Consider the following 56,850-nt stretch of genomic DNA (forward strand, 5'->3'; position numbering starts at 1 on the left):
CCTCCGGGCAATGTGGTCGGTGGTGCATCCGAACTGATTGAAGAAGTGGCGGGCAGTAAAATCAGCGGCGAAGAAGACCGGTACAGCCATACCGATTTGAGCGACTTCCAAGCCAATGTGGACGGTTCGAAAAAAATCGTCGATTTGTTCCGTCCGCTGATTGAGGCCAAAAACAAAGCCTTGTTGGAAAAAACCGATACCAACTTCAAACAGGTCAACGAAATTCTGGCGAAATACCGGACTAAAGACGGTTTTGAAACCTACGACAAGCTGAGCGAAGCCGACCGCAAAGCGCTGCAAGCCCCCGTTAACGCGCTTGCCGAAGACCTTGCCCAACTTCGCGGCATACTTGGTTTGAAATAAGCCTCAAGCGTTCAGACGGCATTTGGCGACAGATGCCGTCTGAAATTTTATCTGCAAAACCGGAAAGGTATTGAAAAAGGCGGAGGTTTCCGTTCCCTACGTTCCGCCGTATCGGATATTGAGTTTAAACAAAGGATAAAACATGAGTACGAACAACCCGACACAACCGACCAGGCGCACCCTCTTTAAAACCGCCCTTGCCGCCGGAGCAGTCGGCGCAATCGGAGGTTATCTCGGCGGCAAAAAACAGGGCGAAACCGCCGAACGCACCGCCGAAATCCAACACTCGCCCCAAGCTTATCCCTGCTACGGAGAACACCAGGCAGGCATCGTTACGCCGCAGCAGGCATTTTCCATCATGTGTGCCTTCGACGTTACCGCGCAAAACGCCAAGCAGTTGGAAAACCTGTTCCGTACACTGACCGCCCGTATCGAGTTTCTCACCCAAGGCGGCGAATACCAAGACGGCGACGACAAACTCCCGCCCGCCGGCAGCGGCATTTTAGGCAAAGCCTTCAACCCCGACGGATTGACCGTTACCGTGGGGGTGGGCAGCAGCCTGTTTGACGGACGATTCGGATTCAAAGACAAAAAACCGGTTCATTTGCAGGAAATGCGCGACTTCCCCAACGATAAGCTGCAAAAAAGCTGGTGCGACGGCGATTTGAGCCTGCAAATCTGCGCCTTTACCCCCGAAACCTGCCAAGCCGCCCTGCGCGACATCATCAAACACACCGCCCAAACCGCCGTTATCCGCTGGAGTATCGACGGGTGGCAGCCCAAATCCGAACCCGGCGCGATGGCGGCGCGCAACCTGTTGGGCTTCCGTGACGGCACGGGCAACCCCAAAGTTTCCGACCCCAAAACCGCCGACGAGGTTTTGTGGACGGGTGTGGCCGCCAACAGCCTAGACGAACCGGAGTGGGCGAAAAACGGCAGCTATCAGGCAGTCCGCCTTATCCGCCACTTTGTCGAGTTTTGGGACAGGACGCCGCTTCAAGAGCAAACCGACATTTTCGGGCGGCGAAAATACAGCGGCGCACCGATGGACGGCAAAAAAGAAGCCGACCAACCGGATTTTGCCAAAGACCCCGAGGGTAATACCACGCCCAAAGACAGCCATATACGCCTGGCGAATCCGCGCGATCCCGAATTCCTCAAAAAACACCGCCTCTTCCGCCGCGCCTACAACTATTCGCGCGGACTCGCCTCAAGCGGACAGCTTGATGTCGGGCTGGTGTTCGTCTGCTATCAGGCAAACCTTGCCGACGGTTTCATCTTCGTGCAAAACCTCCTCAACGGCGAACCGCTGGAAGAATACATCAGCCCCTTCGGTGGCGGCTATTTCTTCGTGCTGCCCGGTGTGGAAAAAGGCGGCTTCTTGGGACAAGGGCTGCTGGGCGTATAAATCCGCCATATAAAAAACGCCGTCCGAACCTTGCCAAACGGGTTCGGACGGCGTTTCTTGTTTTGGACGGTCAGGCTTTTTTGACGAATTCGGATTTTAAATTCATCGCGCTGCCGTCGATTTTGCAGCCGATGTTGTGATCGCCTTCCTGCAGGCGTATGCCTTTGACCTTCGTACCTTGTTTGATCACCATCGAGCTGCCTTTTACCTTGAGGTCTTTGATGAGGATGACGGTGTCGCCGTTTTGCAGCGCCGCGCCGTTGGCATCGAGCACTCCCACCGCAAGGTCGGCGGCGGATTCGGTTTCATTCCATTCGTGGGCGCATTCGGGGCAGATGTATTGTCCGCCGTCTTCATAGGTGTATTCGGAGGCGCATTGCGGGCATGGGGGTAATGACATGGTTTGCAGTCCTTATTTGATATCGGAGAGGGTTGATGTCGTCTGAAACCTGAAACCGGCTTCAGACGGCATGGCTTTATTGTTTGTCTTTTTCCGGCCTCACCCAGCCTTCGATGACGGTTTGGCGGGCGCGGGCGAGGGCGAGTTTGTTGTCTTCGACGTTGCGGGTAATCGCGCTGCCTGCGCCTGTGGTTACTTTGTTGCCCAGTGTTACAGGGGCAACCAGTACGCAGTTTGAACCGATGCGTACTTCGTCGCCGATGACGGTTTTGTGTTTGTTCACGCCGTCGTAGTTGGCAATAATTGTGCCTGCGCCGAAGTTGGTTTTGCTGCCGACTTCGGCATCACCAATGTAGGTGAGGTGGTTGGCTTTGGTGCCTTTGCCGATGGCGGCGTTTTTGACTTCGACGAAGTTGCCGATGTGTACGTCGGTGGCTAGTTTGGCTTGCGGACGCAAACGGGCGTACGGGCCGATTCGGTTGTTTTCGCCGACTTCGCAGTCTTCGAGGTGGGAGAAGGGGGCGATTTTGCTGTTTGCGCCGATTTTGGCGTTTTTGATGACGCAGTTTGCGCCGATTTCGACGTTGTCGCCGATTTCGACTTCGCCTTCAAAGATACAGTTCACATCAATCACGACATCTTGCCCGTGTTTCAGACGGCCTCGTAAATCGAAACGTGCCGGGTCGCGCAGGGTAACGCCTGCTTTGAGCAATTCTTGCGCCTGTTCGGTTTGAAAGATGCGTTCGAGTTCGGCGAGCTGGAGTTTGTTGTTCACGCCGGCGGCGAGGTAGGAGGCGCGTACTTGGACGGGATGAACTTTAATACCGTCGGCAACGGCTTTGGCGATGAGGTCGGTCAGGTAGTATTCGCCTTGGGCATTGTTGCTGGAAAGGCTGTTCAACCAAGCTTCAAGTTTGGCGTTGGGCAGAACCAAAATGCCGGTATTGATTTCTTTCACGGCTTTTTGGGCGGCGTCGGCGTCTTTTTCTTCGACGATGGCGGTTACGCTGCCGTTGCTGTCGCGGATGATGCGGCCCAAGCCTGTCGGGTCGGCGGGAACGTCGGTCAACAGACCGACTTCGTTGCCGGCGGCTTCGAGCAGGGTTTTGAGGGTTTCAACGTCAATCAGGGGGACGTCGCCGTACAACACCAGTGTGCGGCCTTCGGCGGAAAGGTGGGGCAGGGCGGTTTTGACGGCGTGGCCGGTACCGAGTTGTTCGGTTTGTTCGACCCAGACGATATCGCGTTTGACGGTGTCTAAAACTTGCTCTTTGCCGTGACCGATGACGACGCAGATGTTTTGCGGATTCAGCGCGGCGGCGGTGTCGATAACGCGCCCGACCATGGGCTTGCCGCCGATGCAGTGCAGCACTTTGGGCATTTTGGAATACATGCGTGTGCCTTTGCCGGCGGCGAGGATGACGATGTTTAAAGTGTTTTGCGGCATGACGGTTTCCTGTGCCATGCCGTCTGAAGCAGCTTCAGACGGCATGGAGGGGATTTATCGGTTTTGAAATTTGGGCTTTTGCCAGTTCTGTCCGCGTAAGCCTTGTTCGGAACCGTCGGTTTGGTTGGGCAACACGGCATGGCGTTCGGGGCGGTATTGGTTGTAGTTCATATTTTTCGAGTAGCTGCCGTCTTGGTAATAAACGGGTGTACCGGCAGGATATTTTTGACGGACGGCTGTTTTGCCGTTTTCGTTCCGGTAGGTTTCCCATGAGCAGCCCGACAGTACGGCGGCGGCAGTCATCAGGATAAGGAAGGTTTTACGCATGGCTTTTCTTTCGTATTTTCGGGGTTTAGGGGGTATTGTAATGAGTTTGGCGGTGTTCTGACAAAGTTTCTGCATACTGTGCCAGTTGCGCCATATCGCTTACCGAGGTGTCGATAAAGGGCAGCGCGTGGGATTTTGCACCGAACCAGACGGTTTTCATGCCCAGCGCCTTTGCCTGATGCAGGTTGTCCGCGCTGTCGTCCACCATCACGCAGCGTTCGGGCGGTATGTCCAGCAGGCGGCAGACGTTGAGGTAGGCTTGTGGATTGGGTTTGTAGAGCAGCCCGAAATCGTCCGTGCCGAAAAGTGCGTCGAAGCTTTCCGTCAAACCGAGTGCGTCTGAAACGGCGCGGACATAAAAAGAAGGCCCGTTGGAAAAAACCGCCTTGCGCCCCTTTAGGCGGCTCAGGGTGTTTTGTGTTTCCGGCATACCGTGCAGCCGGGTTAAAACCTCGTCAATCGGATGGCTTTCGCGTAAAAATTCCGCAATGTCGATTTCGGGGTGGTGGATTTGCAGGCCGGCAAGTGTTGCGCCGTAACGGTGCCAATATTCCTGACGCAGGTCAGACGCGGCCTGGTCGGAGAGCCGGAGGCGTTGCGCGATGTAGCCGGTCATGGCGCGGTTGATGAGTGTGAAGATGCCTGCGTCGGCATCGTGCAGCGTGTTGTCGAGGTCGAACAGCCACACGGTCGGATTTTCTTGCATGTTGAACGATGAAAATTTGTTATGATGGCATTTTACAGTGAATTAAGGAGGATGAAGGATGAAACGGAAAATCTGGCTGCTGCCGCTGCTGTCGGTTTCGGCATATATGCAGGCTCAGACGGAGGTCAGGCTTGCGGCGCACAAGTCGTTCAGCCTGCCCAAAGCGGTGATTGCGCGTTTCGAACGGGAAAACAATGCGAAAGTGTCCGTTATTCAGGCTGGCAATGCAAACGAAATGCTCAACAAACTGATTTTAAGCCGCGCCAATCCGATTGCCGACGCGGTGTACGGTTTGGACAATGCCAATATCGGTAAGGCGCGGGAAATGGGCGTTTTGGCGGATGAGCAGCCAAAATCCCTGCCGGTTTCGGTCGGCCTGCCTTCGGTTTTGGCGGTTGATTACGGTTATGTAACACTCAATTACGACAAAAAATGGTTTGCCGAGAAAAAGCTGCCGCTGCCCAAAACCTTGCAGGACTTAACCCGTCTCGAATATAAAAACCTGCTGGTTACGCCGTCGCCCGCTACCTCGTCGCCCGGATTGTCCTTCCTGATGGCGAACATTGGTAGCATGGGCGAGGCGGGTGCGTTCAAATGGTGGGCGCAGATGCGTCAGAACGGCGTGAAGGTCGCCAAAGGCTGGAGCGAGGCGTATTACACCGACTTTTCGCACAACGGCGGAGCTTATCCGCTGGTAGTCGGTTATGCAGCCAGCCCTGCGGCGGAAGTGTATTTTTCCAAAGGTAAATACAGCGAGCCGCCGACGGGCAACCTGTTTTTAAAAGGCGGCGTATTCCGTCAGGTTGAAGGCGCGGCGGTATTGAAAGGGGCGAAGCAGCCGGAATTGGCGGCAAAACTCGTTCAGTGGCTGCAAAGCGGCGAAGTGCAACGTGCCGTTCCGTCTGAGATGTGGGTTTACCCGGCCGTCAAAAACACGCCGCTGCCTGATGTGTTCCGTTTTGCACAAGCTCCGACGCACACGGATTCCCCTTCCCGTGCCGACATCAACGCCAAACAGCGAGGCTGGGTCGGACGCTGGATTAAAACGGTATTGAAGTAAAAAATGCCGTCTGAAAAAGGAGCGGTAGGAATGGAAGCGTTAAACACCATCGCCCGAAACCTGACCATAAAGCGCGAAACCGTAACCTGTGCCGAATCCTGCACGGGAGGGCTGCTTGCCGCCGCATTTACCAGTGTGGCAGGCAGTTCGCAATGGTTTGAACAAAGTTTTGTAACATACAGCAACAAAGCCAAAGAAGACCGCTTGGGCGTATCGCCGGCAACCCTGCTCGAATACGGCGCAGTCAGCCGTCAAACCGTCCGCGAGATGGCGCGAGGCGCACAAGTTGCGGCTCAGGCGGATTACGCCGTCGGTATTTCCGGCATTGCCGGCCCGGGCGGCGGCAGCGAAAGCAAACCCGTAGGTACGGTTTGGTTCGGGTTTGCCTTTCCGGGCGGAAGTTGTGAAGAAATACGCCGTTTTGACGGCAACCGCGAATCCGTCCGCGCGCAGGCTGTCGCCTTTGCGTTGGAAAGGTTGGCTGTGCTGATTGAAAACGGCGGCGATGCCGTCTGAATAAAATCACCATCGGATAAAAAATGCCGTCTGAAACGTTTCGGGTTTCAGACGGCATTTTGTCGGGTTAGGCGGCGGTGCGGCTTATTTCACTTTGCCTTTCAACGCGCCGTAGCCTGCCGCGTCCATTTGTTCCAGCGGGATGAATTTCAAACTTGCGCCGTTGATGCAGTAGCGCAGTCCGCCTTTGTCTTGCGGGCCGTCGGCGAAGACGTGTCCCAAGTGCGAATCGGCGGCATGGCTGCGCACTTCGGTGCGGCGCATGTTGTAGCTGAAATCGTCGTGTTCGGTAACGGCGGCGGCGTTAATCGGGCGGGTGAAGCTCGGCCAGCCGCAGCCGGAATCGAATTTGTCGGCGGAGGAAAATAGGGGTTCGCCGCTAACGATGTCCACATAAATGCCGGGTTTGAACAAGTGGTCGTATTCGTGGCTGAAAGCGTATTCGGTTGCGCTGTGTTGGGTAACTTGGTATTGCTCTTCGGTCAGAATGCGTTTGAGTTCGGCATCATTGGGTTTTTTATACGTCGCCGCGTCGAAGCCTTTGCCTTGCAGAGTGGTTTTGGTTTTGCCCGGCAGCGGTTCGTCGGCTTTGCGGATGTCTATGTGGCAGTAGCCGTTGGGGTTTTTAATCAGGTAGTCCTGATGGTATTCCTCAGCGTCGTAGAAGTTTTTCAGCGGCTCGTTTTCAACGACGAGGGGAAGTTTGTATTTTTGCTGCTCGCGTTTGAGGGCGGCGGCGATGACGGCTTTTTCGGCAGGGTCGGTGTAGTACACGCCGCTGCGGTATTGCGTGCCGGTGTCGTTGCCTTGTTTGTTGAGGCTGGTCGGGTCAACGACGCGAAAATAATATTGCAGGATGTCGTCGAGGCTGAGTTTGTCGGCATCGTAGGTCACTTTGACGGTTTCGGCATGGCCCGTGTTGCGGTAGGACACGTCTTCGTAGCTCGGATTTTTTGTTTTGCCGTTGGCGTAGCCGGATACCGCGTCAACCACGCCGTCTATGCGTTGGAAATAGGCTTCCAAGCCCCAGAAGCAGCCGCCGGCGAGGTAGATGGTGCGCGTATTCATGATTGCTGAATCCTTTTTCTGTGTGTCGGGTTTGTAGAACGAATTTTTCAGACGGCCTAAATCGGCATTCGGATCGCTGATTAACGCCAACGCCTGCGCTTCGTTGATGCTGCCTTTGACGATGCGCTGCACGTCGCCGTCTTTACCGATTAACGCCCAAGAAGGGTAAACGCTGATATTCAGGCTTTGGGCGATGGTGCCGCCGTTGTCGGTAACGACGGGCAGCTTGGGATAGTTCAAACCGGCATACCATTTTTGGAAGTCGCCGTCTTTTTTCTCGTGCAGAAAGCCCGGAGACGCGACGGTAATCAGGTTGGCGGAACCGAATTTTGCATCTTGCGCCCATTTTTCGGTTTGCCCCAATTCGGACAGACACAAAGGACACCAGCTCGCCCAGAATTTAATCAGCGTCGGTTTGTCTTTTTTCAAATAAACATCGGCGGGGCGGTTGTCCGCGGTTTTCAAAGTGGATAAAGTGTGCGGCACGGTCGCGGCTTCGGCATCGGCGATTTTGGGCGAACAAGCGCCCAGCGCAAACAGGCAGCCGAACTTGGCGCAAAGGGAAAAGAAAGTACGGGGTTTCATTTTGATGTTTCCTGTGTGGACGGTTTGTATGATTAGACGTTTGAGATGCCGAAACCTTACAGCCCGGATTTTCAGACAACCTTGCCGCGTAAAATACGCTACAATACTACCTATTTCAAGTTTCTAAAATTAAAAGGAAAATTCAATGTTCAGCTTCTTCCGTCGCAAGAAAAAACAGGAAACTCCGGCTCCTGAGGAGGCTCAAGTTCAGGAAACCGCAGCAAAAATAGAATCTGAAGTTGCTCAAGTAATTGAAAATATTAAAGAAGATTCCGAATCTTTAGCAGAAAGCGTCAAAGGGAATGTTGAATCAGTTGTCGAATCGGCTGTTGAAACTGTCAGCGAAACCGTCAGCGAAACCGTCGAGCAGGTTCGGGAAGCTTTGACCGAAACGCTGTCTGAAACAGTCGAAAAAGTAGAAGAACACGTTGAAGCGGCAAAAGAAGCGGCTGTTGAAACCGCCAGCGAGGCTCTTGAACAGGTAAAAGAAACCGTTGCCGAGATGCCGTCTGAAGTGGCTGAAGCTGCTGAGGAAGCAGTAGAACAGGCCGAAGCAGTCAAAGAAGAAGCTGTTGAGGCAGTTAGCGAAGCTGTCGAGCCAGTTCAAGAAGCCGTTGCGGAAACACCGGCTGAAGCCTCTGCTCCGGCAGAAGAACATAAGCTCAGTTGGGCGGCGCGTTTGAAACAAGGCTTGACCAAATCACGCGACAAAATGGCAAAATCGCTGGCGGGCGTGTTCGGCGGCGGACAGATCGACGAGGATTTGTACGAAGAGCTGGAAACCGTGTTGATTACCAGCGACATGGGCATGGAAGCGACGGAATACCTGATGAAAGACGTGCGCGACCGCGTCAGCCTCAAAGGGCTGAAAGACGGCAACGAATTGCGCGGCGCGCTGAAGGATGCGCTGTACGACCTGATTAAGCCGTTGGAAAAACCGCTGGTCTTGCCCGAAACCAAAGAGCCTTTCGTGATTATGCTTGCCGGTATCAACGGCGCGGGCAAAACCACGTCTATCGGCAAACTCGCCAAATATTTCCAAGCGCAGGGCAAATCCGTATTGCTGGCGGCAGGCGATACTTTCCGCGCAGCCGCGCGTGAGCAGCTTCAGGCTTGGGGAGAGCGCAACAACGTAACCGTGATTTCGCAAACCACGGGCGATTCCGCAGCCGTTTGTTTTGATGCCGTCCAAGCCGCCAAAGCGCGCGGCATCGACATCGTGCTGGCCGACACCGCCGGCCGCCTGCCCACGCAGCTTCATTTGATGGAAGAAATCAAAAAAGTGAAGCGCGTACTGCAAAAAGCCATGCCCGACGCGCCGCACGAAATCATCGTCGTGCTTGATGCCAACATCGGGCAAAACGCCGTCAACCAAGTCAAAGCCTTTGACGACGCATTGGGGCTGACCGGTTTAATCGTTACCAAGCTAGACGGCACGGCAAAAGGCGGCATCCTTGCCGCGCTTGCCTCCGACCGCCCAGTTCCTGTCCGCTACATCGGCGTAGGCGAAGGCATAGACGATTTGCGTCCGTTTGACGCGCGCGCGTTTGTGGACGCACTGCTGGATTGAGTAGAAATGCCGTCTGAAAACGGCAGGTTGGTGTTTGAGGGAGGTGGCGGAATCGGTAGTGGAAATTGGTGAAAATTGGAGGAGTCGGTGGGCTTTAGTCCACCAATTCATACCAATCCATACCAACTCCCCCACCTCATCCCAAAAAAACGCCCACGCGCCTGACACATTTACCGTATAAAATACCGAAACCGCCTCATACGGTATTTCACAAACCTTAACCCCTGCGCGTAAAAAACGTATAAACCCGAAACCGTTGCCGCCGCATCCCCTATAATTTCATCCAATAAAAAAAAACGAGGCACATATCATGGCGAAAAAATTCCCTATATTCCCCAAAAACCCCGAGCGCATCTGCTGGGGGTGCGACAAATATTGCCGCGAAGATGATTTGCAGTGCGGCAACGGCTGCGAGCGCATCCAACACCCCATCGAGCTGGACGGGCGCGACTGGTATAAAAAAGGCGACTGGAGCAACCTCCTGAGCGAGGAGCAGCAAATCGAGCTGGGCTTGAAAGAAGCCCCGAAACCCGCCAAACCCCACATCAAGCTCCCCCTTAAAAACAAAACCGCCTGATTTCCCTTTTCCCGCCTGTGCCCGCCTTGCACCTGCCTGCCGAACACGGCGGCCGCAACGGCAACAGGGCAAACCACCGCCCTTTCCGCCCCGTCGGAAACGGCGGATTTTTTTGCATCAGGGAAACAGCCCGACCGAAACACCGCGCCCAACCGACAAAAAACGGCACATAACAAAAAACGTCATCCCAAACTGACAAAAAACGGCACATGACAAAAAATGTCAGCTCAAAACTGACCAAAAATGTCAAAAGTGACCAAAAACGTCAGCCCTGCGCCACGCCCGCCCTTTCAAAAAATCGTGAAAAGAAAATTAAAATAATAAAAATATATTTTAAAAACAATAAAATAATAAAAAATTTTAAAAAAAATGCAGCGTTTAGCAAGGTTTTGGCACGCCGTTTGCTAGAAGAAAGACAAGCCGAAAGGCAAAGTAAAAAAGACCTCAGGTCAAATACATTACGGGTTTGACAATTTTTTGGCAGATGCCGAAAAACATTTTATTTTTCACTTAAACTTTAAACTTAGGAGTTATCCCATGAAAGCAATCCAAAAAGGTTTCACCCTGATCGAGCTGATGATCGTTATCGCCATCCTGGGTATTCTGGCCGTTATCGCATTCCCTGCATACCAAGACTACACCATCCGCGCTAAAGTATCCGAAGGTCTGAACTTGGCTGCGCCTGCTAAATTGGCAGTAGCGGAAACTGCCGCTTCTTTGGGTGGTTTGGATGCAGTTACGCCTGATAATAACGGTTATACTTTCCCTAAAACCGGTACTAAGTATGTAGCATCTATCGCGATTGCTAAAAAAGGTGTAATCACTGTAACCACTAAAGCTACCGGTGCTACTCACGATCCTATCTTTGTTTTGACTCCTACTCAAACTAATTCAGAGTCTCCTGTTGAATGGGCTTGTACATACCAAGGTGATAGCGAGGCAAAACACGTTCCTGCAAACTGCCGAACTAAAGCTGCAGCTGCACCTGCTGCATCTGCTGGTAATTCACATTAATAAGGATATAATCAGGTTTAAACCTGATAAGAAAAACAAAATGCCGTCTGAGGCTGTTTCAGACGGCATTTTTTATTTCGGGGCGCGTTTTGGGTTTCCGTTCGCCTTGCCCCGTATTGCCGCCTGTTGCCGCGATCCGGATGGTGGCGGAAAAGTTGGGGGCGGCGGGAATATCGATTATAATCATGCGGATAAACTAACCATAAAAAATATAAATATGAAGAACAAACCTTACGGGTTTACGCTGATCGAGCTGATGATTGTAACGGCAATCTTGGGGATACTGACCATGTTCGCCCTGCCTGCCTATCAAGACTATGCGGCTAGGGCGCAGGTTGCCGAAACTTACTATCTGCTGGATGAGCTGAAAACCGAAATCGGAATTTATGCCTCTATTTACAACCATCTGCCCGATGCGGTGGAAGTTTCCCCGTCAGGCGGCGTCGGCAGCGCGGCCGCCAGGATGGGCGGGACGTATATCCTGCATGGCGGCGTTACCGTCGAAGCGGATACTGCGAAAATTTCCGTACCCTTCGATAAAGGGTATCACAAGGGCAAAATACTGACGCTGTCGCCCACGCGCGATAGCGAAAGCGGCATCATTACCTGGGTGTGCGGCGGGACGATAGAGCCGCGGTCGCTGCCTGCCGTCTGCCGCCGTTAAGCCCGTCCGTAATCCACAGTCTGCCGCCTGCGGCAAAATGCCGTCTGAACCTGTTTCAGACGGCATTTTTTCGTTCCGAACGGGAGGAAAACCGCCCTGATGCGGCATGGGCGGCGCATCGGGCGGCCGGTTTTCACTTCAGGCGGCGTTTTGGGGCTGCCTGTGCGGAATTTGGCGGTAGGCGCGGTAGTAGGGTTCGAGCTGTCGGGCGATGAGTTGGAGCTGTTGGAGGAAGATGTGGCTTTGCGCGCCGACGCTTTGCGCGCGCAGGCTGTCAAGCTCTCCGCGCAGGCTGTCTAATTCGGCGTCGAAGCGGTCGGGTTCCATGTCGGGCAGGTTTTGGAAGATGTGTGCGGCGTGTTCCGCGGCATGGTAAAACCTGCCTGTAAAGTCGGGGCTGCACCCTTCGTGCATTTCGCTGCGGTATGCGCCGAGGGCGGAAATATAGCCGGTCAGGGCGTAGCCGGTTTTGAGCAGGGTGAAGCCGGGTTGCAGGCTGCCGGCGAATTTTTCGGGTTCGCTGCTCATGTCGGAGAGGGTGCTGCTGAGGGCGGCGGTGTGTTCGTGGGCGCGGCGGCGGGTGGCGCGGTATTCGACGTCGTCGCCTGTTTCGCCGCTTTTGAGGCGTTCGGTGATTTTTTCGAGATAGGCACCGTTGCTGCGTACGGCAAGGGCGGCGGTGCGTTCGAGCGTGAGGTATTTCCAGTCGGGCCACAGGTAGCTGACCGCCGCCCAGGCAAGGGATGCGCCGATAATGGTGTCGATGATGCGCACGGGCATGGCGGCATATACGTCCAACCCTGCAAGCGACAGGCTGGTCAGTGCCTGAATGGTGATGAAAAATGTCGAGAAGCTGTATTTGTAGGTGCGGGTCATGAAGAATAGGGTGGTGCTGACGATGACGATCCAAAGCTTGGTTTCGACAGACGGGGTGAAGTAGGGGACGAGCGAGCCGACGATTACGCCGAGTACGGTACCGGCGATGCGCTGGCGGACGCGGCTTTTGGTGGCGGTGTAGTTGGGCTGGCAGACGAAAAGGGCGGTCAGCAGTATCCAGTAGCCGAGGTTGAGGTTGAGGGCTTCGACTATGGTACAGGCGGCGGCAACGACGAGGGACAGGCGGACGGCATGGCGGAATACGCCTGATTCGAGGTTCAGCTGCGTACGGATTGCCTGCCAGGTGTTTTTGAGGCTGCCGGTCTCTATGGCGGCGATGCGGGTGTCGCCCATGCGGTCGTTTTCCACTTGAAGGCTGTTGTGCTGGAGTTGGCGGAATTGTTGGTCGACGCTGCCGAGGTTGTCGAGCAGGCGGCCGAGGTGGCGGATGTCGGGATTGTCGTTGCCGTCTGAAAGGAGGCGCAGCGACTGGCGGCAGCCTTCGATGGCGCGGCCGAGGCGTTTGCTGTATGTGTAGTCTTTGCCCGCCCTGAGTGCTTGGGCGGCATTGCGGCATGCCTGCCCCTGCATTTCGAGCAGGCGGTGGATGCGGAAGATGATGTCGGTGTTTTTGAATTTTTCGGACATTTCCTGATAATCGACGTGGGCGGAGCTGATGCGTTCGTGTATGTCTTGGGCGGCAAAGTAGTAGCGTAGCATTTTGGCTGTGCGCGGGTGGCGGTGTTTGCCGCGAAGGCGGTAAAACAGGGCGGAACGGCATTGGTTGAAGGCGTTGATGACGCCTGTGTTGCTCATGGCGAGGTCGATGTGGCGGTTGCCTATCCATTCGGCTTCGTCGGGATCGAAAAAGTCGGCTTTGGCTTCGAGGTAGCTGCCGAGCGCTTCGTAGGCGTTGGCGACGTTTTCTTGAACGGGACGGTGGGGTAGGATGATTTGGAACAGGATGATGGCGGTGCTGTACAGTACGGTGCCGCACAGAATCATAAAGGGGTTGGTCAGCCAGTAGGTCTCGGGGGTGTAGGTGAGGGTGGTGTAGGTGGCGACGGCGAGTGCGCCGAATGCGAAGGTGCGGTATTTGAGCCCGACCGCGCCTAAAATGGTGAAGCCGAAGGTCATGAGGGTCATGGCGAGGATGAAGGGCAGCCCTGTGCCGAGGGTACTTTGCGCCGTGAGCGAGGAGAGGGTGAACAGGGCGACGGAGGCAATGATGTTTTTCAGCCGTCCGGTCAGGCGGTTGTCCAAATCGACAAGGCCACCGGCAATAATGCCGAGTACGAAGGGCATGGCGAGCTTAGGTTCGCCTATCTGCAGGACGGTGGCGGCGGCAGTGAAGACGCTGGCGAAAACGGGCAGAGAGGTGATGAGGAGTGATTTGATCGGAAGGGCTTTCATGGGTTTGTCGGATTTATTGTTATGAGGTGAATGAAGTGTAGCACACGGATGCGGATGATGAAGAGATGCCGTCTGAAAACGGCAGGGGTTTTCAGACGGCATCGGGTATTTCGTCAATCAGGAAACGAGGTTGAGGTCGTTAATCCTGTCGTAAAGGCGGTCGGGGTGTCTGCCTTCTTCGTAAAGCTGGATGCGCAGCCTCAGGTCGTTGGCGGATACCGACTGACGCAGTGCTTCTTCGTAGTCGATAATGTTTTGGTTGTAGAGTTTGAAGAGGTTTTGGTCCATGGTCTGCATGCCGTCGGTTTGGGCGCTTTCCATGAGGGAGCGCAGACCTATGATGTCTCCTTTGAGGATAAGGTCCTGTACTGCCGGTGTGTTGATCAAGAGGTCGACGACGGCAGTGCGCCCGTCTTTATTTTTCTTGATTGCAAGGCGTTGGCAGATGATGCCGGTCAGGTTGAGTGAGAGATCGGTCAATACCTGTTTGTGGGCCTCTTCGGGATAAAAGTTGAGGATACGCTCAAATGCCTGCGATGCGGTGTTGGCATGCAGGGTAAAGACGCACAGGTGGCCGGTTTGGGCAAGCTGCATGGCGTATTCCATGCTTTCCCTGTTGCGGACCTCGCCGATGCAGATGACGTCGGGCGACTGGCGCATGGAGTTTTGTACGGCGGTCTGCCAGTTGGTAGTATCGATGCCGATTTCGCGTTGTGTGAAAATGCAACGGCGCGGTTTGTAGATAAACTCTATCGGGTCTTCGATGGTGATGATGTGGCCGGGCGTTTGCTGGTTGCGGTGTTCGAGCATGGTTGCCATGGTGGTCGATTTGCCGGAACCGGTCGGGCCGGCAATAATCAGCAGCCCCCGTGGAGCTAAAGAGAGGTCTTTAAGTTTTTCCGGCAAGCCCAGTGCCTGCATTTCGGGAATGCGTTGATTAATGCGGCGCAGCACGATGCCTACGCAGCCTTGGTGGTAGTGTGCGTTGACGCGGTAACGCGTGTTGCTGCGCGATTGGACGGAGTAGTTGATTTCGCGTTCGCGGATAAAGGTCTCCAACTGGTCGGCATTCATGGTCGATTCTGCAATGGCGGCAGTCTCTTCATCAGTTAGCGCCTTGTGGGGGTGTATGGTCAGGGTGCCGTTGATTTTTAAGGATGGGGGAAAGCCTTTGCTGATAATGATGTCGGATGCGCCGCGCGCTTCAGCTTCTTCGCACATACGGTCGAGCAGGGGATGGAGGTGCGTGCCGATTTTTGCAGGGGTTTCGATGCGGGTTTGGTTTTTTTGTGAATAAACCTGCACCATTTCGCTTAAGATGTCGTGCAGTTGGTTTTCGCTCATTGTGTTTTCCCTTGTGGAAGGTGTTTTAGGGTATGTTGCCGTCTGAAGGCAGTGTTTGTTAGATGCCCAGGCTTTCGCTGTTTTGAGCGCGTTTGCGCGCAACTTCGGGGGTAATCATGCCTTGGCGGACGAGTGATTGCAGCGATTGGTCCAGAGTCTGCATACCGCTTGCCTGTCCGGTCTGCAGGACGGAATTGATTTGCGCGATTTTGTTTTCGCGGATGAGGTTGCGGACGGCGGGATTGGAAATCAGGATTTCGTGTGCGGCGACACGGCCGTTGCCGTCGCGCGTTTTCAGTAGGGTTTGGGAGATGACCGCGGTCAGCGATTCCGACAGCATGGAGCGCACCATTTCTTTCTCTCCGGCGGGGAATACGTCCACGATACGGTCGACGGTTTTTGCCGCACCGGTTGTATGCAGCGTACCGAAAACCAAGTGTCCTGTTTCGGCGGCGGTCAGTGCCAGACCGATGGTTTCGGGGTCGCGCATCTCGCCGACAAGGATAACGTCGGGGTCTTCACGCAGTGCGGAACGCAAGGCATTCGCAAAGCTGTGGGTGTGTTGGTGCAGTTCGCGCTGGTTAATCAGGGATCTTTTGCTTTGGTGGACGAATTCGATCGGATCTTCGATGGTCAGGATGTGTGCCGGTTGGGTTTCGTTAATGTAGTTGATCATCGCAGCAAGTGTGGTTGATTTGCCCGAACCGGTCGGACCGGTTACTAAAACGATACCGCGCGGAGATTCGGCAATTTTTTGGAAAATGCGCGGAGCCCTTAGTTCTTCCAGGGAAAGGACGGTGCTGGGAATGGTGCGGAATACGGCGGCAGGCCCGCGTCCGGTGTTGAAGGCGTTGACGCGGAAACGGGCGACGTTGGGCAGTTCGAATGAAAAGTCCACCTCTAAATCTTGTTGGTAAACTTTGCGCTGGTAATCGTTCATGACGGAGGTAATCATGTTGCCGACTTCTTCCGCGCTCATTTCAGGAAGGTTAATGCGGCGGATGTCGCCGTGGACACGGATCATGGGGGACATATCCGCACTCAGGTGGAGGTCGGATGCTTTGTTTTTAACGCCGAAGGCGAGTAAGTCGGTAATCTGCATAATGCGGCTCTGTTTAGTATAATGTTTCGATTGGTTGGAATGGTTCTAACAACCCTGATTCTACCGTCCTGACTGGAGGGGTTTCAACCGTTTAATCATTTTTAATAGGGGATAATCTATGACGGTGTTGCAACAGCGTTATCGGGAGGTGTCCGAACGTATCGGGAAATTGGTTCTGCAGGCGGGCAGGAAGCCGCATTCTGTCAGCCTGATTGCCGTCAGTAAGACTTTCCCTTCAGACGGCATCCGCGAAGTTTACGCTGCCGGACAGCGTGATTTTGGCGAGAACTATATTCAGGAGTGGTACGGTAAAACGGAAGAATTGGCGGATTTGACCGACATTGTGTGGCATGTTATCGGCGATGTGCAGTCCAATAAAACCAAATTTGTCGCCGAACGCGCGCATTGGGTGCATACCGTATGCCGTCTGAAAACCGCCCGCCGTTTGAGCGAACAGCGCCCTTCCTCAATGCCGCCTTTGCAGGTGTGTATCGAGGTGAATATTGCGGGCGAGGCGGCAAAGCACGGTGTTGCGCCCGAAGAAGCGGTCGCGCTTGCGGTGGAAGTGGCGAAGTTGCCGAATATCGTCGTACGCGGCTTGATGTGCGTCGCCAAAGCCGGCGGCAGTGAAGCGGAATTGAAGGCGCAATTTCAGACGATGCGGAAACTGCTTTCCGACCTCAATACGGCAGGCGTTAAGGCGGATGTGCTGTCTATGGGGATGTCGGACGATATGTCTGCCGCCATTGAGTGCGGTGCGACACATGTCCGTATCGGCAGCGCGATTTTCGGGAAAAGGAGCGGATTGGAATGCGCACAATAAAATATACTGCAATGGCGTTATTGCTTATGTTTACGGTAGCCGGCTGTCAGTTGGCGGGTTGGTATGAGTGTTCGTCCCTGTTTGGCTGGTGTAAGCCGAGAAAACCGGCCGCCATCGATTTTTGGGATATTGTCGGCGAGAGTCCGCCGTCTTTAGAGGACTACGAGATACCGCTTTCAGACGGCAATCGTTCCGTCAGGGCAAATGAATATGAATCCGCACGACAATCTTACTTTTACAGGAAAATAAGGAAGTTTAAAGCCTGCGGGTTGGATTGGCGTACGCGCGACAAACAGCCTTTAATCGAAACCTTCAGGCAAGAAGGATTTAACTGCTTGGAAAAGCAGGGATTGAAGCGAAACAGCCTGTCCGAGCGCGTCCGATGGTAAAAAAACTGGGAATGAATTTAGTAAGGTAATTTTGAATAGGGTAGAAATAATGAATGTTTATTTTCTCGGCGGCGGCAATATGGCGGCGGCCATCGCAGGCGGATTAGTCAAACAAGGGGGATACCGTATCCATATAGCCAATCGGGGTGCGGAAAAACGCGAACGTTTGGAAAAAGAGTTGGGGGTCGAAACTTCTGAAACCTTGCCAGAATTGCATTCGGGTGATGTTTTGATTCTTGCCGTCAAGCCGCAGGATATGGAAGCCGCGTGCAAAAATATCCGCACCAATGGTGCATTGGTGCTTTCTGTTGCAGCCGGATTGTCGGTCGATGCGCTCAGCCGTTACCTCGGGGGAACACGCCGCATTGTCCGGGTTATGCCGAATACACCCGGGAAAATAGGATTGGGCGTATCCGGTATGTATGCCGTTACGGAGGTATCGGAAACAGACCGTAAAATTGCCGATCAAATGATGAAATCTGTCGGTTTGACTGTTTGGTTGGATGATGAGGAAAAAATGCACGGCATTACCGGCATCAGCGGCAGCGGGCCGGCTTATGTGTTTTATCTGCTGGATGCTTTGCAGAATGCCGCTATCGGTCAGGGTTTTAATGCAGAAGAGGCTCGCGCACTCAGTTTGGCAACATTCAAAGGCGCAGTTTCTCTTGCGGAACAGACGGGGGAAGAGTTTGGGCAACTCCGCCAAAAGGTAACCTCGAAAGGCGGAACGACGCACGAAGCAATAGAAACATTCAACCGCCATCACGTTGTCGAAGCGATAGAAGAAGGCGTTTGTGCCTGTGTGCGCCGTTCACAGGAAATGGAACAGCAATATCAATAATGGAAAGAAAATAAAAACTTAAATTCAAAACATGTTATCATGCGCGTTCTTTAAAAACACATTATGCAATAACTTTTATAAAAATCAATAAAATAAAGCTATTTTATGCTTTGTTTTGCTATGGATCGAGAAGAGATACATTATGGCAAAGTTGACAGAACAAGATATTTTAAATTGGAACGGGCCTGAAGATGATTACATGAATGACGATCATTTGGCTTTTTTTCGCGAATTGCTGGTTAAAATGCAAGATGAACTCATAGAGAATGCATCTGTTACGACAGGACACCTCCAGGAACATGAATCAGCCCCCGATCCTGCCGACCGTGCTACGCAGGAGGAAGAGTATGCATTGGAACTTCGTACACGGGATAGGGAGCGTAAACTCCTTAGTAAAATACAGGCAACCATCCGCAATATAGATGAGGGTGATTATGGGTTCTGTGCTGATACAGGAGAGCCTATCGGTCTGAAACGGCTGATGGCGCGACCGACGGCCACTTTATCCGTAGAGGCGCAAGAGCGTCGGGAGAGAATGAAAAAACAGTTTGCTGACTAAATTTGTCTTTTGGTTATTTTCAAGCCACATGACAGAAAAAGGGAAGCAGATTAAGATGGAGGCAGGTAAATTTCGAGTCGGATGTGGTTTGTGGCGAAATAAAAAACCTTATCAGACAGCGAGATGGAGAAAATAATTAAAAAAAGGCAAGGTGAGGTATTGACCGTATACGTCTTCAAGCGTATAGTTCGGTTCTTCGCTGCTGACGAAGCGGCGGTAATGAAACGGAGAAGTATAGCACGGTTTGGTTTAAGCCGTATTGGATATTCCGATACTGTTGCGTACTTAATAGTTCAAACGCTCTTTAACAAAACAGATTACCGATAAGTGTGAGTGCCTTGAGCCTCACACTGTTTGAAAGACAGACAAGATGATGTTTTGAACATTGTCCTGTCGGTTTCTTTGAAGCAGACCAGAAGTTAAAAAGTTAGAGATTGAACATAAGAGTTTGATCCTGGCTCAGATTGAACGCTGGCGGCATGCTTTACACATGCAAGTCGGACGGCAGCACAGAGAAGCTTGCTTCTTGGGTGGCGAGTGGCGAACGGGTGAGTAACATATCGGAACGTACCGAGTAGTGGGGGATAACTGATCGAAAGATCAGCTAATACCGCATACGTCTTGAGAGGGAAAGCAGGGGACCTTCGGGCCTTGCGCTATTCGAGCGGCCGATATCTGATTAGCTAGTTGGTGGGGTAAAGGCCTACCAAGGCGACGATCAGTAGCGGGTCTGAGAGGATGATCCGCCACACTGGGACTGAGACACGGCCCAGACTCCTACGGGAGGCAGCAGTGGGGAATTTTGGACAATGGGCGCAAGCCTGATCCAGCCATGCCGCGTGTCTGAAGAAGGCCTTCGGGTTGTAAAGGACTTTTGTCAGGGAAGAAAAGGCTGTTGCTAATATCAGCGGCTGATGACGGTACCTGAAGAATAAGCACCGGCTAACTACGTGCCAGCAGCCGCGGTAATACGTAGGGTGCGAGCGTTAATCGGAATTACTGGGCGTAAAGCGAGCGCAGACGGTTACTTAAGCAGGATGTGAAATCCCCGGGCTCAACCTGGGAACTGCGTTCTGAACTGGGTGACTAGAGTGTGTCAGAGGGAGGTAGAATTCCACGTGTAGCAGTGAAATGCGTAGAGATGTGGAGGAATACCGATGGCGAAGGCAGCCTCCTGGGATAACACTGACGTTCATGCTCGAAAGCGTGGGTAGCAAACAGGATTAGATACCCTGGTAGTCCACGCCCTAAACGATGTCAATTAGCTGTTGGGCAACTTGATTGTTCAGTAGCGTAGCTAACGCGTGAAATTGACCGCCTGGGGAGTACGGTCGCAAGATTAAAACTCAAAGGAATTGACGGGGACCCGCACAAGCGGTGGATGATGTGGATTAATTCGATGCAACGCGAAGAACCTTACCTGGTCTTGACATGTACGGAATCCTCCAGAGACGGAGGAGTGCCTTCGGGAACCGTAACACAGGTGCTGCATGGCTGTCGTCAGCTCGTGTCGTGAGATGTTGGGTTAAGTCCCGCAACGAGCGCAACCCTTGTCATTAGTTGCCATCATTCAGTTGGGCACTCTAATGAGACTGCCGGTGACAAGCCGGAGGAAGGTGGGGATGACGTCAAGTCCTCATGGCCCTTATGACCAGGGCTTCACACGTCATACAATGGTCGGTACAGAGGGTAGCCAAGCCGCGAGGTGGAGCCAATCTCACAAAACCGATCGTAGTCCGGATTGCACTCTGCAACTCGAGTGCATGAAGTCGGAATCGCTAGTAATCGCAGGTCAGCATACTGCGGTGAATACGTTCCCGGGTCTTGTACACACCGCCCGTCACACCATGGGAGTGGGGGATACCAGAAGTAGGTAGGATAACCGCAAGGGGTCCGCTTACCACGGTATGCTTCATGACTGGGGTGAAGTCGTAACAAGGTAGCCGTAGGGGAACCTGCGGCTGGATCACCTCCTTTCTAGAGAAAGAAGAGGCTTTAGGCATTCACACTTATCGGTAAACTGAAAAGATGCGGAAGAAGCTTGAGTGAAGGCAAGGTTCGCTTAAGAAGAGAATCCGGGTTTGTAGCTCAGCTGGTTAGAGCACACGCTTGATAAGCGTGGGGTCGGAGGTTCAAGTCCTCCCAGACCCACCAATAACGGGGGCATAGCTCAGTTGGTAGAGCACCTGCTTTGCAAGCAGGGGGTCATCGGTTCGATCCCGTTTGCCTCCACCAAAACTTTACAAATGAAAGCAAGTTTGCTATTTTTAGCAGCTTATTTTGATTTGCGAAGTAGAATAACGACGCATCGATCTTTAACAAATTGGAAAGCCGAAATCAACAAACAAAGACAATGAGTTTGTTTTGATTTTTACCTTTTGCAAAGGGTAAAAATCTCTCGCGAGAGAAAAGAAAACAAACACAGTATTTGGGTGATGATTGTATCGACTTAATCCTGAAACACAAAAGGCAGGATTAAGACACAACAAAGCAGTAAGCTTTATCAAAGTAGAAATTTCAAGTTTGCTTCCCTAGTCAACGGGTAGGTAAACGAAGTCAAAGAAGTTCTTGAAATGATAGAGTCAAGTGAATAAGTGCATCAGGTGGATGCCTTGGCGATGATAGGCGACGAAGGACGTGTAAGCCTGCGAAAAGCGCGGGGGAGCTGGCAATAAAGCTATGATCCCGCGATGTCCGAATGGGGAAACCCACTGCATTCTGTGCAGTATCCTAAGTTGAATACATAGACTTAGAGAAGCGAACCCGGAGAACTGAACCATCTAAGTACCCGGAGGAAAAGAAATCAACCGAGATTCCGCAAGTAGTGGCGAGCGAACGCGGAGGAGCCTGTACGTGATAACTGTTGAGATAGAAGAACAAGCTGGGAAGCTTGACCATAGTGGGTGATAGTCCCGTATTCAAAATCACAACGGTGGTACTAAGCGTACGAAAAGTAGGGCGGGACACGTGAAATCCTGTCTGAATATGGGGGGACCATCCTCCAAGGCTAAATACTCATCATCGACCGATAGTGAACCAGTACCGTGAGGGAAAGGCGAAAAGAACCCCGGGAGGGGAGTGAAATAGAACCTGAAACCTGATGCATACAAACAGTGGGAGCACCCTAGTGGTGTGACTGCGTACCTTTTGTATAATGGGTCAACGACTTACATTCAGTAGCGAGCTTAACCGAATAGGGGAGGCGTAGGGAAACCGAGTCTTAATAGGGCGAATAGTTGCTGGGTGTAGACCCGAAACCGAGTGATCTATCCATGGCCAGGTTGAAGGTGCCGTAACAGGTACTGGAGGACCGAACCCACGCATGTTGCAAAATGCGGGGATGAGCTGTGGATAGGGGTGAAAGGCTAAACAAACTCGGAGATAGCTGGTTCTCCCCGAAAACTATTTAGGTAGTGCCTCGAGCAAGACACTGATGGGGGTAAAGCACTGTTATGGCTAGGGGGTTATTGCAACTTACCAACCCATGGCAAACTCAGAATACCATCAAGTGGTTCCTCGGGAGACAGACAGCGGGTGCTAACGTCCGTTGTCAAGAGGGAAACAACCCAGACCGCCAGCTAAGGTCCCAAATGATAGATTAAGTGGTAAACGAAGTGGGAAGGCATAGACAGCCAGGATGTTGGCTTAGAAGCAGCCATCATTTAAAGAAAGCGTAATAGCTCACTGGTCGAGTCGTCCTGCGCGGAAGATGTAACGGGGCTCAAATCTATAACCGAAGCTGCGGATGCCGGTTTACCGGCATGGTAGGGGAGCGTTCTGTAGGCCGATGAAGGTGCATTGTAAAGTGTGCTGGAGGTATCAGAAGTGCGAATGTTGACATGAGTAGCGATAAAGCGGGTGAAAAGCCCGCTCGCCGAAAGCCCAAGGTTTCCTACGCAACGTTCATCGGCGTAGGGTGAGTCGGCCCCTAAGGCGAGGCAGAAATGCGTAGTCGATGGGAAACAGGTTAATATTCCTGTACTTGATTCAAATGCGATGTGGGGACGGAGAAGGTTAGGTTAGCAAGCTGTTGGAATAGCTTGTTTAAGCCGGTAGGTGGAAGACTTAGGCAAATCCGGGTCTTCTTAACACCGAGAAGTGACGACGAGTGTCTACGGACACGAAGTAACCGATACCACGCTTCCAGGAAAAGCCACTAAGCTTCAGTTTGAATCGAACCGTACCGCAAACCGACACAGGTGGGCAGGATGAGAATTCTAAGGCGCTTGAGAGAACTCAGGAGAAGGAACTCGGCAAATTGATACCGTAACTTCGGGAGAAGGTATGCCCTCTAAGGTTAAGGACTTGCTCCGTAAGCCTAGGAGGGTCGCAGAGAATAGGTGGCTGCGACTGTTTATTAAAAACACAGCACTCTGCTAACACGAAAGTGGACGTATAGGGTGTGACGCCTGCCCGGTGCTGGAAGGTTAATTGAAGATGTGAGAGCATCGGATCGAAGCCCCAGTAAACGGCGGCCGTAACTATAACGGTCCTAAGGTAGCGAAATTCCTTGTCGGGTAAGTTCCGACCCGCACGAATGGCGTAACGATGGCCACACTGTCTCCTCCTGAGACTCAGCGAAGTTGAAGTGGTTGTGAAGATGCAATCTACCCGCTGCTAGACGGAAAGACCCCGTGAACCTTTACTGTAGCTTTGCATTGGACTTTGAAGTCACTTGTGTAGGATAGGTGGGAGGCTTAGAAGCAGAGACGCCAGTCTCTGTGGAGCCGTCCTTGAAATACCACCCTGGTGTCTTTGAGGTTCTAACCCAGACCCGTAATCCGGGTCGGGGACCGTGCATGGTAGGCAGTTTGACTGGGGCGGTCTCCTCCCAAAGAGTAACGGAGGAGTTCGAAGGTTACCTAGGTCCGGTCGGAAATCGGACTGATAGTGCAATGGCAAAAGGTAGCTTAACTGCGAGACCGACAAGTCGAGCAGGTGCGAAAGCAGGACATAGTGATCCGGTGGTTCTGTATGGAAGGGCCATCGCTCAACGGATAAAAGGTACTCCGGGGATAACAGGCTGATTCCGCCCAAGAGTTCATATCGACGGCGGAGTTTGGCACCTCGATGTCGGCTCATCACATCCTGGGGCTGTAGTCGGTCCCAAGGGTATGGCTGTTCGCCATTTAAAGTGGTACGTGAGCTGGGTTTAAAACGTCGTGAGACAGTTTGGTCCCTATCTGCAGTGGGCGTTGGAAGTTTGACGGGGGCTGCTCCTAGTACGAGAGGACCGGAGTGGACGAACCTCTGGTGTACCGGTTGTAACGCCAGTTGCATAGCCGGGTAGCTAAGTTCGGAAGAGATAAGCGCTGAAAGCATCTAAGCGCGAAACTCGCCTGAAGATGAGACTTCCCTTGTGGTTTAACCACACTAAAGAGTCGTTCGAGACCAGGACGTTGATAGGTGGGGTGTGGAAGCGCGGTAACGCGTGAAGCTAACCCATACTAATTGCTCGTGAGGCTTGACTCTATCATTTGAAGAACTTCAAGAGATAAAAGCTTACTGACTGATTCAGTCATCACCGAATATATTGATTAAGGCTTTACCGATTTGTAACAGTTTAAGTTTGGCGGCCATAGCGAGTTGGTCCCACGCCTTCCCATCCCGAACAGGACCGTGAAACGACTCAGCGCCGATGATAGTGTGGTTCTTCCATGCGAAAGTAGGTCACTGCCAAACACCCATTCAGAAAACCCCCGGATATCCGGGGGTTTTTGCTTTGCCAGGAAAAAATGTCGGGGATGGCGGGACGGTATCTGTGAGGTGTCCGGTTGGGTTTGTGGAGGGATACTTGAAATTTTGGGATATTCATTTTAAAATGACGTAATTTTATTATTTACCACACGTTGAAGGAAAAACTATGAAAAAAATGTTTGTATTGTTCTGTATGCTGTTCTCCTGCGCCTTCTCTTTTGCTGCGGTAAACGTCAATGCCGCTTCCCAGCAGGAATTGGAGGCGCTGCCGGGAATAGGTCCGGCGAAGGCAAAGGCCATTGTGGAATACCGTGCGCAAAACGGTGCGTTCAAGTCTGTGGACGAGTTGACGAAGGTTAAGGGTATCGGCCCTGCGGTGTTGGCGAAGCTGAAGGACCAGGCTTCTGTCGGTGCGCCTGCGGCTAAGGCCCCAGCCAAACCGGCTTTACCCGCAGCTAAAAAATAGGGCGGGAAGGAAATAAAAGGGTGTCAGATAAGATTCTGACGCCCTTTTTTCTGGGAATTTAGATTAATGTTTGAGGGATATTTGGGAACTTCCCTGTTTTTTAATATGGGAATTTGAAGTTTCATATTATTTTCATAAGGAAATAATTTATGTTTTCTTTTAGGAATCATCCTAAATAACTAGGGATATTTACATCTGAGTCAGAATTATCCCACGAGAGAAAGTTGCTAAGCCGATATAAGCAAAACAGGCTCATTGAACTATTTGTTACAGGCATCACAACCATAACAGCTATTCTGAGTGGATTGGCGTAAACAAAAATGCCTCCACCCATTATTTTCACTGTTTACGTCTACCTATCTATCAGAATAGTCCGTATTTGGAGATCTTCAACGGAGAAGTGATAGCCGATGAAAGCTATTTTGATAGACACTGTAAAGGCAAATGCAGTCGCGGATCAGCGGGGAAAGTCGCCGTAATCGTAATCGGGTTTTAAAGCGCGATGGTAAGATTTTCAGTGTTTCGGTACCAGCCGCTTATTGTTGCTGATTATCCTTTAACAGGTTAAGCCTGACAGCGTTATTTATATCGGCTGCTACCACGGTTATGACATATTGGATGTAAACGGATTTACCCGCTTCCACATCAATCACAGTATACATTTCCACAACGATAAAACCTTATTAACGGAATTTAGAATTTTTAGAAACCAAAATGTAAATTACGTAAGTTTAACGGCATTCCTCAAGATCATTTTGAGCTGTATTTGAAGGTATGTACAAATATCGTATGATGACCGTTTACTGGTTTTACATCAGCTAAATGAGCTTGTTTTTTGCCTCTTTCTTTTTTAACGGCTAGATAGGTTGGGGTGGAATAAAAATTTTGTCTTTTTAATTATTGGGTAGATAAAGACGTCGATATCCGATACATCCCCAACATAGTAGAAGGAGAAATGCCGTCTGAAAGACGGTTTTTGTTTTGGAAACCTTGTGTTTTATCCTGTTGCCCTTATTTTACTGGTAATTTTATTTTGAATTAGATGAAAAGATGAGTAATCAAGATTTTTACGCGACGTTGGGTGTAGCAAGAACAGCTACCGATGAAGAAATTAAAAAAGCCTACCGTAAATTGGCAATGAAGTATCATCCTGACCGTAATCCTGATAATAAAGAGGCGGAAGAGAAGTTTAAAGAAGTACAAAAGGCATATGAAACTTTGTCCGATAAAGAAAAGCGTGCTATGTATGACCAATATGGCCATGCAGCATTTGAAGGAGGAGGTCAAGGAGGATTTGGAGGGTTTGGCGGATTTGGCGGTGCTCAAGGTTTTGACTTTGGGGATATTTTCAGCCAAATGTTTGGAGGCGGTTCAGGGCGTGCCCAGCCTGATTATCAGGGTGAGGATGTTCAAGTCGGTATCGAAATCACGCTTGAAGAAGCAGCAAAAGGCGTGAAGAAACGCATCAATATTCCGACTTATGAAGCGTGCGATGTCTGCAACGGCAGCGGTGCGAAACCCGGGACATCCCCTGAAACCTGTCCGACTTGTAAAGGCTCGGGTACGGTGCACATCCAGCAGGCGATTTTCCGTATGCAACAGACTTGTCCGACTTGTCATGGTGCGGGTAAGCATATTAAAGACCCTTGTATTAAATGTCACGGGGAAGGACGGAATAAAACCGGCAAGGCTGTAGAAGTGAATATTCCTGCAGGCATAGATGACGGACAACGTATCCGTTTGAGCGGGGAAGGCGAGCCGGGAAGGCATGGTGCGCCTGCAGGCGATTTGTATGTAACGGTGCGTATCAGGGCCCATAAGATTTTCCAACGCGATGGTTTGGATTTGCATTGCGAACTGCCGATTAGTTTTGCCACAGCTGCTCTGGGCGGTGAGTTGGAAGTACCGACGTTGGACGGCAAGGTTAAGCTTACTATTCCAAAAGAAACCCAGACAGGCAGAAGGATGCGTGTGAAAGGTAAGGGTGTCAAATCATTGCGCAGTAGTGCAATCGGTGATTTGTACTGCCATATTGTTGTCGAAACGCCTGTTAATTTGACCGACCGTCAAAAAGAGCTTTTGGAAGAGTTTGAGCGGATTTCTACCGGGTTGGAAAATCAAACACCGCGTAAGAAATCGTTTTTAGACAAGCTGCGCGATTTGTTTGATTAGTTTTAAAGTTTGGAAACAAACAGCCGTATTGGGGCATCTCCCTGATACGGCTGTTTTATTGTCTGAAAATAGTTTTTTGTATTTTCAGGGGAATATGGGATACGGCTGTATAACTGTTTTTAACTGTTCTTTTTAAAACTTGACATTATGATGTGATGCCAACAATATGTGAAAGTCTGTTTTTTAAAGGAAGAGTAATGAGCAAATCTTTATCCGGTTCTGCTGAAGAATACCGCGAACTGACGCTCCGCGGCATGATACTCGGCGCATTGATTACCGTGATTTTTACTGCGTCTAACGTTTATCTCGGCTTGAAAGTCGGGTTGACCTTTGCATCGTCGATTCCCGCAGCAGTGATTTCGATGGCGGTTTTAAAGTTTTTCAAAGGCAGCAATATTTTGGAAAACAATATGGTGCAGACGCAGGCTTCTGCGGCGGGTACGCTTTCGAGCATTATTTTTGTTCTGCCCGGTTTGTTGATGGCGGGCTATTGGAGCGGTTTTCCGTTTTGGCAGACTGTGCTGTTATGTATGGCGGGCGGGATTTTGGGGGTGATTTTCACCATTCCGCTGCGTTACGCGATGGTGGTGAAAAGCGAGTTGCCTTATCCCGAAGGCGTGGCGGCGGCGGAGATTTTGAAAGTCGGCAGCCACGAGGAAGAGGAAGACCGTCAGGGCGGCAGCGGTATTAAAGAGCTGGCGGCAGGCGGCGCATTGGCAGGCTTTATGAGCTTTTGTTCCAATGGTTTGCGCGTGATTGCCGATAGTGCGAGTTATTGGTTCAAAAGCGGCACGGCGATTTTCCAACTGCCGATGGGTTTTTCAATGGCATTGTTGGGCGCGGGCTATTTGGTCGGATTGACGGGCGGTATCGCCATCCTGTTGGGCATTTCGATTGCGTGGGGTATTGCCGTTCCGTATTTCTCCTCACATATTCCCCAGCCTTCCGATATGGAAATGGCGGCATTCGCCATGAAACTATGGAAGGAAAAAGTACGCTTTATCGGCGCGGGAACCATCGGTATTGCCGCGGTTTGGACCTTATTGATGCTGATCAAGCCAATGGTGGAAGGCATGAAGATGTCGTTCAAGAGTTTTGGCAGCAGTGCACCCGCTACAGAACGCGCCGAACAGGATTTGTCGCCTAAAGCCATGATTTTCTGGGTATTGTCCATGATGCTTATTCTAGGCGTGTCGTTTTACCACTTTATCGGTGATTCGCACATTACGGGTGGTATGGCTTGGCTTTTAGTGGTCGTTTGCACGCTTCTGGCTTCCGTCATCGGCTTTTTGATCGCCGCCGCCTGCGGTTATATGGCGGGTTTGGTCGGCTCGTCTTCCAGCCCGATTTCCGGCGTGGGTATCGTTTCCATTGTTATCATTTCGCTGGTTTTATTGGTTGTAGGCGAATCAGGCGGTTTGATGGCGGATGAAGCCAACCGCAAATTCTTACTGGCGTTGACGCTTTTCTGCGGCTCGGCAGTAATCTGCGTGGCTTCGATTTCCAATGACAACCTGCAAGACTTGAAAACCGGCCACTTGCTCAAAGCCACGCCTTGGCGGCAGCAAGTCGCCCTGATTATCGGTTGTATCGTCGGTGCGCTGGTTATTTCACCCGTGTTGGAACTGCTTTACGAAGCCTACGGCTTTACCGGTGCAATGCCGCGCGAAGGCATGGATGCGGCGCAGGCTTTGGCAGCCCCTCAAGCGACTTTGATGGCGACCATTGCGTCGGGTATCTTCGCCCACAACCTTGAATGGGCGTACATCTTCACCGGCATCGCGATCGGCGCGGTGTTGATCGTCGTTGATTTGGTGTTGAAAAAATCGTCCGGCGGAAAACGCGCACTGCCTGTCCTCGCGGTCGGCATGGGCATCTACCTGCCGCCGTCCGTCACTATGCCTATCGTGATCGGCGCAGTGTTGGCGGCGGTGTTGAAACACATCATCGGTAAAAAAGCGGAAAACCGTGAAGGCCGTCTGAAAAACGCCGAGCGTATCGGAACCTTGTTCTCCGCCGGCCTGATTGTCGGTGAAAGCCTGATTGGTGTGATTATGGCGTTTATTATTGCCTTCTCCGTGACCAACGGCGGCTCGGATGCGCCGCTTGCGTTGAATCTGGAAAACTGGGATGCCGCCGCCTCATGGTTGGGTTTGGCGTTCTTCGTTACCGGGATGTTTTTCTTTGCACAGCGCGTACTGAAGGCGGGTAGGTAGCCTGTCGGAAAAAATGCCGTCTGAAACGTTCAGACGGCATTTTTTATCGGGAAAGCGTAAGGCGGAGCTTTTCGGCTTGTGCCCACGTTTTGCCGGCAAGGTCTTTGGGCGAAAGCAGCGGCGCGGTTTGAAGCGGCCAGTCTATGCCTATTGCCGGGTCGTTCCATATTAAAACCTGTTCGGCTTCCGGCTTGTAATAGTCCGTGCATTTGTAGGTAAGTTCGGCCGTGTTGCTCAAAACGTAAAAACCGTGTGCGAAGCCTTCGGGTATCCAAAGCTGGTATTGGTTTTGCGCCGACAGGGTTGCGCCTGTCCATTTGCCGAAAGTCGGCGAACCTTCTCGCATATCGACGGCCACGTCGAACACTTCGCCGACAACTACGCGTATGAGTTTGCCTTGTGTGTTTTCGGTTTGGTAGTGCAGGCCACGCAATACGCCTTTGCCGGATTTGGAATGGTTTTCCTGCACGAAGGTTCGATCGGCAATATTTTCTTTGAACCACCCGTCTCGGAAGGTTTCCATAAAAAAGCCGCGCCCGTCTTTGAAGACTTGCGGTTTTAAAAGTTTTACGTCGGGGAGTGCGGTGTCGATGATGTTCATGAATTTCTCTGTATGCCGTCTGAAGAAAGTGGTTCAGACGGCATTTATTTGCCGATCAGGTGCAGCAGGTATTGCCCGTAGGCGGTTTTTTCCAAATGTTTTGCTCGTGTTTCTACATCTTTTTTCGTCAGCCAACCGTTGCGCCAAGCGATTTCTTCCAGGCAGGCGATGTGCAGGTCTTGGATGTTTTGCACGGTTTGGACGAAGGAAGCAGCCTCGTGCAGGCTCTCATGGGTGCCGGTGTCCAACCATGCAAAACCGCGTCCTAAGATTTGGACGGATAATGAACCGTCTTCCAAATACATTTGGTTGAGGTCGGAAATTTCCAATTCGCCACGGGCGGACGGTTTGATTTGTTTGGCGAACTCGACGACGCGTTGATCGTAGAAGTACAAGCCGGTTACCGCCCAATCGGATTTGGGCTGTTGCGGTTTCTCTTCGATAGACAGGGCGTTGAAGTTTTCGTCAAATTCAACCACGCCGAAACGTTCGGGGTCTTTGACCTGATAACCGAATACGGTTGCGCCGTGGGTCTTGGCGGCGGCCTGTTTCAATGTTTGCGTAAACGATTGGCCGTAGAAAATATTGTCGCCCAAAACCAAGCAAACATTGTCGTTGCCGATAAATTCTTCGCCGATGATAAATGCCTGTGCCAAGCCGTCCGGGCTGGGTTGCACGGCATAACTGATGGAAATGCCGAAATCGCTGCCGTTGCCGAGCAGGCGTTTGAAAGAGGCGTTGTCTTCAGGCGTGGTAATGACCAAAATATCGCGGATTCCTGCCAGCATCAATACGGACAGGGGATAGTAAATCATGGGCTTGTCGTATACGGGCAGCAGCTGTTTGGATACGCCGCGCGTGATGGGGTAGAGGCGTGTGCCGCTGCCGCCGGCAAGGATAATGCCTTTCATGAGTTTTCTCCTGAGTAGTGTGTGTTTGCATGATTTTCAGACGGCCTAATATGGGAACAGGCCGTCTGAAAACTTATTTTCCAGTGCCTAAACGTTCCAAACGGTAGCTGCCGTTCAATACGTTTTGCCACCAGGTTTTGTTGTCCAAATACCATTGCACTGTTTTGCGGATGCCGGATTCGAATGTTTCCTGCGGTTCCCAGCCCAGCTTCTTGCCGATTTTGGCCGCATCAATGGCGTAGCGCGCGTCATGGCCGGGACGGTCTTGTACGAAAGTAATCAAGTCTTCGTAGCGCGCTACACCGGCCGGTTTTTCAGGAACAAGCTCTTCCAGCAGGGCGCAGATGGTTTTGACGACTTCAATATTGGCTTTTTCATTGTGGCCGCCGATATTGTAGGTTTCGCCGACAACACCTTCGGTAACAACCTGATACAGCGCGCGCGCGTGGTCTTCGACAAACAGCCAGTCGCGGATTTGCATCCCGTCGCCGTAAACGGGCAGCGGTTTGCCGTCAAGCGCGTTCAGAATCATCAAAGGGATGAGTTTTTCCGGGAAATGGTAAGGGCCGTAGTTGTTGGAGCAGTTGCTTACGATGGTCGGTAAACCGTAAGTACGCAACCATGCGCGGACGAGGTGGTCGCTGGACGCTTTAGAGGCAGAGTAGGGGCTGGACGGCGCGTATGGCGTGGTCTCAGTAAACAAATCGTCTGTGCCGTGCAAATCGCCATAGACTTCATCGGTAGAAATATGGTGGAAACGGAAGGCTTCGCGTTTTTCAGACGGCATTTGTTGCCAGTAGGCGCGGGCCGCTTCAAGCAGATTGAATGTGCCGACGATATTGGTTTGGATAAATTTGCCTGCCGAATCGATAGAGCGGTCGACATGGCTTTCCGCTGCCAAGTGCATCACGGCATCAGGCCGGTGTTGTGCGAATACGCGGTCGAGTTCTGCACGGTCGCAAATATCTACCTGCTCAAAAGCATAGCGAGGATTATTGGCTACCTCAGTCAAAGATTCCAAATTGCCGGCATAAGTCAGCTTATCGACATTGACGACAGAGTCTTGGGTGTTTTGGATAATATGACGGACAACGGCAGAACCGATAAAGCCCGCGCCACCGGTAACGAGGATGGTTTTTTTGTTTGCGGTTTGCATTTAATCCCCGTATCCGTTGGGGTTGCGGCTGACCCAACGCCACGAATCCTCCATCATTTGCGCAAGGCTGCGTTTGGTTTCCCAGCCTGTCTGTTGTTTGGTATAGGACGGATCGGCAAAGAAACAGGCAAGGTCGCCGGCACGACGGGGTTTGATTTGGTAAGGAATGCTCAAACCGGATGCGGCTTCAAAGGCACGGATGATTTCTAAGACGGAATAGGCGCGGCCCGAACCCAAGTTGAACAAATGTACGCCGGAAAGGCCGCCTTTTGCCTTCATTGCCGCGATATGCCCTTCTGCCAAGTCCATCACATGAATGTAGTCGCGCATACCGGTGCCGTCGGGTGTGGGGTAATCGCCACCGAATACCGACAGTTGTTCCAGTTTTCCGCCGGCGACCTGACAGATATAGGGCAAAAGGTTGTTAGGAATACCGTTGGGCTGTTCCCCGATCAGACCGCTTTCGTGTGCGCCGATCGGATTGAAATAGCGCAACAGGATGACGCTCCAGCGCGGGTCGGCTTTTTGGATGTCGGTTAAAATCCGCTCCGCCATCGACTTGGACGCACCGTAAGGATTGGTCGTGTCGCCCGGGCGAAGGTTTTCGGTATAAGGTGTTTTGTCGGGATTACCGTAAACGGTTGCCGACGAGCTGAATACGATTTTCAACACGCCTGCACGCGCCATTTCTTCCGCCAGCACCAGGCTGCCGTAAACATTATTGCTGTAATATTTCATCGGCTCGGCAACGCTTTCCCCCACAGCCTTCAAACCGGCAAAATGGATGACGGATTCGATTTCATGTTCCGAAAAAATCTGTCTCAAAACCTGACGGTCGCGGATATCACCCTGATAAAACGGTATGTTTCTGCCGGTAATGTGTTGCAATCGCGGAAGGACGGCGGCAGAAGAATTGCACAGATTGTCCAGAATCACAACATCGTAACCGGATTGGACGAGTGAGACGGCGGTGTGCGAACCGATAAAGCCGGTGCCGCCGGTAATCAGTACAGTCATAGTATTCCTTATCAGGGCATGTTGTCTTGAATCAAGTATATCAGTATTATCTTTTGCTTTTCCAAATGATTATCTTATGTTGTGCCGTCCTGTCGATTGTTTGGACGGCATTATGGAGGAATGCATGAACATCACCCAAATCCTCTCCCAAGAACTCTCCGCCACCGCAGCGCAAATCACCGCCGCTATCGAGCTTTTAGACGACGGCGCGACAGTGCCGTTTATCGCCCGCTACCGCAAGGAAGCCACGGGCGGACTGGACGACACGCAGTTGCGCCAGCTTGCCGAGCGGCTGCAATATCTGCGTGAGTTGGAAGAGCGCAAAGCCGTTGTGTTAAAAAGCATTGAAGAGCAAGGCAAGCTTTCAGACGACCTCAGGGCGCAAATCGAAGCCGCCGACAACAAAACCGCGCTGGAAGACCTGTATCTGCCCTACAAGCCCAAACGCCGCACCAAAGCGCAAATCGCGCGCGAACACGGTTTGCAGCCGCTGGCGGACGTGTTGCTTGCCGAGCAGCCGCAGGACGTGGAAGCCACCGCGCAAGGCTACCTGAACGAAAATGTTCCCGACGCCAAAGCCGCGTTGGACGGCGCGCGCGCGATTCTGATGGAGCAGTTTGCTGAAGACGCGGAACTCATCGGCACGCTGCGCGACAAGCTGTGGAACGAAGCCGAAATCCACGCGCAAGTCGTTGAAGGCAAAGAAACCGAAGGCGAAAAATTCAGCGATTATTTCGACCACCGCGAACCCGTCCGCGCCATGCCCAGCCACCGCGCGCTGGCGGTTTTGCGCGGCCGCAACGAAGGCGTGTTGAACATTGCGCTCAAATACCAACTCGACGACACGCCGATTACGCAGCAAAGCGAATATGAGCAAATCATCGCCCGTCGTTTCAAGGTTTCAGACGGCCACAAATGGTTGCGCGACACCGTGCGCCTGACTTGGCGCGCAAAAATCTTTTTGTCGTTGGAACTTGAAGCGTTGAACCGCTTGAAAGAAGCCGCCGACACTGACGCGATTACCGTGTTCGCCCGCAATCTCAAAGACTTGCTGCTCGCCGCCCCTGCCGGACGGCTGACCACGCTGGGTCTCGACCCCGGCTACCGCAACGGCGTGAAATGCGCCGTGGTGGACGACACGGGCAAGCTGCTCGATACCGTCATCGTCTATTTGCATCAAGAAAACAATATGTTGGCAACGCTGTCGAGCCTGATTAAACAACACGGCGTGAAGCTCATCGCCATCGGCAACGGCACCGCCAGCCGCGAAACCGACAAAATCGCGGGTGAACTGGTGCGCGGAATGCCCGAAATGGGGCTGCACAAAATCGTCGTTTCCGAAGCCGGCGCGTCGATTTATTCCGCGTCCGAACTGGCGGCGCGCGAGTTCCCCGATTTGGACGTTTCCCTGCGCGGCGCAGTGTCCATCGCCCGCAGGCTGCAAGACCCGCTCGCCGAGTTGGTCAAAATCGATCCCAAATCCATCGGCGTGGGCCAGTATCAGCACGACGTGAACCAAAGCCAGCTCGCCAAATCGCTGGACGCGGTGGTCGAAGACTGCGTGAACGCCGTCGGCGTGGACGTGAACACCGCCTCCGCCCCGCTCTTGGCGCGGATTTCCGGTTTGAATCAAACTCTTGCCCAAAACATCGTCGCCTACCGCGATGAAAACGGCGCGTTCGACAGCCGCAAAAAATTGCTGAAAGTGCCGCGCTTGGGCGAAAAAACCTTCGAGCAGGCAGCGGGCTTTTTGCGGATTAACGGCGGAAAAGAGCCGCTGGACGCGAGCGCCGTCCACCCCGAAGCCTATCCTATCGTCGCCAAAATGCTGGCGCAACAAGGCATTACCGCCGCCGAACTCATCGGCAACCGCGAGCGCGTGAAGCAAATCAAAGCGTCCGACTTCACCGACGAACGCTTCGGTCTGCCGACCATTCTGGACATCCTGTCCGAGCTGGAAAAACCCGGCCGCGACCCACGCGGCGAGTTTCAGACGGCCTCCTTCGCCGAAGGCATCCACGAAATCAGCGACTTGCAAGTCGGCATGATACTCGAAGGCGTGGTCTCCAACGTCGCCAACTTCGGCGCGTTCGTGGACATCGGCGTCCATCAGGACGGCTTGGTGCACATCTCCGCCCTGTCCAACAAGTTTGTCCAAGACCCGCGTGAAGTCGTGAAAGCCGGCGACGTGGTGAAAGTGAAAGTACTGGAAGTCGATGCTGCGCGTAAACGCATCGCGTTGACCATGCGTTTGGATGACGAACCGGGCAGCGCTGCCAAAGGCAACAGGCCGTCTGAAACCCGACATCAGGAACGCCGCGACCGCAAACCCCAACGCAACGACCGCGCCCCGACCAATTCGGCAATGGCGGATGCGTTTGCGAAGTTGAAGCGGTAAAAAGTAAGGCGGGCTTCCGGCCCGCTGTTTTTATATCGGATTTGAAATAGGGCTATTTTAAAAGCGGAGCTCATAAGCACCCGATTTACGCTTTTCAGACGGCATTTTGCGGTGTTGTGGCATGGATATGCAGACAGGCGTATAGTTTCGGTATGATTAAACCGTTATACAAATAAGGAGTCCGAACCATGAAGAAATTGATGTTTGCCGCGTTGATGTCCTGTTTTTCGGTTTCTGCGTTTGCGGCGTGTTCCGACAGCCAGCAGCAGTGCGTGATTTATAAAAACGGCAACGTCGCGGCAGAGGGCGGCTGTACGGTCAGTAAGTGCCAAAGTGCCGATGCGCAAGTGTTGAAATGGAAGCTGAAAAACGGCAAAGGCGTAACTGTGGAAATCGGAAAAAACGGCAAAGTTTCGGTGAACAAGAAACCGGGTGCGAAAGCGGCCAACAGCAACGCGTCCGGAATGGGTTTGACATGTTATGCCGCAGATGCGGACAAGCAAGAACAATTTTGTTCGACCAATTATTGAACAGGTGCGAATGCCCGATGCCGTCTGAACGGAGTTTCAGACGGCATTTTGTTTGTAAAAAATAGTTGTAAAAAAACGGCGATTCTTTGACAAGCCTTAACTATTCCCCTAATATCTTCGCGCCTGCGTCCCCTTCGGGCGGACATGAAGAAAAACATTTTAGGAGGTCAAACGATATGGAATGGGAGTTTAACAGCTATTACACGCTGATTGCCGCTACCCTGGTCTTGTTGGTGGGTAAATTTTTAGTCAAAAAAATCAAGTTGTTGAGGGATTTTAATATTCCCGAGCCTGTGGCAGGTGGTCTGATTGCCGCGATTATTCTGTTTGTGTTGCATCAGTTGTATGGCGTGAGCTTCAAATTTGAGAAGCCGCTGCAAGATGCGTTTATGCTGATTTTCTTTACTTCTATCGGTTTGAGTGCAGATTTCTCGCGCCTGAAGGCCGGTGGTTTGCCGCTGGTAATTTTCACCGCCGTGGTAGGCGCATTCATTGTTGTGCAAAACTTCGTCGGGGTCGGCCTGGCTACGGCTTTGGGTTTGGATCCGCTGATCGGCCTGATTACCGGTTCGATTACGTTGACGGGCGGACACGGTACGGCAGGTGCATGGGGACCTGATTTTGAAGCTAAATACGGCTTGGTCGGTGCAACCGGTTTGGGTATGGCTTCTGCAACCTTCGGCCTGGTGTTCGGCGGTCTGATCGGCGGACCAGTTGCCCGCCGCCTGATTAATAAAATGGGCCGCAAACCGGTTGAAAACACAAAACAGGCTCAGGACGACAATATGGACGATGTGTTCGAGCAGGCAAAACGTACCCGTCTGATTACGGCGGAATCTGCTGTTGAAACGCTTGCCATGTTTGCCGCGTGTCTGGCATTTGCCGAGATTGTGGACGGCTTCGACAAAGAATATCTGTTCGACCTGCCCAAATTCGTATGGTGTCTGTTTGCAGGCGTAGTCATCCGCAATGTTTTGACCGCCGCATTCAAGGTCAATATGTTTGACCGCGCAATCGATGTGTTCGGCAATGCTTCGCTTTCGCTTTTCTTGGCAATGGCGCTGTTGAACTTGAAACTGTGGGAGCTGACCGGTTTGGCCGGGCCTGTAACCGTGATTCTTGCCGTACAAACCGTTGTGATGATTCTGTATGCGACTTTTGCAACCTATGTCTTCATGGGGCGCGACTATGATGCGGCGGTATTGGCTGCCGGTCACTGTGGTTTCGGTTTGGGTGCAACGCCCACTGCGGTGGCAAATATGCAGTCCATCACGCATACTTTCGGTCCTTCCCATAAGGCTTTTTTGATTGTGCCTATGGTCGGTGCGTTCTTCGTCGATTTGATTAATGCCGCGATTCTCACCGGTTTTGTGAATTTCTTTAAAGGCTGATTTTTCCGCTTTTCTGACAAAGCACCTGCAAGGTTTACCGCCTGCAGGTGCTTTTGCTATGATAGCCGCCATCGGTTACGGATATTGCAAAGGAAAACCATGTACCGCAAATTTGCCCTGCTGCCGTTTGCCCTGCTGCTTGCGGCGTGCGGTAAGGAAGAGCCGTCGGGGGCGTTGGAATGCGCCAATCCTGCCGTGCTGCAGGATATACGCGGCAGTATTCAGGAAACGCTCAAACAGGAAGCACGTTCCTTCGCGCGCGATGACGTCCGGCAGTTTGTCGATGCCGACAAAATTATCGCCGCTGCCTACGATTTGGCGTTTTCTTTGGAACACGCTTCGGAAACACGGGAAGGCAGCCGCACATTCTGTATTGCCGATTTGAACATTACCGTGCCGTCTGAAACGCTTGCCGATGCCAAGGCCAACAGCCCCCTGTTGTACGGGGAAACCGCTTTGTCGGATATTGTGCAGCAGAAGACGGGCGGCAATGTCGAGTTTAAAGATGGCGTATTGACGGCAGCCGTCCGCTTCCTGCCCGCCAAAGACGCTCAGACGGTATTTGTCGATAATACGGTCGGCATGGCGGCACAAACCCTGTCTGCCGCATTGCTGCCTTACGGCGTGAAGAGCATCGTCATGATAGATGGCAAGGCGGTCAGGAAAGAAGACGCGGTCAGGATTTTGAGCGGTAAAGCTCATGAAGCGCCGTCTAAACCCACGCCCGAAGACATTTTGGAACATAATGCCGCCGGAGGGGATGCAGACGTACCCCAAGCCGGAGAAGACGCGCCCGAACCGGAAATCCTGCATCCCGACGACAGCGAGCGTGCCAATACCGTTACCGTATCACGGGGCGAAGTGGAAGAGGCGCGCGTACAAAACCAGCGTGCGGAATCCGAAATTACCAAACTTTGGGGAGAACTCGATACCGACGTGCAAAAAGAGTTGGTTGGAGAACAGCGCAAGTGGGCGCAGGAAAAAATCAGCAACTGCCGACAAGCCGCTGCACAGGCAGACCGGCAGGAATACGCCGAATACCTCAAGCTGCAATGCGAAACGCGCATGACACGTGAACGGATACAGTATCTTCGCGGCTACTCCATTGATTAGGGTGATGAAGCAAACCATATCTGAACGCAGGATTCAGCCGAAACCGCCCGAAAAGGATTTGTCGGGGAACGGGTAGAGGTCGGATGCCGGACTGTTCGGCGGATAAAGGCAGCTTGATAAAAATGCCGTCTGAAACGGAAGCGTTCAGACGGCATTGTTACATTCAGACGGCGAGCCGTTTATTTGAATTTGTAGGTGTATTGCAGGCCGATGATGTCGGCTTTGTTTCTGAAATGTGCGGAAGACGCGCCTTTGCTGTCTACATCGCTGCCGCTTGCTTTCGCCGTGCGGTAGCTGGTGTCGTTGATGTGGATGTGGGTGTAGGCGGCATCGACGACGTGGTTTTTACCGATATTGTATTTCATGCCGGCGGAGAACCAGATGCGGTTGCCGTCGGGCAGGCTGTTCATGCGGTAGTCGGCATTTTTGACGGGCGATTTGTCAAAAGCGATACCGGCGCGCAGTTGCAGCGGTTCGCTGATTTGATAAGAACCGCCGAATCCGACTTTGTAGGTGTTGCGCCAGTTGGGGGTGATGGTGGTGCGGTCGGATTTGCCTCTGATGACGGCTTTTTCGTTTTCAAAAACCAGCTCCGCCTTATTGAAGCGGCTGTGGCGCGTCCAAGTTACGTCGCCGAACAGGTCGGTTTTATCAGACACTTTGTACATGCCGTGTACGGACAAAGACTCAGGCGTTACGATTTTGACGCTGGCTTTTTCATTCGGTACATAACCGCGCGCCTCCAATAATTTTGCTGCCCATGCCTGTTTCGCCATTGCACCGTCTGCCGCCCATTCGGCAGTGCCTTCGAGCGTGTGTGAAACTTTGGAACGGTAGTTCACGCCCACGCGCGCGCGGTCGTTGACGTCCCACATCCACGCCAGTTGGTAGCCGAAGCCCCAATCGCTGCCTTTAACATCGGCGTGTCCGTCGGCCTGAATGGCGGCTGCACCGGCGGGATTGGACGGTGTTGCTTTCAGCATTGCTGCTTTTTGCTGGATACCCCAGTCGGCATATTTGCGCAGTTCGGCGGAAGTATGTTGGGCGATGATGCCTGCACCGAAGGAATGACGGTCGTTGAGTTTCCATGCGGCGACAGGTTCGACGGCGATGCTGGTCAGACCGAGTTTGTTGATGTTGTGGCGTAACACGGAATCTTTTTCGTATTCGGTGGCGGAGCCGAAGGGGACGTACACGCCCAAGCCCACGGTCAGGTCGTCGGTGGCTTTGTATGCGCCGTAGATGTGGGGCGCAACCGTGGTTTTGGTGATTTTGCCGCTTTTCGAACCTTGGACGGGAAGCTCGGTAAAGTCGGTGGCGGAATCCGCTTTATAACGGATGCTGGGTAACACGATATTGGCGTTGACGGAAATCTGGCTGCTGTCGAGTTTGGTCAGGCCGGCAGGGTTGTAGAAGATGGTCGATGCGTCGGCGGCTTCTGCGGCGGCGGCATTCGCCGTGCTTTGCGCGTTGACCGACTGTGTGCCGAAGTGGTAGCCGGATGCGTGGACGGATGCGGCGGCAAAGGCAGTGCCGAGCAGTAGGACGGTTTTTTTCAGTGTGGAAGGGGTCATTTCAGTTTCCGTAAAAAGGGCAGACAAATAAAAAAGGCAGTTAAATGCCTTGTTTCTCTTTAGTATAGACACTCAATTCTATACCACGTTGCCGAATTTGCACAATTCTTTCGGCTTCGCCGAAGCGTGCCGATCGGGTTGGTTTGCTGCGGAGGGCAAATAAGATGCCGTCTGAAACCCGGAGGCATCGGTTTCAGACGGCATGGTGTACGGCTTGGATTATCGGGTGCGCAATGTTTCGGCGGCGAGTCGGGTTCGGTCGGTTTGCGTTGTCCGTATGGAATTTCCCTCAGTTCGGAATCTTATGGTTTGATTTTAAAAATGGTTTAAATAGGCGGACTGATGTTTTACCTGTATCGGTGCCGGTGTGGTGCGGCATGATGGTTCAAGCTGAATTTGTTCAAGCTGAATTTATTTTTGTTCGGCGGCCTGCACGGTCGGGTAAAATAAAGTTTTGAACAGCTGGACGGATGAAAAGATGTGGCGGCTTTTGAGTGCTTTGCCGATAGGCGTGGTATTGGCGGATTTGGTGTACGGTTTTGTATTGAATGTGCTGCAGGGTTTGGATTTGCAGCGTGCCGTGCCGGATTCTGAAGGCGTATTGGCCGTTACCCCCGATATTGCGTTCAACAGTTTGCAGATTGTTGCAAACGGAGGTATGTCGGCGGTGGTCGGCTTCGGGTTGGTGGTTTTGTTTTTGCTCAACCGTTCGGTGTTGCGGCGGCAGGTTTTGGAAATCGGAATATTCCGGACGTTGGGTTTGGTGGCGGTTTTGGCGTTTAGCGTGCCTTCGGTGTGGGAGTGGGCAAACGCGCTGTTGTCGCTGATGCGTGGCGTTGATGTGGTCAATACGGGTAATGTGCGCTATGTCCTGACGGCTTTGTGTATGCCGTGGCTGGCGGTGTTGTGCGTGGTCAGACTGTTTGGCTGGTATAGGCTGCAGACAGTTTCGGTCAGGGCTGCAAAGGCAGGCAACGTTGAAAAATAGAATGCATATTGTGAAATGCCGTCTGAAGCATCGGGGTTCAGACGGCATTTTTTAACGGCTGTGCCGGGTTTCGATACCGGTTTTGATTTCGCCGTAAATCCGGCTGCCGCCTTGTCCGGAAAAGGTGGTGCAGGCGGCAAGGGGCAACAGGGTGCAGATGAGGAGGAGCGTTTTCATTTTGGGTCGCAACGGAAGTGGTAGGCGCAGATTTCAAAACCGTTTTTGAAATACAGGCGGTGCGCGTCGGTACGGTCGTGGTTGACGTGGACGTTAAGGTGGATTTTGGTAACCCCTGTTTCCGCACCGATTTTCCGGACTTCTTCCAGCAGGCGCGAAGCATAACCTTTGCGGCGACTTTGCGGCAGGGTAACGATGTCGTCGATATGGATATGTCGGCCGCTGGCGAGGTTGCAGGCTTCGTGGAAACCGCAGACGGCGACGGCATTGTGTTTGCCTTCTTCAAAAATACCCAGCAGGCGGTAGCCGGCGGGACGTTGGATTTTGTTGATCTGTTCTGTAAAACGGTTGATGTCGGTCAGCATGGAGCGCAGCACGCTTAAGGCGGCAAAGGCGGTGGACGTGTCTTCCACACCGATTTCGCGCAAGGTGTAGGCTGCAACTGCGGCGGCGGTTTCCCGTGCTTTTTCGGCAGAATGTTTTTCTTCGATTGCTTGTGCCAACGGGATGTGTCCGGCTGCGGCTTCGTCTGCTTTTCCGTGTTCGCGTTCTTCGAGCAGTGCCTTGCAGTCGATAACGCGCAGGTCGTTGTCGGCGGCAAAGTCCATCAGGAAGCGGAACATCTGGGGATTGTCGGTTTCCAGTTTTTTATCGACGGCGACGCAGCGGATGTTGTCCACCAGCATGGGGCGCACCCATTTCGAATAGGAAAGCCTGTTGTCTTTGGTAAACGAGGACAGGATGCCGCACAGGCGTTCTGCCCAGTCGCTGGGACGGAAAATCTTGCCGGAACTCGTCGTACCGTGGATGACTACCTCGTAAGGGTTGCAGACTAACATGGCGGTTTCCTGAAAAGAAATGTCTGACGAGATTATACCTTATGCTTATGCGGGCGTGTTTGGATATGCCGTCTGAAAACCGTTTGATGTGCACGGTTGAAACTTTGCGGCGGCAAATGTGCGATAATACGCGGCGTATTGCCGCTTTCGGAAACACTCGGGCGGTGTGGACGCATAACCGGATGCCTGCTTGGCGCGGGTCTTTTACGGAGGAGGGGTGAAATGCCTAATCCGCTATATAAACAGCATGTTATTTCTATTTCTGATTTGACGCGGGAACAGCTCGAGCTGCTGCTTCAGACGGCATTGAAACTGAAGTCGGAGCCGCACGGCAACCTGTTGGAAGGGAAACTTATCGGTTCGTGCTTCTTTGAACCGTCCACGCGTACGCGCCTGTCGTTTGAAACGGCGGTACAGCGGCTGGGCGGCAAAGTTATCGGTTTCTCGGACGGCGCGAATACCAGTGCAAAAAAAGGCGAGACGCTTGCCGATACCGCCCGCATCATTTCCGGATATACTGATGCCATCATCCAGCGCCATCCCAAAGACGGCGCAGCGCGTGTGGCGGCGGAGTTTTCGCGCGTCCCCGTTATCAACGCCGGCGACGGCACGAACCAGCACCCCAGTCAGACGCTGCTCGACCTGGTTACCATTTATGAAACGCAGGGACGTTTGGACAACCTCAAAATTGCCATGGCGGGCGACTTGAAATACGGACGTACCGTGCATTCGCTTTGTCAGGCGTTGAAACGCTGGAATTGTGAATTTGCCTTTGTTTCGCCGCCCAGCCTGGCCATGCCTGACTATATTACCGAAGAGTTGGACGAAGCCGGCTGCCGATACCGTATCCTCGGCAGTTTGGAAGAAGCGGCGGAATGGGCGGATATCCTGTATATGACCCGTGTTCAGCGCGAACGTTTCGACGAACAGGAATTTGCCAAAATCCAAGGAAAATTTAACCTCGAAGCGTCTATGCTCGCCCGCGCCAAACCGAACCTGCGCGTGCTGCACCCTTTGCCGCGTGTGGACGAAATCCATCCCGATGTCGATGCTACGCCGCATGCCTATTATTTCGAGCAGGCAACCAACGGCGTTTATGCGCGTATGGCGATATTGTCGCTGGTGTTGAACGAAGAAGTGTGAGGAACAGATATGGAAACCCCGAAACTCAGTGTCGAAGCCATTGAAAAAGGTACGGTGATCGACCATATTCCCGCCGGCAAGGGGCTGACCATCCTGCGCCAGTTCAAACTTTTGCACTACGGCAGTGCGGTAACCGTAGGCTTTAACCTGCCCAGCAAAACCCAGGGCAGCAAGGACATCATCAAAATCAACGGAGTATGGTTGGACGACAGTGCCGCCGACCGCCTTGCCCTGTTTGCACCCGAAGCAGTGGTCAATACTATCGAAAATTTCAAGGTCGTGCAGAAACGGCATTTGAACCTGCCCGATGAAATTGCCGAAGTGTTCCGCTGTCCGAACACCAATTGCGCCAGCCACGGCGAGCCGGTCAAAAGCCGGTTTTATGTTAAAAATCAAAACGGGCAGACGAGGCTGAAATGCCATTACTGCGAAAAAACCTACAGCAGGGATTCGGTGGCGGAAGCCTGACGGATTCCCGCAGCCCAGCTGCGGAATTTTGCCTGCCGCCGTTTTACCAACTTGAAATGGAATAATGATGCACGCTTCTATCCAAAGCCGCTTTGCACCGATATTGTATGTCTTGATTTTCTTTGCCGGTTTTTTAACCGCGCAGGTTTGGTTTAACCAAAAAGCCTATACCGGAGAGCTGTTCAGTCTGGTGGCCGTCCTCTCCGCCGTCGCGCTGGTATGGCTGGTGTGGGCCGTCGTCTCTGTCCGTTCGAAGGTTGCGGGGGAGAAGTTTTACCGTGAGAAAATGATACAGAACGAAAGCATCCATCCGGTTCTCCATGCTTCCTTGCAGCATTTGGAACATAAACCGCAGATGCTTGCCCTGCTGGTCAGGAACCACGGCAAAGGTATGGCGGAACAGGTCAGGTTCAAGGCGGAAGTGCTGCCTGACGATGAAGACGCGCGTGTGATTGCGGCCGAGTTGGCAAAAATGGACATGTTCACATTGGGCACGGATGCGGTTGCTTCGGGTGAAACCTACGGACGCGTGTTCGCCGATATTTTCGCATTGTCTGAAGCTTTGGAGGGGCGTGCGTTCAAAGGGGTGCTGAAACTGACTGCGGAATATAAAAATATCTTCGGCGACTCCTGCCGTTCGGAAACGGCGTTGGATTTGGAAGGGCTCAATCAGGCGTTGCAGGAGATTTCAAAAACATCGGAAAAGCCTAAGCGGATATTTTATTGAAGATGGAAAAATGCCGTCTGAAACGAAAGGTGTTTCAGACGGCATTTTTGTCGGATGATTAATTATTCGGAGCGGTCGAAGCCAAACTTCACGCGGCTGCGGTCCGAATCCGGCATATTTTCCAAATCGCGTCCCGGATTGGCGGCGGTATCGCCTACGGAAATATCGGAGATGTTTTCCAGAATGATGGCGGACGACAGGTGTTCGGAGGTGCGGTAAACCATTGCCAGGCTCACTTCTTCCGCAGGAGTGGAAATCAGCTCGACCGTGTCTTTACTCTTGGGTGCTTGTGCCAAGTTGTTGGAGAGGTTGACTTTCATAACCTTATTGCGTTTGTAGAGGCTCAGTACCGTGCCTTTGTCCAATCCGTCCGCCTCGCCTTTGTCTATCGTAATGGTTTGGAACTGGCCGGCAACCCCCGTGCCTTCAAATACGGAAACGATTTTTGCTTGAACCGGACGGGACGGCTCATGCGGTATCATGTCGAATTGGTCGGTGTTTTCCGGCATTTTCAACAGATAGTCTCCCTGCTGTATTTCAGAGATGGCGGTTTCTACCACCAGCGGCTGTATCGAATGGGTACGCAGCGGGGTAATCAAAGGGTGGGCGCGGGTGTAGTATTCGTTGTCTTTCAACTGTTCCGCCGCCTGTTCGGAGCGTTGTTCGAGGGCGGCATCGGTATAGGGCAGGGAGCGTACGATGCCGCTGAATGCGACTTCTTGTCCGAGGAATTTACCCGTATCCGGATCGGTGATATTTTTATTGATACGGTAGGTCAGATAGCGGCCCGGTTCTTGCAACCCTTTAGTGTAAACACGATCTCCTTTGGTATACAGCATCCTGCTGTCGGGTCCGGCCACCAGTCGGGGCGCGGCGACTGTCTCTTTGTGGGAAATGATTTGCGGATGCTGCATGAAGACGCGGTAGAAGTTGACATCGATAGCGGGAATACCGTATCCGGACACTTCTTTATTCGGACTCATTTTGACAACCGGGATGTTGTCTGTTTGTTCCAGGCTGAGGCGCGGTTCGCCGTTAACGTAGCGCAACACCAAAACCTGACCCGGATAAATCAGGTTGGGATTGTGGATTTGGCTGCGGTTCGCACCCCACAGGCGGCTCCATTGCCACGGGCTGTACAGGTATTTGCCGGAGATGCCCCACAGGGTGTCGCCCTGTTTGACCGTGTACCGTTGCGGCGCATTCGGACGCACCTTCAGATTTGCCGCCAAAGTTTGTGTCGAGAATACCATGCCTGCCATGCAGAGCAGGGTTATAATACGATGTTGCATAACCGTTCCCCTTATAACTGAATTTCGGTTTGTTTGTTTGATTGGGTTGGAAAGAGTGGCGGAGGTCTTTGTGGGACGTGCCGCATTACAATAAATTATTTGTATTTTAACATTGAATTAACCATACCATCACGGTAATTGTGAAAAACAGGCAGCGTATCTGCCGACGGAAAGAGAAAATTATGGCTTTACTGAATATCCTCCAATATCCCGACGAGCGTCTGCACACGGTGGCAAAGCCTGTCGAACAAGTTGACGAGCGCATCCAAAAGCTGGTTGCCGATATGTTTGAAACCATGTACGAGGCGCGCGGTATCGGGCTGGCGGCGACGCAGGTCGATGTGCACGAGCGCATCGTCGTGATGGATTTGACCGAAGACCGCAGCGAGCCGCGCGTGTTCATCAACCCCGTCATTGTTGAGAAAGACGGTGAAACCACTTACGAAGAAGGCTGCCTGTCGGTGCCGGGTATTTACGACACCGTTACCCGCGCCGAAAGCGTCAAGGTTGAGGCTCTGAACGAAAAAGGCGAGAAATTCACGCTGGAGGCAGACGGATTATTGGCGATTTGCGTACAGCACGAGTTGGACCACCTGATGGGTATCGTATTTGTCGAACACCTTTCCCAGCTTAAGCAGGGTCGGATTAAGACCAAACTGAAAAAACGTCAGAAACATACGATTTGACCTGTTTTGCCATGCCGTCTGAACGCTGCGGCGTTTTCATACGGCACGGCATTATCCGACAACCTTACGCATACGCAGGAATATGCCATGAAAGTCATCTTTGCCGGCACGCCCGATTTTGCGGCTGCCGCCTTAAAAGCCATTGCCGCCGCCGGTTTTGAAGTCCCGCTGGTGTTGACCCAGCCCGACCGTCCCAAAGGGCGAGGGATGCAGCTTGCTCCGTCTCCCGTGAAGCAGGCTGCATTAGAATTGGGTTTGCGCGTGGCACAGCCCGAAAAACTGCGCAACAACGCCGAAGCCCTGCAAATGCTCAAAGAGATCGAGGCAGACGTAATGGTGGTGGCCGCGTATGGCTTGATTTTGCCGCAGGAAGTGTTGGATACACCCAAACACGGCTGCCTCAATATCCACGCTTCGCTGTTGCCCCGTTGGCGCGGCGCGGCGCCGATTCAACGAGCGATTGAAGCCGGCGATGCCGAGACGGGTGTGTGCATCATGCAGATGGACATCGGCTTGGACACCGGCGATGTGGTCAGCGAACACCGCTACGCCATTCAACCGACCGATACCGCCAACGAAGTGCATGACGCGCTGATGGGTTTGGGTGCCGAAGCGATTGTTGCCGACTTGCTGCATCTGCAGGCGGAAGGCCGTTTGAATACGGTTAAACAGCCCGAAGAAGGTGTTACCTACGCCCAGAAATTGAGCAAAGAAGAAGCCCATATCGATTGGAATGAAAGCGCTGCTGTGATTGAGCGCAAAATCTGCGCCTTCAACCCCGTACCTGCCGCATGGGTGGAGTATCAAGGCAAACCGATGAAAATCTGGCGTGCCGAAGTCGTGGTCAAACAGGGTAAGGCTGGCGAAGTATTGTCCTGCACTTCAGACGGCCTGCTGGTGGCCTGCGGTGAAAATGCGCTGAATATCACCGAATTGCAGCCTGCCGGCAGCAGACGTATGAATATTGCGGCGTTTGCTGCGGGACGGTCTATTGAAGCAGGGACAAAGCTGTAAATTCCTTCAGACGGCATCTTGAACCGCAAACGGGAATACCGTCCGGAAACCATCAGTTGAAGAAAGCGAATCACATAATATGAGTATGGCACTTGCCCAAAAACTGGCCGCCGACAGCATTGCCGCAGTTGCCGAAGGACGTAACCTTCAGGACGTGTTGGCGCAAATCCGCACCGCGCACCCCAACCTTACGGCACAGGAAAGCGGCGCATTGCAGGACATCGCCTACGGTTGCCAGCGTTATCTGGGCAGTTTGAAACATATGCTCGCGCAGATGCTGAAAAAACCGATTGACAATCCGCAGCTCGAAAGCCTGCTTTTGGCGGCGTTGTACCAGCTGCATTGCACGCGCAACGCGCCCCATGCCGTGGTCAATGAGGCGGTGGAAAGCATCGCGAAAATCGGGCACGGGCAGTACCGTTCGTTTGCCAACGCGATTTTGCGCCGCTTTTTGCGCGAACGCGACAAGCTTGCGGCTTCCTGCAAAAAAGATGATGTGGCGAAACACAACCTGCCGCTGTGGTGGGTGGCTTACTTGAAAAACCATTATCCGAAACACTGGCACAACATCACCGCCGCGCTGCAATCCCATCCGCCGATGACTTTGCGCGTCAACCGCCGACACGGCAATGCCGAAAGCTATTTGGAAAAACTGGCTGCGGAAGGTATCGCGGCTAAGGACTTGGACGAATATGCGGTTACGTTGGAAGAGGCAGTGCCGGTGAACCGCCTGCCCGGTTTTTCAGACGGCATTGTTTCGGTACAGGACTTCGGCGCGCAGCAGGCGGCGTATCTTCTTAACCCGAAAGACGGCGAACGGATTTTGGATGCCTGCGCCGCGCCGGGTGGCAAGACGGGGCACATTTTGGAATTGGCGGATTGCCGTGTTACCGCCTTGGATATTGATGCAGGCCGTCTGAAACGGGTGGAAGACAATATCGCGCGCCTGGGCTTTCAGACGGCATCGACGGCGTGTGCCGATGCACAGGACCTGCCGGCATGGTATGATGGGAAACCGTTTGACGCCGTCCTTGCCGACGTGCCGTGTACCGCCTCGGGCGTGGCGCGGCGCAATCCCGACGTCAAATGGCTGCGCCGACCGACCGACGGCATGAAAACCGCCCGTCAGCAGGAAGCCCTGCTGGACGCATTGTGGCAGGTGCTGAAAAGCGGGGGAAGGATGTTGATCGCCACCTGTTCCGTGTTCGTCGAGGAAAACGACGGACAATTGCAAAAATTCCTCAACCGCCATGCCGATGCAGAACTGATCGAATCGCGGGTACTCTTACCGAACAAACACCAAGATGGCTTTTATTACGCGCTTATTCAAAAGCAGTAAATGGCTGATTGTGCCGCTGATGCTCCCCGCCTTTCAGAATGTGGCGGCGGAGGGGATAGATGTGAGCCGTGCCGAAGCGAGGATAACCGACGGCGGGCAGCTCTCAGTCAGCAGCCGTTTCCAAACCGAGCTGCCAGACCAGCTCAAACAGGCGTTGCGCCGGGGCGTGCCGCTTAATTTCACCTTGGGCTGGCAGCTTTCCGCGCCTACTGTTGCCTCATACCGGTTTAAATTCGACCAATTAATCGGCGACGACAGCAATATCTATTACAAACTGACCTTCCATCCGTTGACCAACCGTTACCGTGTTACCGTCGGTGCATTTTCTACCGACTACGATACCTTGGATGCGGCATTGCGCGCCATCGGTGCGGTTGCCAACTGGAAAGTCCTGCATAAAGGCACGCTTTCCGGTACGGAGGCAAGGGAAACCAAGGCCGAAATCCGTCTGCTGTTGTCTACTTCAAAACTGCCGAAACCTTTCCAAATCAATGCATTGACTTCTAAAAACTGGCATTTGGATTCGGGTTGGAAACCTTTAAACATTATCGGGAACAAATAATGCGCCGTTTTCTACTGATAGCAGCCATATGCGCCGTCGTCCTGTTGTACGGACTGACGACGGCAACCGGCAGCACCAGTTCGCTGGCGGATTATTTCTGGTGGATTGTCTCGTTCAGCGCAATGCTGCTGCTGGTGTTGTCCGCCGTTTTGGCACGTTATGTCATATTGCTGTTGAAAGACAGGCGCAACGGCGTATTCGGTTCGCAGATTGCCAAACGCCTTTCCGGAATGTTCACGATGGTTGCCGTATTGCCCGGCGTGTTCCTATTCGGCATTTCCGCACAGTTTATCAACGGGACGATTAATTCATGGTTCGGTAACGACACTTACGAGGCGCTTGAACGCAGCCTCAATTTGAGCAAGTCCGCATTGAATCTGGCGGCAGACAATGCCCTCAGCAATGCCGTCCCCGTCCAGATAGACCTCATCAGCACTGCCTCCCTATCCGGCAATATGGGTAGGGTGCTGGAACATTATGCCGGCGGGTTTACGCAGTTGTCCCTTTACAATGCGGCAAGCGGTAAAATCGAAAAAAGCATCAATCCGCATAAGCTTGACCAGCCGTTTCCGGATAAGGAACATTGGGAGAAAATCCAACAGGCCGGTTCGGTCAGGAGCTTGGAAAGTATAGGTGGCGTATTGTACGCGCAGGGCTGGCTGCTGGCGGGTACATACAACGGACGAGATTATGCGCTGTTTTTCCGTCAGCCCATTCCCAAAGGCGTGGCAGAGGATGCCGTCTTAATCGAAAAGGCAAGGGCAAAATATGCTGAGTTGAGTTACAGCAAAAAGGGTTTGCAGACCTTCTTTCTGGCGACGCTGCTTGCCGCCTCGCTGCTGTCGATTTTCCTTGCCTTGGTGATGGCACTGTATTTTGCCCGTCGTTTCGTCGAGCCCATCTTGTCGCTTGCCGAAGGGGCGAAGGCGGTCGCACAGGGCGATTTCAGCCAGATGCGCCCTGTACTGCGCAACGATGAGTTCGGGCGTTTGAGCAAGTTGTTCAACCATATGACCGAGCAGCTTTCCATTGCCAAGAAAGCGGACGAGCGCAACAGGAAGCGCGAAGAAGCCGCCAGGCATTATCTCGAATGTGTGTTGGAGAGCCTGACCACGGGTGTGGTGGTATTTGACGAAACAGGCCGTCTGAAAACCTTCAACAAAGCTGCGGAACATATCTTGGGTATGTCGCTCGTGCCGCTGTGGGGCAGCAACCGGCACGGTTGGCACGGCGTTTCGGTGCAGCATACCCTGCTTGCCGAAGTGTTTGATGCCATCGATGCGACAGCGGGTACGGACAAACCGGTTCAGGTGGAATATGCCGCTCCGGACGATGCCAAAATCCTGCTGGGTAAGGCAACGGTCCTGCCTGAAGACAACGACAACGGTGTGGTCATGGTCATAGACGACATCACCGTATTGATACACGCGCAAAAAGAAGCGGCGTGGGGCGAAGTGGCCAAACGGCTGGCACACGAAATTCGCAATCCGCTCACGCCCATCCAGCTTTCTGCCGAACGTCTGGCGTGGAAATTGGACGGGAAACTGGATGAGCAGGATGCGCAAATTCTGGCACGTTCGACCGAAACCATCGTCAAACAGGTGGCGGCATTGAAGGAAATGGTCGAAGCATTCCGCAATTATGCGCGTTCCCCTTCGCTCAAATTGGAAAAACAGGATTTGAACGTATTGGTCGGCGATGTTTTGGCGTTGTATGAAGCCGGTCCGTGCCGGTTTGCGGCGGAGCTTGCTGAAGAACCGCTGATGGTGGCGGCTGATACGACCGCCATGCGGCAGGTGCTGCACAATATTTTCAAAAATGCCGCCGAAGCGGCAGAGGAAGCCGATATGCCCGAAGTCAGGGTAAAATCGGAGGCGGGGAGGGACGGACAGATTGTCCTGACGGTTTGCGACAACGGCAAGGGATTCGGCAAGGAAATGCTGCACAATGCTTTTGAGCCGTATGTGACGGATAAGCCGACGGGAACGGGACTGGGTCTGCCCGTAGTGAAAAAAATCATTGAAGAACACGGCGGCCGCATCAGTTTGAGCAATCAGGATGCGGGTGGCGCGTGTGTCAGAATAATCTTGCCAAAAACGGTATAAATTTATGCGTAGCAGCGATATTTTAATTGTAGATGACGAAATCGGCATCCGTGACCTGCTGTCGGAAATCCTGCAGGACGAAGGTTATTCGGTCGCATTGGCTGAAAATGCCGAAGAGGCGCGCAAGCTGCGCCATCAGGTACGCCCGGCGATGGTGCTGCTGGATATTTGGATGCCGGATTGCGACGGTATTACCCTTTTGAAGGAATGGTCGAAAAACGGGCAGCTTAATATGCCGGTCGTCATGATGAGCGGGCATGCCAGCATCGACACAGCAGTGGAAGCCACTAAAATCGGTGCGCTCGACTTTTTGGAAAAACCGATTTCCCTGCAAAAGCTGCTGTCCACGGTCGAAAACGCGTTGAAGTACGGTGCGGCGCAAACCGAAACGGGGCCTGTATTCGACAAGCTGGGCAACAGTGCGGCGATTCAGGAAATGAACCGTGAGGTAGGGGCGGCGGTGAAACGTGCCTCTCCTGTACTTTTGACGGGCGAGGTGGGTTCGCCGTTTGAAACGGTGGCACGCTATTTCCATAAAAACGGTACGCCGTGGGTGAGTCCGGCAAGGGTCGAATATCTGATTGATATGCCGACGGAACTGTTGCAGAAAGCTGAAGGCGGTGTTTTATATGTGGGCGATATTGCCCAGTACAGCCGCAACATCCAAGCCGGCATTGCCTTTATTGTCGGCAAGGCGGAACACAGCCGCGTCAGGGTGATTGCTTCGTGCAGTCACGCGGCAGGTTCAGACGGCATTTCATGTGAAGAAAAATCGGCCGGGCTTTTTTCGGAATCGGTCGTCCGTATTCCGCCCCTGCGTATGCAGCATGAAGACATTCCCTTCCTGATACAGGGGATTGCCTGCAATGTGGCGGAAAGCCAAAAGATTGCGCCCGCCTCATTCAGTGAAGATGCGCTTGCCGCATTGACCCGTTATGAATGGCCAGGAAATTTCGACCAGTTGAGCAGTGTCGTTGCAACGCTGTTGTTGGAGGCGGACGGGCAGGAAATCGGTGCGGTGGCGGTTTCTTCCCTTTTAGGTCAGGGCGTGCATGAGGACGGCACGGAAAATATGGTGGGCGGGTTCAATTTCAACCTGCCGCTGCGCGAATTGAGGGAAGAATTGGAGCGGCGTTATTTCGAGTACCACATTGCCCAAGAAGGTCAAAATATGAGCAAAGTGGCGCAGAAGGTCGGGTTGGAGCGTACCCACCTCTACCGCAAGCTCAAGCAGCTCGGCATCGGTATTTCCCGCCGTGCGGGTGAAAAAACCGAAGAATAGGTGCAAACCGCCGGTTTTCAGATTGCAGGGCTTCCGTTTTCAGACGGCATTTGGAGCAAATGCCGTCTGAAATCATAAGGGGACAGATTTCATGACAGAGAACGAACGTTTCGCATGGTTGCAGCTGGCTTTTACGCCCTATATCGGTGCGGAAAGTTTCTTGCTGCTGCTGCACCATTTCGACAGTGCGCAAAATGCCCTGTCCGCACCGGCGGAACAGGTGGCGGCACTGATACGGCACAAACAGGCGCTTGAGGCTTGGCGCGGCGGCGACAAACGTACTGTGGCACGGCAGGCCGCCGAAGCGGCATTGGAATGGGAAATGAGGGACGGATGCCGTCTGATGCTTCTGCGGGATGATGACTTTCCTGAAATGCTGACTCAGGGTATAACCGCGCCGCCGGTTTTGTTTTTGCGCGGCAACGTGCAACTGCTGCACAAACCTTCCGCCGCTATCGTCGGCAGCCGTCATGCCACGCCGCAGGCAATGCGAATTGCCAAAGATTTCGGCAAGTCGTTGGGCGGGCAAAATATCCCCGTTGTGTCAGGTATGGCTTCCGGTATCGATACTGCCGCCCATCAGGGCGCACTGGAGGCAGAAGGCGGCACCATCGCCGTGTGGGGGACAGGTATAGACCGCATTTACCCGCCGTCCAATAAAAACCTTGCCTATGAAATCGCCGAAAAAGGACTGATTGTCAGCGAGTTTCCCATCGGTACGCGGCCGTATGCCGGCAATTTTCCGCGCCGCAACCGCCTGATTGCCGCACTGTCGCAAGTAACGCTGGTGGTTGAAGCCGCATTGGAATCCGGTTCGCTGATTACTGCCAGATTGGCAGCGGAGATGGGGCGCGAAGTGATGGCGGTACCCGGCTCGATAGACAATCCACACAGTAAAGGCTGCCACAAACTGATTAAAGACGGCGCAAAATTGGTGGAATGCCTGGACGACATCCTTCACGAGTGTCCGCGGCTCTTGCAAAATGAGGGTGCTTCATCATATTCTATAAATAAGGGAATACCTGAAAAGTGCATCACTGCCGTTCAGACGGCATCTGACCCGCCGTTTTCGTCTGAAGGCAAAATGCCGTCTGAAAAGACGGAGAACCGACCCGTCGGCGGCGGTATCTTGGACAGGATGGGTTTCGACCCGGTTCATCCCGATGTGCTTGCCGAGCAGTTGGGTATGCCTGCCGCAGACTTATACGCCGAACTGTTGGAATTGGAACTGGACGGCAGCATTGCCGCCATGCCTGGCGGAAGATACCAGCGTATCCGAACCTGAACGCATAATTTAAGGAACATGAATGACCGAAGTCATTGCCTATCTCATCGAACATTTCCAAGATTTCGATACCTGTCCGCCGCCCGAAGATTTGGGTCTGCTGCTCGAAGAAGCGGGTTTCGATACCATGGAAATCGGCAACACCTTGATGATGATGGAAGTACTGCTCAACAGCTCGGAATTTTCAGTCGAACCTGCCGACAGCAGCGCATTACGCGTGTACAGCAAAGACGAAACCGACAATCTGCCGCAGGAAGTGATGGGGCTGATGCAGTATCTGATTGAAGAAAAAGCCGTAAGCTGCGAACAGCGGGAAATCATCATTCACGCGCTCATGCACATTCCGGGCGACGAAATTACCGTAGATACCGCCAAAGTGCTGACCCTACTGCTTTTATGGGCAAACAAGAGCGAGCTGCCCGTGTTGGTCGGCGACGAGCTGATGAGCGCACTCTTGCTCGATAACAAACCTACTATGAACTGAAACAGGTTCAGACGGCATTATCCTGCTAACCTGCCGTCTGAAATACCGGAACCGAGACATTTATTACCAGAGGAAACACATGGCGAAAAACCTATTAATCGTCGAATCCCCATCCAAAGCCAAAACCCTGAAAAAATATTTGGGCGGCGATTTTGAAATCCTCGCGTCCTACGGACATGTCCGCGACCTTGTTCCCAAAAGCGGCGCGGTCAATCCGGATCAGGATTTCGCCATGAAATACGAGCTGATCAAGCGCAACGCCAAACACGTCGATGCCATCGTTGCCGGAGCCAAAGAAGCTGAAAACATCTACCTCGCAACCGACCCGGATAGGGAAGGCGAAGCGATTTCCTGGCACCTTTTGGAAATCCTCAAATCCAAACGCGGCCTGAAAAACATCAAGCCGCAGCGTGTCGTGTTCCACGAAATCACCAAAAACGCCGTCCTCGATGCCGTCGCCAACCCGCGCGAAATCGAAATGGATTTGGTCGATGCGCAACAAGCCCGCCGCGCTTTGGACTATCTGGTCGGTTTCAACCTCTCGCCGTTGTTATGGAAAAAAATCCGCCGCGGTTTGAGCGCAGGCCGTGTGCAAAGCCCTGCTTTGCGCCTGATTTGTGAGCGCGAAAACGAAATCCGCGCGTTTGAAGCGCAGGAATATTGGACGGTACATCTCGACAGCCACAAAGGCCGCAGCAAGTTCACCGCCAAACTTGCCCAATACAACGGCGCGAAACTCGAACAATTCGACCTGCCGAACGAAGCCGCTCAAGCCGATATATTGAAAGAACTTGAAGGCAAAGAGGCCGTCGTTAGCGCCATTGAAAAGAAAAAGCGCAGCCGCAATCCTGCCGCGCCGTTCACCACTTCTACCATGCAGCAGGATGCCGTGCGCAAACTCGGCTTCACCACCGACCGCACCATGCGTACCGCCCAACAGCTTTACGAAGGTATAGATGTAGGGCAGGGCGCCATCGGTCTGATTACCTATATGCGTACCGACAGCGTGAATTTGGCTGATGAAGCATTAACCGAAATCCGCCATTACATCGAAAACAAAATCGGCAAAGAATATCTGCCAAGTTCGGCTAAGCAGTACAAAACCAAATCCAAAAACGCCCAAGAAGCCCACGAAGCGATCCGCCCGACTTCCGTGTACCGTACGCCTGAAAGCGTCAAACCTTTCCTGAGCGCAGACCAGTTCAAACTCTATCAAATGATTTGGCAGCGTACCGTTGCCTGTCAGATGACGCCCGCCAAATTCGACCAAACCACCGTCGATATTACCGTCGGTAAAGGTGTGTTCCGCGTAACCGGACAAGTGCAAACCTTCGCAGGCTTTTTAAGCGTGTATGAAGAAAGCAGCGACGACGAAGAGAGCGAAGACGGCAAAAAACTGCCTGAAATGAGCGAAGGCGACAAATTGCCCGTGGACAAACTCTACGGCGAACAACACTTTACCACTCCGCCGCCACGCTATAACGAAGCCACACTGGTTAAAGCCCTCGAAGAATACGGCATTGGCCGCCCCTCGACCTACGCCAGCATTATTTCCACGCTCAAAGACCGCGAATACGTTACCCTTGAGCAAAAACGCTTCATGCCCACCGACACAGGCGACATCGTCAATAAATTCCTGACCGAACACTTCGCCCAATATGTTGATTACCACTTCACCGCCAAACTCGAAGACCAGCTTGACGAAATTGCCAACGGCAAACGTCAATGGATTCCCGTGATGGATAAATTCTGGAAGCCGTTTATCAAGCAAGTGGAAGAAAAAGAGGGTATCGAACGCGCCAAATTTACCACGCAGGAACTTGACGAAACCTGCCCGAAATGCGGCGAACACAAACTGCAAATCAAGTTCGGCAAAATGGGTCGTTTCGTCGCGTGTGCTGGTTATCCCGAGTGTAGCTACACCCGCAACGTGAACGAAACTGCCGAAGAAGCCGCCGAGCGCATCGCCAAAGCCGAAGCTGAACAGGTGGAACTTGACGGGCGCGAGTGCCCCAAATGCGGCGGACGGCTGGTGTACAAATACAGCCGCACCGGCAGCAAATTCATCGGCTGCGCCAACTACCCCAAATGCAAACACGTCGAGCCGTTGGAAAAACCTAAAGACACCGGCGTCCAATGCCCGCAATGCAAAAAAGGCAACCTCG

Annotated in this window: 51 protein-coding genes, 2 tRNA genes, 3 rRNA genes and 2 pseudogenes (2 of these 58 only partly in view); 39 read left to right on the forward strand and 19 right to left on the reverse strand. The window is 52.8% G+C overall.

What is annotated here, in order from left to right:
- Both efeO and efeB read left to right on the forward strand, forming a co-directional pair.
- Positions 1-363 carry the end of an iron uptake system protein EfeO gene (gene efeO / locus DQM57_RS08335; RefSeq protein ID WP_111727502.1) on the forward strand. Its footprint begins 804 nt before the window's first position, so only the last 363 of its 1,167 coding nucleotides appear in the window; the start codon falls outside the window, past its left edge; the stop codon is at positions 361-363.
- 142 nt (positions 364-505) lie between these two features.
- Positions 506-1,771, forward strand: coding sequence for an iron uptake transporter deferrochelatase/peroxidase subunit (gene efeB, locus DQM57_RS08340; protein ID WP_111727503.1), 1,266 nt, complete (start codon positions 506-508; stop codon positions 1,769-1,771).
- 70 nt (positions 1,772-1,841) lie between these two features.
- Here efeB and DQM57_RS08345 read toward each other — a convergent pair whose 3' ends face one another.
- The 4 genes from DQM57_RS08345 to DQM57_RS08360 form a co-directional block, all read right to left on the reverse strand.
- Positions 1,842-2,171 (reverse strand): zinc ribbon domain-containing protein YjdM, encoded by a 330-nt coding sequence (locus DQM57_RS08345; protein ID WP_111727504.1) that lies wholly within the window; start codon positions 2,169-2,171, stop codon positions 1,842-1,844.
- 76 nt (positions 2,172-2,247) lie between these two features.
- Positions 2,248-3,618 (reverse strand): bifunctional UDP-N-acetylglucosamine diphosphorylase/glucosamine-1-phosphate N-acetyltransferase GlmU, encoded by a 1,371-nt coding sequence (gene glmU, locus DQM57_RS08350; RefSeq protein ID WP_111727735.1) that lies wholly within the window; start codon positions 3,616-3,618, stop codon positions 2,248-2,250.
- A 54-nt stretch (positions 3,619-3,672) separates the two neighbouring features.
- On the reverse strand, positions 3,673-3,945 hold the full coding sequence (locus DQM57_RS08355) for a membrane lipoprotein lipid attachment site-containing protein (RefSeq protein ID WP_111727505.1): 273 nt from the start codon (positions 3,943-3,945) through the stop codon (positions 3,673-3,675).
- Positions 3,946-3,970: 25 nt separating this feature from the next.
- Positions 3,971-4,651 (reverse strand): pyrimidine 5'-nucleotidase, encoded by a 681-nt coding sequence (locus DQM57_RS08360; RefSeq protein WP_111727506.1) that lies wholly within the window; start codon positions 4,649-4,651, stop codon positions 3,971-3,973.
- 58 nt (positions 4,652-4,709) lie between these two features.
- Here DQM57_RS08360 and DQM57_RS08365 point away from each other — a divergent pair, with 58 nt between their 5' ends.
- On the forward strand, positions 4,710-5,711 hold the full coding sequence (locus DQM57_RS08365; RefSeq protein ID WP_111727507.1) for a thiamine ABC transporter substrate-binding protein: 1,002 nt from the start codon (positions 4,710-4,712) through the stop codon (positions 5,709-5,711).
- Positions 5,712-5,741: 30 nt separating this feature from the next.
- On the forward strand, positions 5,742-6,227 hold the full coding sequence (locus tag DQM57_RS08370; RefSeq protein WP_111727508.1) for a CinA family protein: 486 nt from the start codon (positions 5,742-5,744) through the stop codon (positions 6,225-6,227).
- Between the two features lie 84 nt (positions 6,228-6,311).
- Here the strand turns inward: DQM57_RS08370 and msrAB are convergent, their stop codons facing one another.
- Entirely contained in the window at positions 6,312-7,880 is a 1,569-nt protein-coding gene (msrAB, locus tag DQM57_RS08375; RefSeq protein WP_111727509.1) for a bifunctional peptide-methionine (S)-S-oxide reductase MsrA/peptide-methionine (R)-S-oxide reductase MsrB, read from the reverse strand.
- A 145-nt stretch (positions 7,881-8,025) separates the two neighbouring features.
- Between msrAB and ftsY the strand changes: the two genes are divergently transcribed.
- The 5 genes from ftsY (at position 8,026) to DQM57_RS09980 (ending at position 11,705) form a co-directional block, all read left to right on the forward strand.
- A complete protein-coding gene (gene ftsY, locus DQM57_RS08380) occupies positions 8,026-9,450 on the forward strand; it encodes a signal recognition particle-docking protein FtsY (RefSeq protein WP_111727510.1) in 1,425 nt (474 codons plus the stop codon).
- Between the two features lie 310 nt (positions 9,451-9,760).
- Entirely contained in the window at positions 9,761-10,027 is a 267-nt protein-coding gene (locus tag DQM57_RS08385; RefSeq protein ID WP_019271767.1) for a DUF3079 domain-containing protein, read from the forward strand.
- 209 nt (positions 10,028-10,236) lie between these two features.
- Complete coding sequence (locus DQM57_RS08390; RefSeq protein WP_111727511.1) at positions 10,237-10,497, forward strand: hypothetical protein; 261 nt, start codon at positions 10,237-10,239, stop codon at positions 10,495-10,497.
- A 67-nt stretch (positions 10,498-10,564) separates the two neighbouring features.
- Positions 10,565-11,041, forward strand: a complete 477-nt coding sequence (locus DQM57_RS08395; RefSeq protein ID WP_108044216.1) for a pilin — start codon at positions 10,565-10,567, stop codon at positions 11,039-11,041.
- Between the two features lie 40 nt (positions 11,042-11,081).
- A complete protein-coding gene (locus DQM57_RS09980; protein WP_269460473.1) occupies positions 11,082-11,705 on the forward strand; it encodes a pilin in 624 nt (207 codons plus the stop codon).
- Here DQM57_RS09980 and DQM57_RS09985 read toward each other — a convergent pair.
- The 4 genes from DQM57_RS09985 to DQM57_RS08415 form a co-directional block, all read right to left on the reverse strand.
- On the reverse strand, positions 11,702-11,824 hold the full coding sequence (locus DQM57_RS09985) for a hypothetical protein (protein ID WP_003678392.1): 123 nt from the start codon (positions 11,822-11,824) through the stop codon (positions 11,702-11,704). The two genes, DQM57_RS09980 and DQM57_RS09985, sit on opposite strands and share 4 nt — an antisense overlap.
- Before the next feature lie 19 nt (positions 11,825-11,843).
- Entirely contained in the window at positions 11,844-13,994 is a 2,151-nt protein-coding gene (gene yccS, locus DQM57_RS08405) for a YccS family putative transporter (RefSeq protein ID WP_111727512.1), read from the reverse strand.
- Positions 13,995-14,111: 117 nt separating this feature from the next.
- Positions 14,112-15,338 carry a PilT/PilU family type 4a pilus ATPase gene (locus DQM57_RS08410; protein ID WP_003678396.1) on the reverse strand — a complete coding sequence of 409 codons (1,227 nt, stop codon included), beginning with the start codon at positions 15,336-15,338 and terminating at the stop codon, positions 14,112-14,114.
- A gap of 58 nt (positions 15,339-15,396) precedes the next feature.
- Positions 15,397-16,440, reverse strand: coding sequence for a type IV pilus twitching motility protein PilT (locus DQM57_RS08415; RefSeq protein ID WP_003678398.1), 1,044 nt, complete (start codon positions 16,438-16,440; stop codon positions 15,397-15,399).
- Positions 16,441-16,558: 118 nt separating this feature from the next.
- On the opposite strand from DQM57_RS08415, the gene DQM57_RS08420 reads away from it, so the two are divergent.
- From DQM57_RS08420 to DQM57_RS08485, 13 genes and pseudogenes are all read left to right on the forward strand, one after another.
- A complete protein-coding gene (locus DQM57_RS08420; protein WP_111727513.1) occupies positions 16,559-17,263 on the forward strand; it encodes a YggS family pyridoxal phosphate-dependent enzyme in 705 nt (234 codons plus the stop codon).
- On the forward strand, positions 17,245-17,652 hold the full coding sequence (locus tag DQM57_RS08425; protein WP_111727736.1) for an RNA-binding protein: 408 nt from the start codon (positions 17,245-17,247) through the stop codon (positions 17,650-17,652). Before DQM57_RS08420 ends, DQM57_RS08425 begins: the two co-directional genes overlap by 19 nt.
- Before the next feature lie 49 nt (positions 17,653-17,701).
- The gene (proC, locus tag DQM57_RS08430) at positions 17,702-18,493 is read left to right on the forward strand and encodes a pyrroline-5-carboxylate reductase (protein ID WP_111727514.1); all 792 of its coding nucleotides are present in this window, start codon (positions 17,702-17,704) and stop codon (positions 18,491-18,493) included.
- A 142-nt stretch (positions 18,494-18,635) separates the two neighbouring features.
- The gene (gene dksA, locus DQM57_RS08435) at positions 18,636-19,052 is read left to right on the forward strand and encodes an RNA polymerase-binding protein DksA (RefSeq protein WP_111727515.1); all 417 of its coding nucleotides are present in this window, start codon (positions 18,636-18,638) and stop codon (positions 19,050-19,052) included.
- A gap of 436 nt (positions 19,053-19,488) precedes the next feature.
- Positions 19,489-21,029: ribosomal RNA gene (locus tag DQM57_RS08445) — 16S ribosomal RNA — on the forward strand.
- Positions 21,030-21,129: 100 nt separating this feature from the next.
- Positions 21,130-21,206: transfer RNA gene (locus DQM57_RS08450), tRNA-Ile, on the forward strand.
- A gap of 5 nt (positions 21,207-21,211) precedes the next feature.
- A tRNA-Ala gene (locus tag DQM57_RS08455) sits at positions 21,212-21,287 on the forward strand.
- A 345-nt stretch (positions 21,288-21,632) separates the two neighbouring features.
- Positions 21,633-24,524 (forward strand): 23S ribosomal RNA (locus DQM57_RS08460).
- A 96-nt stretch (positions 24,525-24,620) separates the two neighbouring features.
- A 5S ribosomal RNA gene (rrf, locus tag DQM57_RS08465) occupies positions 24,621-24,734 on the forward strand.
- Together the 16S, 23S and 5S rRNA genes with 2 tRNA genes alongside form the textbook arrangement of a ribosomal RNA operon.
- A 92-nt stretch (positions 24,735-24,826) precedes the next feature.
- Positions 24,827-25,215 (forward strand): annotated as a pseudogene (locus DQM57_RS08470) (helix-hairpin-helix domain-containing protein).
- 224 nt (positions 25,216-25,439) lie between these two features.
- A pseudogene (locus tag DQM57_RS08475) lies at positions 25,440-26,008 on the forward strand (IS1595 family transposase).
- Between the two features lie 257 nt (positions 26,009-26,265).
- Positions 26,266-27,387: a molecular chaperone DnaJ gene (gene dnaJ, locus DQM57_RS08480; RefSeq protein WP_003678346.1), complete on the forward strand. Its 1,122-nt coding sequence runs from the start codon at positions 26,266-26,268 to the stop codon at positions 27,385-27,387.
- A gap of 197 nt (positions 27,388-27,584) precedes the next feature.
- Positions 27,585-29,603, forward strand: a complete 2,019-nt coding sequence (locus DQM57_RS08485) for an OPT family oligopeptide transporter (RefSeq protein WP_111727516.1) — start codon at positions 27,585-27,587, stop codon at positions 29,601-29,603.
- Positions 29,604-29,646: 43 nt separating this feature from the next.
- Here DQM57_RS08485 and rfbC read toward each other — a convergent pair whose 3' ends face one another.
- The 4 genes from rfbC to galE all read right to left on the reverse strand — a co-directional run bounded on the left by rfbC (position 29,647) and on the right by galE (position 33,288).
- Entirely contained in the window at positions 29,647-30,204 is a 558-nt protein-coding gene (gene rfbC, locus DQM57_RS08490; protein ID WP_111727517.1) for a dTDP-4-dehydrorhamnose 3,5-epimerase, read from the reverse strand.
- A gap of 44 nt (positions 30,205-30,248) precedes the next feature.
- On the reverse strand, positions 30,249-31,115 hold the full coding sequence (gene rfbA / locus DQM57_RS08495) for a glucose-1-phosphate thymidylyltransferase RfbA (protein WP_111727518.1): 867 nt from the start codon (positions 31,113-31,115) through the stop codon (positions 30,249-30,251).
- A 73-nt stretch (positions 31,116-31,188) separates the two neighbouring features.
- Positions 31,189-32,271: a dTDP-glucose 4,6-dehydratase gene (gene rfbB, locus DQM57_RS08500; RefSeq protein WP_111727519.1), complete on the reverse strand. Its 1,083-nt coding sequence runs from the start codon at positions 32,269-32,271 to the stop codon at positions 31,189-31,191.
- Complete coding sequence (galE, locus tag DQM57_RS08505) at positions 32,272-33,288, reverse strand: UDP-glucose 4-epimerase GalE (protein WP_111727520.1); 1,017 nt, start codon at positions 33,286-33,288, stop codon at positions 32,272-32,274. It abuts the gene before it with no gap.
- 124 nt (positions 33,289-33,412) lie between these two features.
- On the opposite strand from galE, the gene DQM57_RS08510 reads away from it, so the two are divergent.
- The 4 genes from DQM57_RS08510 (at position 33,413) to DQM57_RS08525 (ending at position 38,720) form a co-directional block, all read left to right on the forward strand.
- Positions 33,413-35,686 (forward strand): Tex family protein, encoded by a 2,274-nt coding sequence (locus DQM57_RS08510; RefSeq protein ID WP_111727737.1) that lies wholly within the window; start codon positions 33,413-33,415, stop codon positions 35,684-35,686.
- Positions 35,687-35,874: 188 nt separating this feature from the next.
- Positions 35,875-36,216, forward strand: coding sequence for a hypothetical protein (locus DQM57_RS08515; RefSeq protein WP_111727521.1), 342 nt, complete (start codon positions 35,875-35,877; stop codon positions 36,214-36,216).
- 176 nt (positions 36,217-36,392) lie between these two features.
- Entirely contained in the window at positions 36,393-37,607 is a 1,215-nt protein-coding gene (gltS, locus tag DQM57_RS08520) for a sodium/glutamate symporter (RefSeq protein ID WP_107960859.1), read from the forward strand.
- A 99-nt stretch (positions 37,608-37,706) separates the two neighbouring features.
- Positions 37,707-38,720 carry a lysozyme inhibitor LprI family protein gene (locus DQM57_RS08525; RefSeq protein WP_111727522.1) on the forward strand — a complete coding sequence of 338 codons (1,014 nt, stop codon included), beginning with the start codon at positions 37,707-37,709 and terminating at the stop codon, positions 38,718-38,720.
- A gap of 179 nt (positions 38,721-38,899) precedes the next feature.
- On the opposite strand, the gene DQM57_RS08530 is transcribed toward DQM57_RS08525, so the two are convergent.
- Both DQM57_RS08530 and DQM57_RS09990 read right to left on the reverse strand, forming a co-directional pair.
- Positions 38,900-40,294, reverse strand: a complete 1,395-nt coding sequence (locus tag DQM57_RS08530) for an OmpP1/FadL family transporter (protein WP_111727523.1) — start codon at positions 40,292-40,294, stop codon at positions 38,900-38,902.
- 78 nt (positions 40,295-40,372) lie between these two features.
- Positions 40,373-40,498, reverse strand: coding sequence for a hypothetical protein (locus tag DQM57_RS09990; RefSeq protein WP_269460474.1), 126 nt, complete (start codon positions 40,496-40,498; stop codon positions 40,373-40,375).
- A gap of 274 nt (positions 40,499-40,772) precedes the next feature.
- Here DQM57_RS09990 and DQM57_RS08540 point away from each other — a divergent pair, with 274 nt between their 5' ends.
- Complete coding sequence (locus tag DQM57_RS08540) at positions 40,773-41,282, forward strand: hypothetical protein (RefSeq protein ID WP_003677965.1); 510 nt, start codon at positions 40,773-40,775, stop codon at positions 41,280-41,282.
- Positions 41,283-41,333: 51 nt separating this feature from the next.
- On the opposite strand, the gene DQM57_RS09995 is transcribed toward DQM57_RS08540, so the two are convergent.
- The 3 genes from DQM57_RS09995 to DQM57_RS09700 are packed head-to-tail and all read right to left on the reverse strand — an operon-like array spanning position 41,334 to position 42,474.
- A complete protein-coding gene (locus DQM57_RS09995) occupies positions 41,334-41,459 on the reverse strand; it encodes a hypothetical protein (protein WP_269460475.1) in 126 nt (41 codons plus the stop codon).
- A complete protein-coding gene (locus DQM57_RS08545) occupies positions 41,456-42,298 on the reverse strand; it encodes a GNAT family N-acetyltransferase (RefSeq protein WP_111727525.1) in 843 nt (280 codons plus the stop codon). The genes DQM57_RS09995 and DQM57_RS08545 overlap by 4 nt, the downstream gene beginning before the upstream one ends.
- Positions 42,299-42,330: 32 nt before the next feature.
- Entirely contained in the window at positions 42,331-42,474 is a 144-nt protein-coding gene (locus tag DQM57_RS09700; protein WP_159068921.1) for a hypothetical protein, read from the reverse strand.
- A 46-nt stretch (positions 42,475-42,520) separates the two neighbouring features.
- Between DQM57_RS09700 and pyrB the strand changes: the two genes are divergently transcribed.
- From pyrB to DQM57_RS08560, 3 genes are all read left to right on the forward strand, one after another.
- The gene (gene pyrB, locus DQM57_RS08550) at positions 42,521-43,441 is read left to right on the forward strand and encodes an aspartate carbamoyltransferase (RefSeq protein ID WP_111727526.1); all 921 of its coding nucleotides are present in this window, start codon (positions 42,521-42,523) and stop codon (positions 43,439-43,441) included.
- A gap of 9 nt (positions 43,442-43,450) precedes the next feature.
- Positions 43,451-43,909: an aspartate carbamoyltransferase regulatory subunit gene (gene pyrI / locus DQM57_RS08555; protein WP_111727527.1), complete on the forward strand. Its 459-nt coding sequence runs from the start codon at positions 43,451-43,453 to the stop codon at positions 43,907-43,909.
- 67 nt (positions 43,910-43,976) lie between these two features.
- Complete coding sequence (locus DQM57_RS08560) at positions 43,977-44,636, forward strand: DUF8453 domain-containing protein (RefSeq protein WP_167395571.1); 660 nt, start codon at positions 43,977-43,979, stop codon at positions 44,634-44,636.
- A gap of 62 nt (positions 44,637-44,698) precedes the next feature.
- On the opposite strand, the gene DQM57_RS08565 is transcribed toward DQM57_RS08560, so the two are convergent.
- Positions 44,699-45,928, reverse strand: coding sequence for a LysM peptidoglycan-binding domain-containing protein (locus DQM57_RS08565; RefSeq protein ID WP_111727528.1), 1,230 nt, complete (start codon positions 45,926-45,928; stop codon positions 44,699-44,701).
- 182 nt (positions 45,929-46,110) lie between these two features.
- Here DQM57_RS08565 and def point away from each other — a divergent pair, with 182 nt between their 5' ends.
- From def to topA, 9 genes are all read left to right on the forward strand, one after another.
- Entirely contained in the window at positions 46,111-46,614 is a 504-nt protein-coding gene (gene def, locus DQM57_RS08570; protein WP_003677952.1) for a peptide deformylase, read from the forward strand.
- Positions 46,615-46,701: 87 nt separating this feature from the next.
- Positions 46,702-47,628 (forward strand): methionyl-tRNA formyltransferase, encoded by a 927-nt coding sequence (gene fmt, locus DQM57_RS08575; protein WP_111727529.1) that lies wholly within the window; start codon positions 46,702-46,704, stop codon positions 47,626-47,628.
- A 79-nt stretch (positions 47,629-47,707) separates the two neighbouring features.
- Positions 47,708-48,967: a 16S rRNA (cytosine(967)-C(5))-methyltransferase RsmB gene (rsmB, locus tag DQM57_RS08580; protein ID WP_111727530.1), complete on the forward strand. Its 1,260-nt coding sequence runs from the start codon at positions 47,708-47,710 to the stop codon at positions 48,965-48,967.
- The gene (locus tag DQM57_RS08585) at positions 48,933-49,529 is read left to right on the forward strand and encodes a DUF4390 domain-containing protein (protein ID WP_003677947.1); all 597 of its coding nucleotides are present in this window, start codon (positions 48,933-48,935) and stop codon (positions 49,527-49,529) included. Before rsmB ends, DQM57_RS08585 begins: the two co-directional genes overlap by 35 nt.
- The gene (locus tag DQM57_RS08590; protein ID WP_111727531.1) at positions 49,529-51,634 is read left to right on the forward strand and encodes a sensor histidine kinase; all 2,106 of its coding nucleotides are present in this window, start codon (positions 49,529-49,531) and stop codon (positions 51,632-51,634) included. The genes DQM57_RS08585 and DQM57_RS08590 overlap by 1 nt, the downstream gene beginning before the upstream one ends.
- A gap of 4 nt (positions 51,635-51,638) precedes the next feature.
- Positions 51,639-52,916 carry a sigma-54-dependent transcriptional regulator gene (locus tag DQM57_RS08595; protein WP_111727532.1) on the forward strand — a complete coding sequence of 426 codons (1,278 nt, stop codon included), beginning with the start codon at positions 51,639-51,641 and terminating at the stop codon, positions 52,914-52,916.
- A gap of 91 nt (positions 52,917-53,007) precedes the next feature.
- The gene (dprA, locus tag DQM57_RS08600; RefSeq protein ID WP_111727533.1) at positions 53,008-54,201 is read left to right on the forward strand and encodes a DNA-processing protein DprA; all 1,194 of its coding nucleotides are present in this window, start codon (positions 53,008-53,010) and stop codon (positions 54,199-54,201) included.
- A 22-nt stretch (positions 54,202-54,223) separates the two neighbouring features.
- Entirely contained in the window at positions 54,224-54,685 is a 462-nt protein-coding gene (locus DQM57_RS08605) for a Smg family protein (RefSeq protein WP_108044376.1), read from the forward strand.
- Between the two features lie 79 nt (positions 54,686-54,764).
- A protein-coding gene (topA, locus tag DQM57_RS08610; RefSeq protein WP_111727534.1) for a type I DNA topoisomerase crosses the window boundary here: on the forward strand, positions 54,765-56,850 show its 5' portion. The gene runs 221 nt beyond the window's last position; only the first 2,086 of its 2,307 coding nucleotides appear in the window; its start codon is at positions 54,765-54,767; its stop codon lies beyond the right edge, outside the window.

Origin of the sequence: Neisseria cinerea (genome assembly GCF_900475315.1) — a bacterium.
GTDB lineage: Bacteria > Pseudomonadota > Gammaproteobacteria > Burkholderiales > Neisseriaceae > Neisseria > Neisseria cinerea.

Excerpts from the sequence above, each read along its gene's own strand:
- efeB (WP_111727503.1), top strand. The coding sequence starts at position 506 with ATGAGTACGAACAACCCGACACAACCGACCAGGCGCACCCTCTTTAAA.
- DQM57_RS08345 (WP_111727504.1), bottom strand. The coding sequence starts at position 2,171 with ATGTCATTACCCCCATGCCCGCAATGCGCCTCCGAATACACCTATGAA.
- glmU (WP_111727735.1), bottom strand. The coding sequence starts at position 3,618 with ATGCCGCAAAACACTTTAAACATCGTCATCCTCGCCGCCGGCAAAGGC.
- DQM57_RS08355 (WP_111727505.1), bottom strand. The coding sequence starts at position 3,945 with ATGCGTAAAACCTTCCTTATCCTGATGACTGCCGCCGCCGTACTGTCG.
- DQM57_RS08360 (WP_111727506.1), bottom strand. The coding sequence starts at position 4,651 with ATGCAAGAAAATCCGACCGTGTGGCTGTTCGACCTCGACAACACGCTG.
- DQM57_RS08365 (WP_111727507.1), top strand. The coding sequence starts at position 4,710 with ATGAAACGGAAAATCTGGCTGCTGCCGCTGCTGTCGGTTTCGGCATAT.
- DQM57_RS08370 (WP_111727508.1), top strand. The coding sequence starts at position 5,742 with ATGGAAGCGTTAAACACCATCGCCCGAAACCTGACCATAAAGCGCGAA.
- msrAB (WP_111727509.1), bottom strand. The coding sequence starts at position 7,880 with ATGAAACCCCGTACTTTCTTTTCCCTTTGCGCCAAGTTCGGCTGCCTG.
- ftsY (WP_111727510.1), top strand. The coding sequence starts at position 8,026 with ATGTTCAGCTTCTTCCGTCGCAAGAAAAAACAGGAAACTCCGGCTCCT.
- DQM57_RS08385 (WP_019271767.1), top strand. The coding sequence starts at position 9,761 with ATGGCGAAAAAATTCCCTATATTCCCCAAAAACCCCGAGCGCATCTGC.
- DQM57_RS08390 (WP_111727511.1), top strand. The coding sequence starts at position 10,237 with ATGACAAAAAATGTCAGCTCAAAACTGACCAAAAATGTCAAAAGTGAC.
- DQM57_RS08395 (WP_108044216.1), top strand. The coding sequence starts at position 10,565 with ATGAAAGCAATCCAAAAAGGTTTCACCCTGATCGAGCTGATGATCGTT.
- DQM57_RS09980 (WP_269460473.1), top strand. The coding sequence starts at position 11,082 with ATGCCGTCTGAGGCTGTTTCAGACGGCATTTTTTATTTCGGGGCGCGT.
- DQM57_RS09985 (WP_003678392.1), bottom strand. The coding sequence starts at position 11,824 with ATGCGCCGCCCATGCCGCATCAGGGCGGTTTTCCTCCCGTTCGGAACG.
- yccS (WP_111727512.1), bottom strand. The coding sequence starts at position 13,994 with ATGAAAGCCCTTCCGATCAAATCACTCCTCATCACCTCTCTGCCCGTT.
- DQM57_RS08410 (WP_003678396.1), bottom strand. The coding sequence starts at position 15,338 with ATGAGCGAAAACCAACTGCACGACATCTTAAGCGAAATGGTGCAGGTT.
- DQM57_RS08415 (WP_003678398.1), bottom strand. The coding sequence starts at position 16,440 with ATGCAGATTACCGACTTACTCGCCTTCGGCGTTAAAAACAAAGCATCC.
- DQM57_RS08420 (WP_111727513.1), top strand. The coding sequence starts at position 16,559 with ATGACGGTGTTGCAACAGCGTTATCGGGAGGTGTCCGAACGTATCGGG.
- proC (WP_111727514.1), top strand. The coding sequence starts at position 17,702 with ATGAATGTTTATTTTCTCGGCGGCGGCAATATGGCGGCGGCCATCGCA.
- dksA (WP_111727515.1), top strand. The coding sequence starts at position 18,636 with ATGGCAAAGTTGACAGAACAAGATATTTTAAATTGGAACGGGCCTGAA.
- dnaJ (WP_003678346.1), top strand. The coding sequence starts at position 26,266 with ATGAGTAATCAAGATTTTTACGCGACGTTGGGTGTAGCAAGAACAGCT.
- DQM57_RS08485 (WP_111727516.1), top strand. The coding sequence starts at position 27,585 with ATGAGCAAATCTTTATCCGGTTCTGCTGAAGAATACCGCGAACTGACG.
- rfbC (WP_111727517.1), bottom strand. The coding sequence starts at position 30,204 with ATGAACATCATCGACACCGCACTCCCCGACGTAAAACTTTTAAAACCG.
- rfbA (WP_111727518.1), bottom strand. The coding sequence starts at position 31,115 with ATGAAAGGCATTATCCTTGCCGGCGGCAGCGGCACACGCCTCTACCCC.
- rfbB (WP_111727519.1), bottom strand. The coding sequence starts at position 32,271 with ATGCAAACCGCAAACAAAAAAACCATCCTCGTTACCGGTGGCGCGGGC.
- galE (WP_111727520.1), bottom strand. The coding sequence starts at position 33,288 with ATGACTGTACTGATTACCGGCGGCACCGGCTTTATCGGTTCGCACACC.
- DQM57_RS08510 (WP_111727737.1), top strand. The coding sequence starts at position 33,413 with ATGAACATCACCCAAATCCTCTCCCAAGAACTCTCCGCCACCGCAGCG.
- DQM57_RS08515 (WP_111727521.1), top strand. The coding sequence starts at position 35,875 with ATGAAGAAATTGATGTTTGCCGCGTTGATGTCCTGTTTTTCGGTTTCT.
- gltS (WP_107960859.1), top strand. The coding sequence starts at position 36,393 with ATGGAATGGGAGTTTAACAGCTATTACACGCTGATTGCCGCTACCCTG.
- DQM57_RS08525 (WP_111727522.1), top strand. The coding sequence starts at position 37,707 with ATGTACCGCAAATTTGCCCTGCTGCCGTTTGCCCTGCTGCTTGCGGCG.
- DQM57_RS08530 (WP_111727523.1), bottom strand. The coding sequence starts at position 40,294 with ATGACCCCTTCCACACTGAAAAAAACCGTCCTACTGCTCGGCACTGCC.
- DQM57_RS09990 (WP_269460474.1), bottom strand. The coding sequence starts at position 40,498 with ATGCCGTCTGAAACCGATGCCTCCGGGTTTCAGACGGCATCTTATTTG.
- DQM57_RS08540 (WP_003677965.1), top strand. The coding sequence starts at position 40,773 with ATGTGGCGGCTTTTGAGTGCTTTGCCGATAGGCGTGGTATTGGCGGAT.
- DQM57_RS09995 (WP_269460475.1), bottom strand. The coding sequence starts at position 41,459 with ATGAAAACGCTCCTCCTCATCTGCACCCTGTTGCCCCTTGCCGCCTGC.
- DQM57_RS08545 (WP_111727525.1), bottom strand. The coding sequence starts at position 42,298 with ATGTTAGTCTGCAACCCTTACGAGGTAGTCATCCACGGTACGACGAGT.
- DQM57_RS09700 (WP_159068921.1), bottom strand. The coding sequence starts at position 42,474 with ATGCGTCCACACCGCCCGAGTGTTTCCGAAAGCGGCAATACGCCGCGT.
- pyrB (WP_111727526.1), top strand. The coding sequence starts at position 42,521 with ATGCCTAATCCGCTATATAAACAGCATGTTATTTCTATTTCTGATTTG.
- pyrI (WP_111727527.1), top strand. The coding sequence starts at position 43,451 with ATGGAAACCCCGAAACTCAGTGTCGAAGCCATTGAAAAAGGTACGGTG.
- DQM57_RS08560 (WP_167395571.1), top strand. The coding sequence starts at position 43,977 with ATGCACGCTTCTATCCAAAGCCGCTTTGCACCGATATTGTATGTCTTG.
- DQM57_RS08565 (WP_111727528.1), bottom strand. The coding sequence starts at position 45,928 with ATGCAACATCGTATTATAACCCTGCTCTGCATGGCAGGCATGGTATTC.
- def (WP_003677952.1), top strand. The coding sequence starts at position 46,111 with ATGGCTTTACTGAATATCCTCCAATATCCCGACGAGCGTCTGCACACG.
- fmt (WP_111727529.1), top strand. The coding sequence starts at position 46,702 with ATGAAAGTCATCTTTGCCGGCACGCCCGATTTTGCGGCTGCCGCCTTA.
- rsmB (WP_111727530.1), top strand. The coding sequence starts at position 47,708 with ATGAGTATGGCACTTGCCCAAAAACTGGCCGCCGACAGCATTGCCGCA.
- DQM57_RS08585 (WP_003677947.1), top strand. The coding sequence starts at position 48,933 with ATGGCTTTTATTACGCGCTTATTCAAAAGCAGTAAATGGCTGATTGTG.
- DQM57_RS08590 (WP_111727531.1), top strand. The coding sequence starts at position 49,529 with ATGCGCCGTTTTCTACTGATAGCAGCCATATGCGCCGTCGTCCTGTTG.
- DQM57_RS08595 (WP_111727532.1), top strand. The coding sequence starts at position 51,639 with ATGCGTAGCAGCGATATTTTAATTGTAGATGACGAAATCGGCATCCGT.
- dprA (WP_111727533.1), top strand. The coding sequence starts at position 53,008 with ATGACAGAGAACGAACGTTTCGCATGGTTGCAGCTGGCTTTTACGCCC.
- DQM57_RS08605 (WP_108044376.1), top strand. The coding sequence starts at position 54,224 with ATGACCGAAGTCATTGCCTATCTCATCGAACATTTCCAAGATTTCGAT.